The organism is Planobispora longispora (assembly GCF_016863135.1).
In the GTDB taxonomy this organism is placed as follows: Bacteria; Actinomycetota; Actinomycetes; order Streptosporangiales; family Streptosporangiaceae; genus Planobispora; species Planobispora longispora.
Map to the genome: position 1 here is coordinate 1 of NZ_BOOH01000018.1, position 57,411 is coordinate 57,411.

Below are 57,411 nucleotides of genomic sequence, written 5' to 3' on the forward strand. Positions count from 1 at the left end.
AGCCATTACGCACCTACCGCAGCGAGCTCGGCGGCACGCTTGGCCGCGTCGTCCATCGTGTCGACCAGCTCGACGCCGGGGAGCTTGGCGTCGGCCAGGATCTGCCGCCCGACGAGGGCGTTGTTGCCGTCCAGCCGGACGACGAGGGGGCGGGTGATCGCCTCGCCGCGGCGCTCCAGGAGCTGGAAGGCCGAGACGATGCCGTTGGCGACCGCGTCGCAGGCGGTGATGCCGCCGAAGACGTTGACGAAGATCGACTTCACCGACGGGTCCGACAGGATGATCTCCAGGCCGGCCGCCATCACCTCGGCCGAGGCGCCGCCGCCGATGTCCAGGAAGTTGGCGGGCTTGGGCTGGCCGGGGAACGCCTCGCCCGCGTAGGCGACGACGTCCAGGGTCGACATGACCAGGCCCGCGCCGTTGCCGATGATGCCGACGTTGCCGTCGAGCTTGACGTAGTTGAGGTCCTTGGCCTTGGCCGCGGCCTCCAGCGGGTCCTCGGCGGCCTTGTCGGCGTAGGCCTCGTGCTCGGTCTGGCGGAAGGAGGCGTTGTCGTCCAGGGTGACCTTGCCGTCGAGGGCCTTCACCTGGCCGTCGGCGGACAGGATCATCGGGTTGACCTCGACCAGGGTGGCGTCCTCGTCGACGAAGGCGGCCCAGAGCTTCTCGATCAGCTCGGCGGCGCCCTCGATCGACCGCTCCGGCAGGCCGCCGGCCACCGCGATCTCGCGGGCCCTGGCGCGGTCGACACCGGTGATCGGGGAGATCGGGACCTTCGCGACCTTCTCCGGGGTGCTGTGCGCGACCTCTTCGATGTCCATGCCGCCCGCGGCGGAGCAGATGGCGAGGAAGGTGCGGTTGGCTCGGTCGAGCAGGAAGGAGAAGTAGTACTCCTCCGCGATGTTGCTCGCCTCCTCGATCAGGACCTTGTGGACCGTGTGGCCCTTGATGTCCATCCCGAGGATGTCGGTGGCCTTGCGCTCGGCGTCGGCGGCGTCGTCGGCGACCTTCACGCCGCCCGCCTTGCCGCGGCCACCGGTCTTGACCTGGGCCTTGACGACGACACGGCCGGTCAGCTCCTCGGCTGCCGCTCGTGCCTCCTCCACGGTGTGCGCGACAATGCCGCGCGGCACCGGGATGCCGTACTCCGCGAAGAGCTCCTTCGCCTGATGTTCGAACAGGTCCACGAGGGTCCGTCCTTGCTTGTCCGGCTGGTGTACAGATGTCGGCGGGCCGGCTCCGCTGTCCGAGAGGGAGCTCGGCGATTTTTGCGCCACTGAAGCCTAGTCCCCCTCGGGACCCGGGATGGTCACCGGGGCCCAGGTCGCGTGGCGCGGCCTCGCCCCGGGCCTTGCGTCCGGTTCCGGATTCGGCTAACGGCACCCGGCGCCCGGCGTCATACCCGCGCCGGAACGGCGCTGCGCACCCAGTCGACGATCTCCTGCGTGGTCGCCCCGGGCGTGAAGATCCGGGCGACGCCCATCGCCTCCAGCTCCGGGAGGTCGGCCTCGGGGATGATCCCGCCGCCGAACACCACGATGTCCTCCGCGTCCTGCTCCTTCAGCAACTCGATCACCTTGGCGAAGAGCGTCATGTGAGCCCCCGACAGGATGGACAGCCCGATCGCGGCGGCGTCCTCCTGGATCGCGGTGCGCACCACCTGCTCGGGCGTCTGGTGCAGGCCGGTGTAGACGACCTCCATCCCGGCGTCCCGCAGCGCCCTCGCCACGATTTTCACACCCCGGTCGTGCCCGTCCAGTCCGGGCTTGGCGATGACGACACGGATCCTCGACACGGCGTCCACGTACAGACCTCCTCGTCTGCGCTCCACTCGCGAAGTGGCGGCTGCCCGAAGCGTAACCGGCCGGACCCCCCGGAGCGCCAGCGGCCGCCGCGCTCTCCCCGCACGCCGTACGGCTCACGCACGCGCAAAGCGGGGCACGGACTTGTTGGCCCGCGGCGTAGTGCCGCACGCGCCCGTGGCCTAGGTTGACTGATCTTGACCGGTGATGAGGGAGATCCCGATGAGACGGTGGGCCACTCTGGTCGCGGCGGTGCTGGTCGGCTCGGTGCTGCCGGCGGGGACGGCGCAGGCGGTGCAGGCGCCGCCGTCCCCCGTGACGAAGCTGAAGCAGCACTTCGCCGAGCACGTGGGACTGCGCATCTCGGATGTCGGCCGGGTCTACAAGGACGGCAAGGCGGTCGTCACCATCTGGCGCAGGGGCAAGGTCGAGTTCGACGCCTCCGGCGTGTACGCCACCGACACCACGGGGCGCACGGAGGCGGGGCGCGGGGCGATCAAGGAGTTCGAGGGGCTCACCGGTCAGCGCCTCGGCTCGACCCGGGTGATCTGCTTCCCCAACGAGGCGTACCTGTCCGGACCCGGCTACGAGACGTGGCTGCCGGAGGGCAAGCGCTGGCTCGGCCTGATCGGGCCGGAGAACATCAAGCAGACCGAGGCGTTCCCGCAGATCGTGAACATCTTCGAGCCGGCCACCCTCGGCACCCTGCTCTCCCGCGCCGCGGTGAAGCGCAAGCTCTCCTCCGGCACCTATCTCCAGGGCGCCGTGTCGCTGCGCACCCTCTACAAGGTCTCCCCCTCGTTCCGCGACCGGCTGGCCGGGCCGCCCAAGGGGAAGAGCGCCCGGATCGCCGTCGGCTTCCGGCTCTGGCTGGACCGCTCGAACCTGGTCCGCCGCCTGTCGACCACCTGGAAGCAGCCCGCCGGCAAGACGCCCACGGTCACGGTCGTGCACACCCGCTACACCTCCTGGGGATCGGCCGTCACCCTCTCGCCCCCGCCGCCGGAGGACACCGCCGACGCGGGCCGGGTCGGCGGCGACTTCTCCCCGCCCCCCACGCTCCCGGTCGGCTGACCCGCGATCCGCCCGCCCGGCCGGCCGCCGCCGCCCCGGCCGGGCGATGACGCCGGCAGATGAAGACAGCGATCGCAAGAAGACACCAAGAGCAATCAGCCCTGAAATATCAAGAACTACGGAAGAATCTCCTCACTTCTCCGCGACGGCGCGGAGCAGCGAACCCGTAGGAGGGCTTCCCCGATGAGGCGGATGATCGCCACTCTGACCGGCGCCGCGGCGGCGGCGCTGATCGTTCCCGCGCTGGTGGCCGCGGCCCCGGCGAGCGCTCGGACCGCACCGGACGACCCGGTGTCCGCGCTGAAGAGCCAGTTCACCGCCCACCGCGGGGTGAAGCTCGATGAGCAGGGCAAGCTCATCGGCGAGGGGAAGACCGAACGGGTGATCCTCAGCCGCCGCGCCGGGGTGCTGGAGTTCGGCCGCAAGGGCGTGGTCGCCTCGGATCTGACCAGCACCTTCAGCCTTCCCAGCGGCGACAAGGAGCTCGCCGAGGAGTTCAAGGACCTGTTCTCCCCCACCCGGGTGATCACGGTGAAGGGCTTCTCCTACACCGACGGCAAGTTCTACGGCGACGCCATGCCCGAGGGCAAGAAGTGGGTGCGCGCCCGCGCCGGCCTGGCCTCCCCGGGCAACCCGGCCCAGCAGCTGGTCAACCCCCTCGAACCCGCCACGCTGAAGGCGGTGCTCGCGCGCACCGCGGCCAAGCGTCCCGGCGGGACGTGGGACGGCGCCCGGACCGTCGTCCACTCGGGAACGATCACCCTGGGCGAGCTGTACAAGGTCTCCCCCACGGTCCGCGCGCTGCTGGGCGCCAAGCCTTCGGCCACGTCGGCCGTACTCCCGGTGAAGTGGCAGCTCTACATCGGCTCCGACCGGCTCGTACGGCGCGCCGTGTCGTCCTGGACGCAGTCCCTGCGCGGCCTGACCAGCATCGACCTCACCTACCTCAACGACAGCCGCTACTCCGGCTGGGGCGTGAAGTCCGCCATCGAGGCCCCGCCCGCCGACCAGGTGGCCGAGGTCGGCGAGCTCGACTTCGAGGGCGGCAACGAGGACCCCTTCGCCCGTCTCATGACGACCGAGAACTGACGTCCGCCGGTCCTCCCCGCCGCCGGATCGCCTCCGGCGGCGGGGGCCGCTCCCTCCGGTGGCGCGTCGAGCACCGCGGCGGCCGGAGCCTCGACACCCGGGGCGGCACAGAACATCATTCGTCCATGGACACGACGACACCGGCCGGGAACGCGCGGCGGTGGACCGCAGACCGCATTCCCGACCAGACCGGCAGGACGTTCATCGTGACCGGGGCCAACAGCGGCCTCGGCTATTCGACGGCGCGCGAGCTGGCCCGGCGCGGCGCACACGTGATCATGGCGGTGCGCAACGAGGCGAAGGGACAGCAGGCGATCAAGGAGATCGAGGCGAGCGCCGGCCGCCCCGTCAGCCTCGAGCTGCGTCGGGTGGACCTCGCCGACCTCGACTCCGTCAGGACGTTCGCCGAGGCGCTCCGCGCCGACGGGGCGGGCGTCGACGTGCTGATCAACAACGCCGGCGTCATGATGCCGCCCCGGTCGCTGAGCCCCCAGGGGCACGAGAGCCAGTTCGCCGCCAACCACCTGGGCCACTTCGCGCTCACCGGCCTGCTGCTCGACGTGATCGCGGCCGGCCGGGACCCCCGGGTGGTCACGGTCAGCTCGACCATGCACAAGCGCGGGAAGATCCACTACGACGACCTGACCGGGGAGCGCTCCTACTCGCCCGTCGCCTTCTACTCGCAGTCGAAGTTCGCCAACATCCTCTTCGGGCTGGAGCTGGACCGCCGGTTGAAGGCCGCCGGATCACCGGTGCGCAGCCTGCTGGCGCACCCCGGTTACTCCGACACCAACCTGCAGACCACCGGTCCGGCCGGGCGGCTGACGAAGTCGATCATGCGCCTGGGCAACCGGCTCTACGCCCAGCACGCGGACGTCGGCGCGCTCTGCCAGCTCTACGCGGCGACCTCCCCCGACGCCCGCGGCGGCCAGTACATCGGCCCGGACGGCTGGATGGAGAACCGGGGCCACCCGAAGGTCGTGCGGCCGATCAGGGCGGCGACCGACCCCGCCGACGCCCGCCGGCTGTGGGAGCTCTCCGAGGAGCTCACCGGCGTGCGCTACGGCCTGCCGGAAACCGCCTAGCGGGGGCCCCGGCCGGTCCGCGCCCGGGAGCCGCGCCGTTCACAGCTTCTCCAGGGGGGCGTAGGCCAGCACCAGGGTCTTCGCCCCGCCGCTCCCGAAGTCGATCTTCGCCTTGTCGCCGTCCACCGAGACGACCGTGCCCAGGCCGTACTGGTCGTGGGTGACGCGGTCCCCCGGCTTCAGGCTGGGGATCTGGCGGCCGCCGGCCCGCTTGGCGGGGGCCGTGCGGGAGGGGTCGCGGCGGGCGGTCGCGGCGGTCCAGGCGTTCTTGCGCGGGTCGCTGCGCCAGTCGACCAGCTCGGAGGGGATCTCCGCGACGAACCGGGAGGCGGGGTTGAACGACGGCGCCCCCCACGAGCTGCGGACCGCCGCCCGCGACAGGTAGAGCCGCCGCTCGGCCCGGGTGATGCCGACGTAGGCCAGCCGGCGCTCCTCCTCCAGCTCCTTCGGCTCGCCCATGGAGCGCATGTGGGGGAAGACCCCGTCCTCCATGGCGGTGAGGAACACCACCGGGAACTCCAGCCCCTTGGCCGTGTGCAGGGTCATCAGCGTGACGACGCCCTGCCCGCCGTCGGCCTCCGGGATCTGGTCGGCGTCGGCCACCAGCGAGACCTGCTCCAGGAACTCCACGAGCGTGCCCTCCGGGCTGGCCTCCTCGAACTCCGAGGCCACCGAGATCAGCTCGTCCAGGTTCTCCAGGCGGCCCTCGTCCTGCGGGTCCTCGGAGTTCTCCAGCTCGGCCCGGTATCCGGTGCGCACGAGCACCTCCTGGGCCAGGATCGACGGGGGCGTGTCGCCGGCCTTGGCGACCAGGTCGTCCAGGAGCGCGACGAACTCCTTGATCGCGTTGACCGAGCGGGTGGCCATGCCCGGAGCCTCGTCCGCCCGGCGCAGCGCCTCGACGAAGGGGACGCGCTCGCGGGCCGCGAACGCCTCCATCATCGCCTCGGCCCGGTCGCCGATTCCGCGCTTGGGCACGTTGAGGATCCGGCGCAGCGAGACCACGTCGCCCGGGTTGGCCAGCACCCGCAGGTAGGCCAGCAGGTCGCGGACCTCCTTGCGCTCGTAGAAGCGCACGCCGCCCACGACCTTGTACGGCAGGCCGGTGCGGATGAAGGTCTCCTCGAAGACGCGCGAGGCGGCGTTGGTCCGGTAGAAGACGGCCACCTGGCCGGGGGTGACGCCCTCCTCGTCGGCGAGCCGGTCGACCTCCTGCGCGACGAACATGGCCTCGTCGTGCTCGTCGTCGGCGACGTAGCCCACGATCTTCGAACCGGCGCCCTGGTCGGACCAGAGGTTCTTGGGCTTGCGGTTCTCGTTGCGGGAGATCACCGCGTTGGCGGCCGTCAGGATCGTCTGGGTGGAGCGGTAGTTCTGCTCCAGCAGGATCGTCCTGGCGTTGGGGTAGTCGCGCTCGAACTCCAGGATGTTGCGGATCGTCGCGCCGCGGAAGGCGTAGATCGACTGGTCGGCGTCGCCCACCACGCACAGCTCCGCCGGGGCGATCCCGGCCGAGCCCTCCCTGACCAGGTCGCCGTCGGCGGTGCGCAGCTCGGGGGTGCCGACGAGCTCGCGGATCAGGGTGTACTGGGCGTGGTTGGTGTCCTGGTACTCGTCGACGAGGACGTGCCGCCAGCGGCGGCGGTAGTGCTCGGCCACGTCGGGGAAGATCTGCAGCAGCGTGACCGTGAGCATGATGAGGTCGTCGAAGTCCATCGCGCCGGCCTCGGTCAGGCGCTGCTGGTAGTTCCTGTACGCCTCGGCGAGCGTGCGCTCCATGTGGGTGGACGCCCGGTCGGCGGCCGTCTCGTAGTCGATCAGCTCGTTCTTGAAGTTGCTGACCTGCGCCGAGAAGGAGCGCGGCGGGTAACGCTTGGGGTCGAGGTCCATCTCCCGGCAGACCATCGCCATCAGGCGCTGGGAATCGGCCTGGTCGTAGATGGAGAAGCCGGAGGGGAAGCCCAGCCGGGACGCCTCGCGGCGCAGGATCCGCACGCACGCGCTGTGGAAGGTCATCACCCACATCGACGCCGAGCGCGGGCCGATGAGCCGGTCGACCCGCTCCCGCATCTCCTTGGCGGCCTTGTTGGTGAAGGTGATCGCCAGGATCTCCTGCGGCCGGGTGTCCCGCTCCGCCAGCAGGTAGGCGATGCGGTGGGTCAGCACCCTCGTCTTGCCCGACCCCGCTCCCGCCACGATGAGCAGGGGGCTGCCGTGATGGACGACGGCCTCGCGCTGCTGAGGGTTGAGCCCGTCGAGCAACGGGTGGGTCAGAGAAGCGGATGGGATCGACACGCCCCCTAGGTTAAGGCGGCTCACCGACAACCGGGTCCGGGCCGGGGAAGGAATGTGGACGGACTTTCCATCGGTTGTGACGATTGATCAGGCCAGAAAGCTCAGGAGGACCCCGCATGTTGTCCGAGAACGAGATCGAGCGGGTGCTCGTGGTGGCGGCGCACCCGGATGACGTCGACTTCGCCGCGGCGGGGACCATCGCGCGCTTCACCGACCACGGCGTGAAGGTCGTCTACTGCGTCGTCACGGACGGCGACGCCGGCGGCTTCGACCGCGAGCTGGACAACGGCGGGATGGCCGGGCTCAGGCGCGCCGAGCAGACGGCCGCCGCGGAGATCGTGGGCGTGCACGAGCTGCGCTTCCTCGGCTACCAGGACGGGATCGTGGAGCAGACCCTGGGCCTGCGGCGGGACATCGCCCGCGTGATCCGCCAGGTCCGCCCCGACCTGGTCATCACCCACACCCCCGAGCGGAACTACTCCTTCATCGCGCCCAGCCACCCCGACCACCGCGCGGTCGGCGGCGCCGCGCTCGACGCCGTCTACCCCGACGCCCGCAACCCCTACGCCTTCCCGGAGCTGCTGACGGAGGAGGGCCTGGAGGCGTGGACCGTCCCCGAGGTCTGGCTGAACGGGCACGAGACGCCGGACCACTTCGTGGACGTCACCGACACCTTCAATCGCAAGATCGCCGCCCTGCTCGCGCACGCGAGCCAGATCTCCCACATCGAGGGCTTCGAGGACTTCGTGCGGTCCCGCTTCGGGCTCATGGCGCAGCGGGCCGGGTTCGGCGACGGCCGCTACGCCGAGGCGTACAAGCGGGTCCCCACCGCCTGACCCGCCGCCCGGCGGCCCCGCGCCGGTAGGACATGCTCTCACCGTGAGCACCATCGCCGTCTCTCCCGTCACCGCCGCCGTCGTCACCCTCATCGCCCTCGCGGGGGCCGCCGTCGCCTTCCTCGGCCGCCTGGGGCACGCGCGGGCCGTCCTCACCGCCTGCCTGCGCGCCGCCGTCCAGCTCGGCGCGGTCTCGTTGGTCATCGTGTGGGCCGTCGAGCGCCCGCTCGCGGTGGCGGCGTTCGTCCTGGTCATGTACGGCGTGGCGAGCCTGACGGCGGGACGCAGGATCGCCGCGGGCCGGGCCGCCTGGTGGGCCGCCGCGCCCATCGGGGCAGGCACCCTGCCGGTCCTCCTGCTCCTGGTCGGCACCGGGACCGTCCCGCTGGAGGGCATCGCGGTGATCCCGATCGCGGGCATCCTGCTCGGGGGCTGCCTGACGGCCACGGCGCTCGCGGGCCGGCGGGCGCTGGACGAGCTGACCCAGCGGCGCGGCGAGGTCGAGGCGGCGCTCGCGCTGGGGTTCTCCGACCGGGACGCCGCCCTGGAGATCTGCCGCCCGGCGGCGGCCCACGCGCTGGTGCCCGCGCTGGACCAGACGAGGACCGTGGGGCTCGTCACCCTGCCGGGGGCGTTCGTGGGCATGCTCCTGGGCGGGGCCACCCCGCTGCAGGCGGGGGTGGTGCAGCTCGTCGTGCTGGTCGCGCTGCTGGCCGCCGAGGCGGCGGCCGTCCTGTTCACGGTCGAGCTGGTGGCACGCGGCCGTCTGACGGAGGCGGACCGCCGCGGGTGAGCCGGAACCGCCTACGGAGCGCGGTCCGGCGACACGTCCCCTCCCGGCTCCCCTCCCCGCCCGGCGAGGCGGGCGAACACGTAGCCGAGGGAGTTGGTGGCGGTGTGCAGGATCGCGGGCGCCGCCAGACCGCCCCGGCGGTTCAGCTCGGAGAAGAGCACCCCGGCGAGCCCGGTGGAGATCACCGATCCGGCCACCACCCGGACGACGTTCGCCCCGGAAGCACCCGCTGACGCCATGAGCTCCGGGGAGTCCGCGGGAGTCACGGGATCCGCGGGGACCGCCTCGCGGGGCTCACGGGGTTCGCGGGGTTTCACGGGGTCCGCCTCCGCGGCGAGGGCGCCCAGGGCGGGGTTGGCGGCGGCCATGTCGATCGCGGGGAGCACGTGCCAGAGGCCGAACAGGGCCGAGGAGACGGCGGTCGCCGCGGGCGTCCCGTAGGAGCGGGCGAGCAGGCCGTGCAGCACCCCGCGGAAGCCCACCTCCTCCAGCAGGACCGTGCCGACCGGCACCTGGAGCAGGATCTGCTCCAGCACCTGGGCGCGCGACAGAGACAGGGCGCGCTCGTCACGGAAGAACCGGCGGGTGGCGGGGATCGTGATGCCGACGGTGTAGGCGCCGGCCACGACCGCGGCGAGCGCGCCGCCGATCCGCGCGCCGCGCGCGCCGTCCCGGAAGCCCATGTCGGACCACGAGAGCCCGGACCTGCGGGCCATGGCGACCAGGGTTCCGGTGGCCACGGCCGAGGTCAGCGGGGCCAGCCGCCGCGCGACCCGGTTGTTGAGCACGTTGGCCGCCGCGAACACGACCACCGCGCCGGCGAGCGTCGCGCCCGTCGTCTCACGCGTCGCCCCGCCTGCCGTGCCCGTCATCCCGCCACCCGCTGCCGCCATCCCGCTGGAAAACGCAGGCCGCGCCGTTCCTGCACGGTGAGGCCGCCCCAGATCCCCTCCGGCTCGCCCGCCCGTACCGCGTAGGCCCGGCACTCGTCCAGCACCGGGCACCCCGCGCAGACCGCCTTGGCCCGCGCCTCCTGCTCCGCCGACGGCGAGAGCGGGAAGAACAGCTCGGGATCGCTCCCCCGGCAGGCCCCCCGCACGGCCCAGCCGATCTCGCGGATCGTCCTCCGCATGACGTCACCCCCTGCTTGATCACCGGCCCTCAGACTAGGCTCCGCGACGACCTGCGGCATCAGCCTTCCGGCGGATTCCCGTGTCACCGCGGCGGCGTACGCGGCGCGCCCGTCCCCGCGCCGGTCCCCCGTCCCCGCTCCGATCAGGGCAGGGACCAGGTGTGGACGGGCTCGTTGGCGTGCATGCGCTCCATGTAGGCCAGGGTCATGCGGCGCAGCGCCTCGTACCGGCCGAGCTTCTCCAGCGCGTCCACCGCCCTGATCTGCCAGTCCGCCCCGGTCGTGCCGGTCGTGCACCTCCGCTCGACGATCCCGAGCAGCCGGTCCCTCGGCCCGGGGTCCACCCCCCACAGGTCCAGCCCCTCGTAGGCCAGCGGGAGCAGGTGGCGCAGGACCAGCTCGGCGGCGGGCACCTCGCCGAGACCCGGCCAGTAGAGCCGGGCGTCCATCCCGCGGCGGGCGGCGACGGTCAGGTTGTCCTCGGCCGTTCCGAAGCTCATGCGCGTCCACACCGGGCGCTCGGCGTGCGGCAGCACGCGCATGAGGCCGTAGTAGAAGGCGGCGTTGGCGGCGATGTCCGCGACCGTCGGCCCCGCGGGCAGCACCCGGTTCTCCACGCGCAGGTGCGGGACCCCGTCCACGACCGCGTAGACCGGCCGGTTCCACCGGTAGATCGTCCCGTTGTGCAGGGTCAGCTCGTCGAGCCGCGGGGCCATGCCCTCGGCGAGTTCCGCCTTCGGGTCGGTGTCCTCGCACAGGGGCAGCAGCGTGGAGAAGTAGCGGACGTTCTCCTCGAACAGGTCGAACACCGAGGTGATCCACTGCTCGCCGAACCACACCCTCGGCCGTACGCCCTGGGCCTTCAGCTCGGCGGTACGGGTGTCCACGGCCTGCTCGAACAGCGGGATCCTCGTCTCGTGCCACAGCCGCCTGCCGAACATGAACGGCGAGTTGGCCGCGATCGCCACCTGCACGCCCGCGACGGCCTGCGCCGCGTTCCAGTGCGCGGCGAACGCCTCGGGGCTGACCTGGAGGTGGAGCTGGGTGCTGGTGCAGGTGGCGGGGGCGATGCTGTCGGCGTAGGTGTCGAGGACCTCGTCCCCCTCGATGAACAGGCGCAGGTCCTCGCCCAGAGCGGCGAAGATCTGCTCGTTGAGGAGGTGGTAGCGCGGGTTGGCCGAGAGCGTGCCCTCGTTGAGGTCGCTCTCCCGCAGCGTCGGCAGGGCGCCGATCAGCAGGGTGTGCCCGCCGACCGTGCGCGCCCGCTCCTCGGCGCGGTTGAGCCGGTCCCGCACGCCCTTCTCCAGCCGCGCGACGCCGTCCCCCTCCAGGGACTCCGGCACGACGTTGATCTCGACGTTGAACTGGCCCAGCTCGGTGGCCCAGTCGGGCTCGGCGATGGCCGCCAGCACCTCGGCGTTCTTCATGGCGGGCTCGCCGCGCTCGTCCACCAGGTTGAGCTCGATCTCCAGCCCGGCCCTCGGGCTCTCGAAGTCGAACCGGGAATCACGCAACATCTGCGCCAGGACGTCGAGACATTGGCGGATCTTGTCCCGGTACCGCCGCCGGTCCTCCCGGCTGAACACCATGGCAGGCACATCGCGACCCATGTCTCGCACGGTCGCACAGGATGTGCGCGCCGTACAGAACCGTCCCGGAGACATGAACGTCATCTCCACGAGTGGCGCGTGTCTCGCGGCGCAACGTTCAGATCACCGCCGGGCCGGTCGATGGGCACCGTGACCGGCCCCGTCGACCAGGAACGGCCGACATGCGAGCAAGCGCCATCCGTCCGACCGGGGTGGAGCGTACTTTCGCCCCCGACGAGATCATCGTCACCAAGACGGACCTCAAAGGGCACATCACCTACGCGAACGACGTCTTCCTCCGGGTGTCGGCCTACTCCGAGGAGGAGGTCCTGGGACAGCCGCACAGTCTGATCCGCCACCCGGACATGCCGCGCTGCGTCTTCGCGCTGCTGTGGCAGGAGATCCGGCGGGGCCGGGAGATCTTCGCGTACGTGGTGAACCTCGCGGCCGACGGCGCGCACTACTGGGTCCTCGCGCACGTCACCCCGAGCGCGGGCCCCGGCGGGCAGATCGTCGGCTACCACTCCAACCGCCGGGTGCCGGGTGAGGCCGCCCTGCGCCGGATCCGGCCCCTCTACGCCTCGCTGACGGCCGAGGAGCGGCGCCGCTCCCGCCCCGCCGACGCGGTGGAGGCCTCGACCGCGCTGCTGGAGGGCACGCTGAAGGAGCACGGAATGTCGTACGAGGAATTCGTGTGGTCCCTGGCCGGGCAGGAGGCGGCGCGATGAGCCTGCGGCCGGATGACAGGCGTGCGGCCAGGACCGCGTCCGCCGCGGTGACCCGCGAGGCGCTGGCCGAGCTGCGGCACGAGCTCAACCGCATGATCGACCGGATGGACGCATTCGTCAGGGAGGCCGCGGCGTCCCTGCAGGCGGCCAGCGAGGGCCGCTTCCACCGGCAGTTCCTGCTGGAGGGCGTGCCGGGCTCCTTCCGCACCAGCGCCACGGCCATCAACCGGGCCCGCACCGCCATGGCCGGGACCGCGGACCGGGCCGCCGAGGCCGAGCGGGCCCGGCTCCGGCTCGCCGACGAGCTGGAGTCGACGGTCATGACCGTTGCCGAGCAGGTCGCCGCGGTGCAGTCCGCCGCGGGAGAGGGGACCAGCACCATCGAGACCATCAGCCGCACCGTCTGCGACATGGACGACCTCGCCCGCGGGATCGCCACCGCCGTCGACGGCGGCGACGGCGGCCGGGCCGGGCGCGATGCGAGGGGGCTGGCGGACATGGCCGAGCGCCTGCGCGCCGAGGTCTCCCACTTCCTCACCGTCATGCGGGGGAACTGACCGAAGCGTCACGCGGGGAAGCACGCAACCGGCATGCCACCGGGCACGCCGGAATCGCCCTGCTTCCCCGATTGCGGACCGGCCCGGCGGGGCAGGAGGGGCCGGTGCAGCAGCCGCGGCGGACATCGGTGTGGTGCAGCCGGGACTTCCGGCTCCTCACCGCAGGACAGACCGTCACCCAGCTCGGCACCGAGGTCACCGCCATCGCCTTCCCGCTCACCGCGGTACTGCTGCTGAACGCGACGCCGATGCAGCTGGGCATCCTGGTGGCCGTCCAGAACGGGGCCTTCCTCCTCATCGGGCTGCCCGCCGGTGTCTGGCTGGACCGCCGACGGCGACGGCCGGTTCTGATCGGCACGGACATCGTGCGGGCCCTGACCCTGGGGGCGGTCGTCGCCGTCGCCACCGCCGGTCGGCTCACCTTCGCCGTGCTCATCGCGGCCGCCGCGGTGATGAGCTTGATGCGGGTGGTCTTCGAGATCGGCTATCAGACGTACCTGCCCTCGATCGTCCGAAGTGAGGACCTCATCCAGGGCAACGCGACGGTGGAGACGGTCCGCGCCTGCGGGCAGATCATCGGCCCGGGCCTCGGCGGCTGGCTGGTGCAGCTGGTCGGCGCGGCGAACGCGCTGCTGGCCGACGCGGCCAGCTTCCTGCTCAGCGCCGGTTGTCTGTGGCGGGTCCGCACCGGGGAGCAGGCGCCCGCACCACCCGAGCGCCGCGGCATGCTCCGGGAGGCCCGGGAAGGGATCGCGTTCGTCCGGGCCGACCCGGTGCTGCGTCGCGTCGCCGCCACCGGCGCGGTGTCCAACCTGTTGTTCACCGCGGCGAGCGCGCTCACCGTCGTGTTCCTCGTCGACGCCGTGGGCCTGTCGGCCGGCGCGGTCGGCATGATCTTCTCGGCCGGGTCGGCTGCGGCGCTCACCGCCGCGGCACTGGCGACCAGGCTCGCCCGGTGGGTGGGCTCGGCCCGGATCATCTGGCTTTCGGCCGCCCTGACCAGCCCGTTCAATCTGCTGATCCCGTTCACCTACGCCGACTGGCGCATCGCGCTGTTCGTGCTCGGCATCACCGTCAGCGGCGGTGGCCAGCTGGTCTACAGCATCACGCAGCTCAGCTACCGGCAGGCGGTCGTTCCGCCGGCGATCCTCGGCCGGGTCAACGCCACCGTGCGCTTCCTGGTGATGGGAGCGTTACCGGTCGGCGGCCTGCTCGGCGGCGGCCTCGGCGCGCTGATCGGCGTGCGCGCCACCTTGCTGGTCATCGGCCTCGGTCTCGCCCTGGCCCCCTTGTTGCTGATCTTCTCCCCGCTGCGGGGCGTACGGGAGGTATCGGAGCTGCCACCCGGGTAGTCACCGCCTTTCCCGGAGGCTCGGCGGCCGTCGGCGCCGCCCTCCCGGCGCGGCAGGGCGGGGCGGAGACCCCCGGGAGGGGCGCTACACCAGCCGACGGGCGGTGGCCCAGCGGGAGAGCTCGTGGCGGTTGGAGAGCTGGAGCTTGCGCAGCACGGACGAGACGTGGGTCTCCACCGTCTTGACCGAGATGAACAGCTCCTTGGCGATCTCCTTGTAGGCGTAGCCCCGGGCGATCAGGCGCAGGACCTCGCGCTCGCGCTGGGTCAGGGAGTCGAGCTCGGGGTCGATCGGCGGGGCCTCGGTGGAGGCGAAGGCGTCCAGCACGAACCCGGCCAGCCTCGGGGAGAAGACCGCGTCCCCCTCGGCCACCCGGCGGATCGCGTCGGTGAGCTCCCGGCCGCTGATCGTCTTGGTGACGTAGCCCCGGGCGCCGCCGCGGATCACGCCGATGACGTCCTCGGCGGCGTCGGAGACCGAGAGCGCGAGGAAACGGACCTGCGAGCCGGAGCCCAGGACGCGGCGGAGCACCTCCTGGCCGCCCCCGCCGGGCATGTGCACGTCGAGCAGGACCACGTCGGGCTGGAGCTCGGCGATCGCCCTCACCGCCGACTCCACGTCCTCGGCCTCGCCGATCACCTCGATGGAGTCGCCCAGCTCGGCGCGGACCCCCGAACGGAACAGCCGGTGGTCGTCGACGATCAGAACCTTGATGACGCCCATGTGCTTCCTCACCACTCCTCGTTCACTTCACGCACGACCCCGCCGCCCGGGACGCGCGTCCTGCCCGCACCGCGCCGGGTCCGGCGGCGGGAGCGGTTCACGAACTCTCCAGCTTCATGGTGAGCATCACTTCCGTACCCTCGCCGGGCTCGGTGCGCACGCGGGCGCTCCCGCCGTTCCGCTCCATCCTGCCGATGATCGACTGACGGATGCCCATCCGGTCCTCGGGAACCTCGCTCATGTCGAAGCCGACGCCCCGGTCCCGGATGAAGATGGTGACCTCCTTCGCTTCCACTTCGGCGTAGACGGAGATGACCGATGATTCAGAGTATTTCGCGGCGTTGACCATCGCCTGCCGGGCGGCGTGCATCACCGCGGACAGTTCGGGCGTCAGCGGGCAGTCTCCCACGCAGACGACCTCGATCGGCACGCCGTGGGCGTCCTCCTCCTCGGCGGCGACCCGCCGCACGGCGGCGGCCACCGAGGCATCGGCGTCCTGCTTGGGCTGGTAGAGCCAGTTGCGCAGCTCGCGCTCCTGGGACCGGGCGAGCCGCATCACCTCGCGGGAGTCGTGCGCGTTGCGCTGGATCAGCGTCAGCGTGTGCAGCACGGAGTCGTGCACGTGCGCGGCGAACTCCGCCCGCTCCTCCTGCCGGATGCGCTCGCGGCGCTCCCGCTGGAGCTCCTTCCACAGGCCCGCCAGCCAGGGGGCCGCGATGAGCGCGACGCCGCCCACGACCACGAGCGTGAACACGACGCCGGGACGGGCCTTGCCCAGCTCGTCGTTCACGGCGAGGAAGCCGATCGCGCCGATGACCACGAGCACCAGGCCCGCCAGCGTGCGGACCCGGTTCTTGCGGGCCTGCCCGACGGTCGAGTCCATCCAGCGCTGCCGCCGGTCCGGATCGGCCTGCTGCCACAGGATCAGCGAGCCGATCCCGCCGACCGCGATCGGCCACGCGCCGAACCCGCCGGTCGAGGCGCCGGTGAGCCAGCTCAGGGCCATCAGCGCCAGGCCGATCGCGGCGTAGGCGGCCACCTGGCTCCAGTCACGGGCGGGTTCCCTGCCCTCGTGCGGCGCGCGCGGCGTGAACATCCACAACGCCGCGTAGACCACGCCGCCGACTCCGTCCAGCACGGTGAGCAGCACGAAGGCCAGCCGCAGCACGACCGGGTCGAGCCGGAGCTGGGCGGCGGCGCCCTGCGCCACCCCCGCCACCAGCCGCCCCTCCACCGGCCTGATCAGCCGGGGGAAGCCGAGCTCCGCGGAGGCCACGGGGTCCACGAGGGCCGCGGGCGCCGCGTCGGGAGAGGGCTTCTCCCCGACGGACCCGCGCGGCATCTGTCGATCAGCCATTTCGTCCTAACCGGATGAGTCGCAACGGTTTCATCGTCACACGGCGGCGGCGGCCGACGCATCGGGAGTTCCCCTGGCCCGCCCCTGAGAGGCCGGGTCCGACCCTGAGGGAGCGACCCGCCCTCGGGGACCGCTCAGGGGTGTCCCGGATGCGCCGGAGTACGGGCAGGGGCCACGATGAGAGCATGACCGACACCGGGAACGCCCAGAACGCGGCGAGCGCCTCCCCCGACTCCCCCCTCGCCACCGCCGGCGAGGCGCGCAGGCTCCGCCGCGGCGACGAGGGGCGCATGCTCACCGGTGTCTGCGCGGGCCTGGGCCGCTACGCCGGGGTCGACCCGGTGCTGTTCCGGGTCGGCTTCGCGATGCTGGTGATCGCCTCGGGCGTCGGCATCATGCTCTACGTCGCGGCGTTCCTGCTGATGCGTGAGACGAGCGGCGGACCGGGGCACGTCGAGCAGTGGACCCGCCGCGACTTCGACGGCGAGACCGTCATGGCCCTGCTGACCGCCGTCTTCGCCTTCGGCCTGGTCCTCAATGTGAGCTCCGGCGGCATCGGCACCGCCAGCGTCGTGGTGGGCACCACGTTCGCCGTCTCCCTGCTCGCCGCCCACGCGCGCGGCGTGGACCTGCTGGCCCTGGCCAGGACGATGCCCGAGCGAGTCCGGAGCAGCCGTCGCACCGGTCAGCGGAGCGCCGGACGGCCGGAGCGTCAGCCCGGCGCGTTCCCCCCGCCGGCCCCGGCGGGCTTCTCCGGCCCGCACGTGAGCGCCCCGCCGCCCGCGGGGCCGTACCCGGGGGCGGAACGGCCGACCGCGAGCCCGTACCCGGGGGCGGAACGGCCGACCGCGAGCCCGTACCCGCATGCCGAGCCCCCCGCGGACCCCTACCCGCACGCCCAGCCGCCCGCGGCCGGAGCGGACCCCCGGGAGCGGTCGCACGTCGTCGCGGAGGCGATCTCCGCGGCGCACGCCCGGATCGTCGCGGCGCGGGCCCGCATGACCGCGGAGCCGGGATCCGGCGCGGAGCCGGCCCCCGCCGTGGAAACGCCCCTGGCAGCCGAGACGGCTCCCGCCGAGGAGACGATCCCTGTCACGGAGACGGCTCCCGTCACGGAGACCGCACCGGGATCCGAGGCGGGGGCGGCCCCCGCCGCCGGGCCGGAGACGTCAGAGACGCCGGAGACGCCGGAGAGGACCGTGGAGGCTCCTCTCCCGCCGCGGCCACCGGTGACCCCGCCGCCTCCGGCGGCCCCGTACCGGCCGATCCCCCACCCCGCCCAGAGTCCCTACGCCGCGCGAGGCCCCTACGCGCCGCACGGCCCCTACGCCGCGCAAGATCCCTACGCCAGGCCCCGGGCGTCCTTCGACTCCTCCGGCGAGCCTTTCGCCCCGCACGGCCCCTACCGGCCGCTGGACCCCCGCCGCGGACCGGCGGCCCCCTTCGATCTGGCCGGGTACGGCCCGAGGACCGAGGCGCCGCGCCGGCCGAGACAACCCAGGTCGTTCGTGGGGGCGATCACCCTGCTCCTGGCCATGATCGTTGGAGGAATCATCATGGCGATCCAGTCCGCTTCGGGATCGGTGAACATGACGGTCGTCGGCGGCGCGGCGCTCGTCACCATCGGCGGCGGGCTGCTGGTCGCGGCCTGGTTCGGCCGAGGCGCCGCCCTGGTGGCCGCGGGCACCGTCATCGCGCTCACCATGGTCGCGGGGTCGGCGCTGAGCGACGTGCCGAAGAGGTTCGGCACCTACGACTGGGCCCCCCAGGCAGTGGGGCAGGTCGCCGAGGAGTACACGGTGGGCATCGGCGAGGGCACGCTGGATCTCGGCGACCTGACGTTCCCCCCGGGATCGCGGACCGTCATCGAGGCGTCGGTGTCGGTCGGCGAGATCACCGTGATCCTCCCGCCGACCGTCAGGGCCGAGGTCAGCGGGCACGCCAAGTTCGGCGACGTCAAGATCGATCACATGGTGCAGGGCGGCGCGGACATCCGGCATGAGAGGGTGCTGGAGCCCGAGGTGACCCCGGACGGCACGGTGGCGACCATCGTGCTGACCGTCAAGGCGGGGGTCGGAGACGTGGAGGTGCGGCGTGCGGCGTGACCACACCCGCTTCCGGACCACCGTGGAGGTACGGCATGCGACCTGACAACCGCTCCCCGGCGGACGTGCCCGTACGGAGCCGGTGGCACCGCACGGACTGGATGGCCCTGCTCAGCGGGGCGCTCTTCATCACCGCCGGCGTCCTCTTCATCGCCGCGCCGGAGCTGGGCCCGCTCGTCATGCTCCCGCTGGTGGTGGGCGGTCTGGCCGGCGCCGGGTTCGTCGCCATCGTCATCCGGGCGATCCGCCGCTAGGCGGGCGTGATCCGGCGCCCAGCGGGAGCCCGCCGTCGGACGGATGATCCGCCGCGGGGCGGGGAATCCGCCGCCAGGCGGGACGCGCCGTGACGGAGAGCACCTCTCACGGTTGCGGGCGTTAGAATCGGGGGATGATGGCCCTGGAGTTCGTCAGCACCGTCCGCGCGGCACGCAGCGGGCCGGTGGACGTGCTCGCCGACGTCGAGGGGATGACCCGCTGGGGCCGCGAGCACGCCGCGGAGCTGGGGCTCGGCTCCGGCTTCACCGCCACGGAGGAGCTGCGGCGCGAGGTGGTCGAGTTGCGGCAGGCCGTACGGTCCCTGTTCGCCAAGGCCGTGGCACCCGGCCCGGCCAGCGCCGCGGACGCCCATCGCCTGCCGGATTTCGCCGAGTCGCTCGACCTGGTCAACGCCGCGGCCCGGGCCGTGCCGCTGGCGCCCCGGCTGGAGTGGCCCGCCGGGGAGTCCCCGGCGGCGCGGAACGTCCCGGTGAGCGAGGCCGACGAGTCGTCCCGGATGCGCGCCGCCCTCGCCTCCGCGGCGATCGCCCTGCTGGCCGGACCGGAGCGTGAGCAGCTGCGGACCTGCCCGGCCCCGCGCTGCGTGCTGTATTTCGTCAAGGAGCACGCCCGCCAGGAGTGGTGCTCGGTGGGCTGCGGGAACCGCGCTCGCGCCGCCCGGCACTACCGCCAGCACAAGGCCCGCTGACCGTCCGCCACCGCGGCGCCGGCCGCACCGGGCGCTCCCGCCCGCGCGCCGACGCCACCGACCGCCGCGACATCGGCCGCTCCCGCCCGGCCGGGGAGGCCGGGGCGTCAACCGTCGCCGTCCCGCGCCGGGAGTCGGAGCGTCAGTCGTCGCCGTCCCGCGCAGGGGCGGCGAGGGTGTCCCGGCCCCAGCGGAGCAGGCGGTCGTGGACGGCCGCGACCGCCCGCCGGGTCAGCGCCCCGTCCCTGACGGCGAGGAACAGCGTGTTGATCGGCGGCAGTTCGGGCTCGGCGAGCGGGACGAGCCTGCCCGCGGCCAGCTCCTCCTCGCACAGGTAGCGGGGCAGCACCGACATCCCGGCGCCCGCCACGACGGCGGCGGCGGCCCCGCGCAGGTCCGGCATGACGAGGGCGGCGGACATGACCGGCCGGGTCCCGAACACCGTCCGCCAGTAGCGCCGGATGACCGGAAGGTCCTCGGCGTAGGCGACCATCGGCACACCGGCCAGCCGGGCCGCCTCCGGACCCCGCCCACCGGCCGTCGCACCGGAGACCGTCATCCCCGGACCCGCCGGGCCCGGATCCGCCGTGTTCCCGGCGGGTCCCACGCGGGCGGCCCAGCCGGGCGAGGCCACCAGGACGAACTCCTCGTCCAGCAGGGGCGTGGCGTGCACGCCCCGGCGGCGGGGACGCACCGAGGAGACGACGAGGTCCAGCGTCCCGGCGGCCAGCCGGTCGAGCAGGTCGTCGGCCAGGCCCAGCTCGACGCGGATCCGCAGGCCCCCGGCGACCAGCGGGGCGAGGACGCGCACGACGCGGGTGGACATCAGCTCGGCGGGACCGCCCAGGTGCACCGCGCGGGCCGAGGCGTCCGGGTCGAGGTCCGTACCGACCGCCTCCGCCAGCATGTCGAGGGGGGCGGCGAGCCGCCGGGCGAGCTCGTCGGCGGCCGCGGTGGGGGCGACGCCGCGCGGGAGGCGCTCGAACAGCCTCCGGTCCAGCGTCGTCTCCAGGGCCTTGATCTGCGCGCTCACCGCCGGCTGCGACATCCGCAGGACGTGCGCGGCGCCGGTGACGGAGCCCGAGCGGTAGACGGCCAGGAACGTGCGGAGCACGTCGAGCGACAGGGAACCCCGGGAAACCTCTGACACCCTCGACACTCCTGCCGCCCCCCGCGCCTTCGGCATCCCTGCCGTCCCCGACACTTCCGATGCATCATGCCATCGAAATTCTGATGCCTGCTGCAAAGCTCGGCTATTTGTTCTGATGGCGTTCCAACGGTCATCCTCGGTTCATGAGCAAGCGCATCCTCACCATCCTGACCAGCCACGACCGGCTCGGCGAGACCGGCCGGACCACCGGGTTCTACGTCTCGGAGGCCGCCCACCCGTGGAAGGTCTTCCGCCGGGCCGGGTTCGAGACCGACCTGGCCAGCGTCGCGGGCGGCGAGCCTCCGCAGGACGGCTACGACGCCGAGGATCCCGTTCAGCGGGAGTTCGCCGAGGCGTACGGCGAGCGGCTGCGGAACACCCCGCGCGCCGCCGACGTGGACCCGGCCGGCTACGACGCGGTGTTCTTCGCCGGCGGTCACGGCACCATGTGGGACTTCCCCGGGAACGAGGACCTGGCGCGCCTGGCCCGCTCCGTCTACGAGAACGGCGGAGTGGTGGCCGCGGTGTGCCACGGCCCTTCGGCCCTGGTGGACCTCACCCTCTCCGACGGCTCCCACCTGGTCGCGGGCAAGCAGGTCGCGGCCTTCACCAATTCCGAGGAGAGCGCCGTCGGGCTCACCGGGACGGTGCCGTTCCTGCTGGCCGACGCCCTCGCCGAGCGCGGCGCCCGGCACACGGCGGCCCCCGACTTCCAGCGGCACGTCGTCAGCGACGGCCGACTGGTCACCGGTCAGAACCCGGCGAGCGCCGCCGGGGTGGCCGAGGAGATCGTCAGAGTTCTCAGCGAAAAGTGATGCAGGTCACTCTCTTATAACGCTAAATCATCATTGGATCCGTTAGTCTGTCGGGAGATGACTAACGGATCCAGCCGTTAGAAAGCGTGATGGGAGAAACGATGACCTTCCGTACCGGCCACGTGGGCCTCAACGTCTCCGACCTCGACGCGTCCAAGGACTTCTACCGGAAGGTCTTCGGCTTCGAGATCGTCGGCGAGTCGGCCGAGGAGGGCCGCCGCTACGCCTTCCTCGGCCTCGACGGCACGCTCGTGCTGACCCTCTGGCAGCAGAGCGAGGGCCGCTTCGCCACCGGCCTGCCCGGCCTGCACCACCTGTCCTTCCAGGTCCCGGACGTCGAGACGGTCCGGCGGGCCGAGACCGTCATCCGGGAGCTCGGGGCCGCGTTCCACCACGACGGCATCGTCCCCCACGGCGAGGGCGCGTCCTCCGGCGGCGTGTTCTTCGAGGACCCGGACGGCATCCGGCTGGAGATCTACGCGCCCGCCGGCGCCGGCGACGCCCTCGCCCCCACCCCCGGGGCGCCCACCTGCGGTTTCTTCTAGACCGGCCACCAAGACCGACCTCGGACGGGAGGACCCATGAGACACGAGGGAGAGATCGCGGTCCAGCGGCGGGCCGGGGTGCGCCGGGCCGGAGAGCTGGGGTCGGCACGGACCCGCCCGGAGATCCCGGCCGTGGCGGGCGACTTCCTGGGCGCGCAGCGGATGCTCGTCGTCGGAGCCGCCGACGCCTCCGGCCGGGTCTGGGCGAGCGCGCTGACCGGCCCGGCCGGGTTCGCCCGGCCGTACGGCGAGCGCACCGTCGTGGTGGACGCGCTGCCGGGCCCGCACGACCCGCTGGCGGGGGTGCTCGGCGCCGAGGGGGAACACGACCTCGGGACCCTCGCCATCGAACCGGCCACCCGGCGGCGGATGCGCCTCAACGGCCGGGCGCGCCGGGACGGGGACCGCCTGGTGATCCACACCGAGCAGGTCTACTCCAACTGCCCCAAGTACATCCAGACCCGAGCGATCGCCGAGGACCCGCCCCCGGCGTACGGCGCCGCCGGGACGCTCACCGGCGAGGCGCTCACCGGCGGGCAGCGGGCGTGGATCGGCCGCGCGGACACGTTCTTCGTGGCCACCAGCGCCGCCGGGCTCGGCGCCGACGTCTCGCACCGGGGCGGCAGCCCCGGGTTCGTCCGGGTGACCGGCGACCGCCGGCTGGTCTGGCCCGACTATCAGGGCAACTCGATGTACATGACGCTGGGCAACCTGGAGCTGGACGAACGTTGCGGTCTGCTCTTCCTCGACTGGGAGGACGGCGGCGCGCTCCACCTGACCGGCCGGGCCCGGGTGGACTGGGATCCGGGTGACGTCCCGGGGGCGGAACGGCTGGTCGAGTTCGACGTGGACGAGGTCGTCCAGATCGCCGGGGCGGTCCCGCTCCGCTGGACGTTCGGCGACTATTCCCGGCACAACCCCCCGGCGGAGGGAGTGGCGGACCTTCTCCCCGCGAGGGGTTGACCGGCGTGAACAGGGGCGTACGTTCGCATTTATCAGCCGGCTCTCTACTTCTCCTCAAATCCCATCGCGGATGCCCCTGGAGGACGTATGCCCCGAATCACCGTCACCGTCGACGGAATCACCTACGAGGAGGAGGTGGAGCCGCGTCTCCTCCTCGTCCACCTCCTGCGAGACCGGCTCGGCAAGACCGGGACGCCCGTCGGCTGCGACACCGGCAACTGCGGCGCCTGCACCGTGATGCTCGACGGCAAGAGCGTCAAGAGCTGCTCCGTGCTCGCCGCGCAGGCCGACGAGTGCGACGTCGTCACGATCGAGGGCCTCGGCCGCGCCGGCGAACTCCATCCCATGCAGCAGGCGTTCCACGCCGAGCACGCCCTGCAGTGCGGATACTGCACCCCCGGCATGATCATGGCCGCGATCGACCTCCTCCGGGACACCCCCGACCCCTCCGACGAGGCCATCCGCGAAGGGCTGGAGGGCAACCTGTGCCGGTGCACGGGCTACAGCAACATCGTCCGCGCGGTACGGCGCGGCGCGCGCGAGATGTCCGGGGAGACGCCCGCCCCGGCGACCGGCGGGGAGGTGCGGACCTCATGACGGAGCAACTCGACGCCGGTCTGGTCGGCCGGCAGATCGCCGAGAGCGACCAGCTCGGCGACCCGAAGGACGGCCGCGAGGTCGGCCGGGCCCGCCGGCGCAAGGAGGACGCCCGGCTGATCACCGGCCGGACCACCTGGACCGACAACATCCAGCTCCCCGGGATGCTCTACGTGGCGTTCCTGCGCAGCCCGATCGCGCACGCCCGGATCACCCGGGTGGACGCCTCGGCCGCGCGCGCCCGCCCCGGCGTGGTCGCCGCCCTCACCGGCCGGGACTTCGCCGACGAGCAGGGCAGCCTGCCGTGCGCCTGGCCGGTCAGCGAGGACGTCGTCATCCCCGACCACCCGCCGATGGCGAGCGACGAGGTCCGCTACGTCGGCGAGGCCGTGGCCTGCGTGGTCGCCACCGACCGCTACAAGGCCGTCGACGCCCTGGAGGCGATCGAGGTCGACTACGAGCCGCTGGAGGCCGTACTCGACATGACCGAGGCCCTCGCCGAGGGCTCCCCGAAGGTCCACGAGGCCGGGAACCAGGCCTTCACCTGGAAGTTCTCCGGCGGCGACGCCGAGGCCGCGTTCCGCGACGCCCCCGTGGTGATCGATCGCACCTACGTCCAGCAGCGGCTCATCCCCACCGCGATGGAGCCCCGCGCGGTCGTGGCCACCACCGACGGCGGCTCCTTCACCGTCTACTCCGCCACGCAGATCCCGCACATCCTGCGCGTCATGCTGGCGCTGACCACCGGCATCCCCGAGCACCGGCTGCGCGTGATCGCCCCCGACGTCGGCGGCGGCTTCGGCTCCAAGCTCCAGGTCACCGCCGAGGAGGTGCTCTGCCTGCTGCTGACCCGCAGGCTCGGCAAGCCGGTGAAGTGGACCGAGTCCCGCTCCGAGGGCAACCTGACCGTGCACCACGGCCGCGACCAGATCCAGAAGATCTCCCTCGCCGCCGAGCGGGACGGGCGGATCCGCGGCGTGCGGGTGGATCTGCTCGCCGACATGGGCGCCTACCTGATGCTGGTCACGCCGGGCATCCCCCTGCTCGGCGCGTTCATGTACAACGGCATCTACAAGATGGACGCCTACGACTTCCGCTGCACGGGCGTCTTCACCACCAAGATGCCGACCGACGCCTACCGGGGCGCGGGCCGTCCCGAGGCCACGTTCGCCATCGAGCGCACCGTCGACGAGCTCGCCCACGAGCTGGGGATGGACCCGCTGGAGGTACGGCGCCGCAACTGGATCACCCACCAGGAGTTCCCCTACGCCACCATCGCCGGGCTCACCTACGACTCCGGCAACTACGAGGCCGCCACCGACCGGGCGATGGCCCTGCTCGGCTACGACAAGCTCCGCGCCGAGCAGGCCGACCGGCGTGATCGCAGGGACCCGGTCCAGCTCGGCATCGGCGTGTCCACCTACACCGAGATGTGCGGCCTGGCCCCCTCCCGCGTGCTCGGCTCGCTGAGCTACGGGGCGGGCGGCTGGGAGCACGCCGCCGTCCGCGTGCTGCCCACCGGCAAGGTCGAGGTCGTCACCGGCAGCTCGGCGCACGGCCAGGGCCACGAGACGGCCTGGAGCCAGATCGCGGCCGACGCGCTGGGCGTGCCGTTCGAGGACGTCTCCGTGCTGCACGGCGACACCGCGATCGCCCCGCAGGGCATGGACACCTACGGCTCGCGCTCGCTGGTGGTGGGCGGCATCGCCGTCCTGCGCGCCTGCGAGAAGGTGAAGGCCAAGGCCGCCGAGCTCGCCGCGCACCTGCTGGAGGCCTCCCCCGACGACGTCGAGTTCTCCACCGGCACGTTCGCGGTCCGCGGCACCTCCGAGGGCAAGACCATCCAGGAGCTCGCGCTGGCCGCCTTCGCCGCCCACGACCTGCCGGAGGGCTTCGAGCCCCGGCTGGACGCCGAGGTGACCTTCGACCCGGAGAACTTCTCCTTCCCGCACGGCACCCACCTGTGCGCGGCCGAGGTGGACACCGAGACCGGCATGGTGAGGATCCGCTCCTACGTGGCCGTGGACGACGTGGGACACGTGGTGAACCCGCTGATCGTCGAGGGCCAGGTGCACGGCGGCATCGCGCAGGGCATCGCGCAGGCGCTGTTCGAGGAGGCGGTCTACGACTCCGACGGCAACCTGCTCACCACGACGATGGCCGACTACCTGATCCCGTCGGCGGCCGACCTGCCCGACTTCGTCACCGACCGGACCGAGACCCCGGCGGCCAGCAACCCGCTCGGCGTCAAGGGCGTCGGCGAGGCCGGGACGATCGCCTCCACGCCGGCCGTGGTCAACGCGATCGTCGACGCGCTGCGGCCGTACGGCGTGAACGACGTCCCGATGCCCTGCACGCCCGAGCGCGTCTGGCGGACCCTGGCCGGCGCCGCCCCGCCGGGATCCACCGCCGCGGGCCGGGGCGGCGCCGGCGAGTCCGAAGGAGGCGAGCGATGATCCCCGCGACGTTCGACTACATCCGGCCCGCGTCCCTGGACGAGGCCTGCCACGTGCTGCGCGACGCCGGGGACTCCGGGGACGACGTCAAGGTCCTGGCCGGAGGCCAGTCGCTGCTGCCGCTGCTGCGCCTGCGGCTGGCCTACCCGTCCGCGCTGGTGGACCTGGGGCGGCTGCCCGGCCTGCGCGGCGTGGAGGACCGGGGCGACCACGTGTTCATCGGCGCGCTCACCACCCACGACGAGGTGCTGCGCTCCCCGGTGGTCCGCGAGCACGTCCCGCTGGTGGCGATGGCCACCGCCACCGTCGCCGACCCCGCCGTACGGCACCGCGGCACCTTCGGCGGCTCCCTGGCCCACGCCGACCCCGCCGGCGACCTGCCCGCCGTCGCCCTGGCCCTGGACTGCGTGTTCATCGCCCGGTCGGCCGAGGGCGAGCGGGAGATCCCGGCGGCCGAGTTCTTCACCGACTACCTGGAGACGGCGCTGCGGCCGGGCGAGGTCCTGATCGGGGTCCGGGCGCCCAAGCTCGGCGCGGACTGGGGCTTCCACTACGAGAAGTTCACCCGGACCGCGCAGGCCTGGGCGATCGTCGGCGTGGCGGCCGCCGTCCGGTCGGAGGGCGGCGACATCGCCGAGGCCCGGATCGGGCTGACCAACATGGGCCCGACGCCCCTGCGGGCGCAGGTGGCGGAGGAGGCGCTGCGCGGGCTGGGCGTCGCGCACGGCAACGGCGGCGGCCCCGCTCCCGGAAGCGCCCCCGGCAGCGCCCCCGATGGAGCCCGCGACCCGGTCAGGGACGCCTGCGGCCAGGCGGCCGAGGGCGCCTCTCCCCCGTCGGACCTGCACGCCAGGCCCGACTACCGCGCCCACCTCGCCCGGGTGCTGACCTACCGGGCGGTCCGGGCGGCGAGCGCCTGAGCCGTGCGGCGGGCCGGGGAGACGCGTCCCCCCGGCCCGCCGCACGGAGTTCCCCCCTCCCCTGCCCTCTGGCGATGTCGCCGTGCGCGGTCGTAATGTCACAAATACGCGGCGTCGCGGAAACGGCCGACTGTCCGACCGATCGACAAGGAGCGGATCGATGGCTATGCGGTTCGAGCACGAGTTCACGGTTCCGGTCCCGGTCGAGCAGGCGTGGGCGGTGCTGCTCGACGTCGAGCGGGTCGCCCCCTGCCTCCCCGGGGCCGCGCTCGACTCCGTCGACGGGGAGTCCTTCACCGGCCGGATGAAGGTGAAGGTCGGCCCGATCACGGTCACCTACCGGGGTGAGGCCGTCTTCCAGGACGTGGACAAGGACGCGCACGCCCTGACCATCAAGGCGTCCGGCAAGGAGGCGCGGGGGTCCGGCACGGCCAGCGCCACGGTGACCGCGCGCCTTCACCCGGAGGGCGCCGACACCAGGGTCACGGTCGAGACGTCGTTCAACGTGACCGGCCGCCCCGCCCAGTTCGGCCGGGGCGTGATGACCGAGGTCGGCGCCAAGCTGATCGACAGGTTCGCGGCGAACCTCTCCGACCTGCTGACGGAGGGCCCCGCCGGTCCCGCCGCCGAGACCGAGACGTCCTCCGTCGTCCCCCTCACCCCGGCGGAACCGGTCTCCCCCGCTCCGGCGCAGGCGCGCCCCCCGGGGGAGGGCGAACCGTCCATCCCGGCGGAGCCCACCTCTCCGGCCTCCCTCAGCGTGGTCCCGACCCCTCGCGAGGTCGCCCCGGCGCAGGAGGTCCGCCCCGTCGCCCCGGTGGAGGAGCTCCGCGGCCAGGACCCCCATCCGGCCGGGACCGCCCGCACCTCCCTCACCCCCGACGAGGAGGCCCTGGACCTGCTCGAGGTCGCCGGCGTCCCCCTCCTCAAGCGCGCCGCCCCCCTCGCCGCCGCCCTGGCCGGGCTGTTCCTGCTCGCCTGGCTGATCCGCCGCGCCCTGCGCCGGTGAGCCTTCCGAAAGCCGACACCGCCGCAGGCCGGGGCCTGGCGGCGGCGATGTCGGTGACGGGGTGGTGGCAGTGGCGGCGACGTCGGCGGTGACGGTGGCGTCGCCGGTTCAGGCGGCGACGGCCTCGATCGCCGGGACGCGCAGGGCCCGCCGGGTCGCGGTGAGGCTGCCGGCCAGGGCGATGGCGGCGGCGATGACGACGACCACGAGGTAGGGGACGGGGCCGCCGCCCGGCACGATCGAGCCCGTTCTGGCGATGCTGAACGGGATGACGGTGACCAGCGCGGCGACCGTGCCGAAGGCCACGCCGGTGGCGGCGAGGACGGCGCTCTCCCCCGCCACCATGCGCAGGACCTGCCGGGAGGTGGCGCCGACGAGCCTGTGCTGCCCGAACTCCCGGCGGCGGGAGGCCGTCGTGGCGACCATGGTGTTGACCACCATGATGGCGGCGAACGTCAGGATCATGCCGATGACGACCAGGTTGGTGGTCTGGGCGTGCTGGTGGTCGGCGGTCCTGACGACACCCGCGGCGACGCCGGCCGCGTCGTCGGTGGCCAGCATGTAGAGGGTGCCGGTGGCGATCCCGGTGAACAGGATCACGGGCATCAGCGCGGGGGCCAGCTGAGCGGTCCGCTGGGCGAGGTTCGATCCGGCGAGGTGACCGGCCACGCCGCCGACCCGCTCCATCAGACCGGTGAGCCGGGTGGCGGTCAGCCGCAGCAGCGCCGGGGCCAGCAGCGCGAGACCGGCCGAGAACCAGATGGAGGCGGGTCCCGCGGTGGCCATCGGCTCGAAGTCGTCCCTGCCGCGCATCACGGTGGCGGTGACGACGGCCAGGTCGGTTCCGAGGAACAGCAGCAGGCCGGCCGCGGCGATGCGCTTGCGGCTCAGTCGCCCCTCACCGGTGGCGGCGTCGAGGGCCGACGCGGCGGCGCTCATCCGGGCGGTACGGCGCGCGCCGACGGTCGCGGCGACCAGGGCCGCGGCGATCGTCACGCCGAACCCGAGATGGATGGCGAAGCCGCCGAACTGGTGGTGCACGTCACCGCTGATCTGTCCCGAGCCGGTCAGCCAGGCCACCAGCACCCGGCCGACGGCCCGGGCCGGGACGATCGCCAGGAAGACCGCGGCGAGGGCGAGGACGAGGGCCTCGCTGACGATCATCCGGGTGATCTGGCGGGGGGTGGCGCCGATGTTCCTCAGCAGCGCCATCTCGGCGGCGCGCTGGCGGACCGACAGGCCCAGGGTGGAGGTGACCGCGAAGGTCACCAGGATCAGGCCCCAGCCGCCGACCACCGCCGCCAGCGTGGTCAGCATCTCCTGCGCCGCCGGGTCGAGGCCCGGCTCGCCGGCGGTGTCGAACAGCGACCCGAAGGCCATCAGGATCACGGCGCCGAGGAACATCGCCAGGAAACTCGCCAGGAACCCGCTCGCGCGGCCGCTCAAGGACCGCAGTGCCAGGACGAACATGGTCAGACCCCTTCGAAGAGTCGCTGCTGCGCGGTCATGGCCGCGGCCCAGTCGCCCGGCCGGGCGATGCGCGCGGCCGGATCGCCCAGCCGGACGACGCGCGCGGCCGAGTCACCCGGCGGGGTGACGCGCGCGGCCGAGTCGCCCAGCCGGGTCATCCGCTCGGCCACCGCCTCCGCGGTGGGGCCGGCCAGGTGCCCGGCGATCCGGCCGTCGGCCAGGAAGATCACTCCGTCGGCGTAGGACGCGGCGACCGGGTCGTGGGTGACCATCACCACCGTCTGCCCGTGCCGCCGGACGGCCTCGGCCAGCAGGTCCAGGACGTCGCGGGCGCTGCGGGTGTCCAGCGCCCCGGTCGGCTCGTCGGCGAAGATCACGCTGGGACCGGCGACGAGGGCCCGGGCGATCGCGACCCGCTGCTGCTGGCCGCCGGAGAGCTCGGCCGGCCGGTGGTTCAGCCGTCCGGCGAGACCGACCCGCTCCAGCACGGCGACGGCGTGGGCGCGGTCCGCCTTCCGGCCCGAGAGCCGCAGGGGCAGCAGGACGTTCTGCAGCGCGGTCAGCGTGGGCAACAGGTTGAACTGCTGGAAGACGAAGCCGATCCGCTCCCGGCGCAACTCGGTGCGGGCGCTCTCGCTCTGCCCGTCGATCTCGACCCCGCCGACCGTGACACGACCGCCGGTGGGCCGGTCGAGCCCGGCCGCGCACTGCAGCAGGGTGCTCTTGCCCGAGCCGGAGGGGCCCATCACCGCGGTGAACGTCCCGGCGGGCAACGAGAGTGTGACGCCGTCGAGCGCGGTCACGGCGGTCGGGCCGGTTCCGTAGATCTTGCTGACCGCATCCAGGTGCAGTGCTTCGGCCTGCCTCATCGTCGTTCACTCCGCTCTCTCATGAGCCGCCCTCTCGGTGGGCGACGTGATCGACGGTACGGAGACTTGTTCATTTGCGCAAGGCGTTTGCCTAATTCATTTGAATTAGGCGGATGCCTAAGTCGGTTGCTACGATGGGCCCATGGGAAACCGTGAAGACCTCCTGGACGGAGCGATCCGCTGCCTCCACGAGAAGGGGTACGCCCGCACCACCCTCCGCGACATCGCCGGTGCGGCGGGCGTCAGCATGGCCGCCGTCGGCTACCACTACGGATCCACCGAGGCCCTCCTCAACATCGCCCTCATGAAGGCCATCGAGGAGTGGGGCACGGAGTTCGGCCGCGCGCTCGGTGGCGGCGAGCCCGGTTCCGACCAGCCCGGCTCCGGCCTCCGGGAGTACGAGTCGATGTGGGACCGGCTCATCGGCTCGGTCGCCGCCCACCCGCCGATGGCGCTGGCCAGCTTCGAGGCGTTCGTCCAGGCCCAGCGCGTGCCCGAACTGCGCGAGCAGATCGCCGCCGGACAGCGGGAGGGCCGCCGGGGCCTGGCCGCCATGCTGACCGGCACGCCCGAGCAGGCCGTTCCCGACGACACCGCCCGCACCCTGGGGTCGGTGCAGCTCGCCCTGATCACCGGGCTCATCGTGCAGTGGCTGACCGACCCCGACAACGCGCCCTCCGGCGCCGACGTCGTCGCGGGCCTGCGCGCGCTGGCCGCCGGGCTGCAGAGCTGACACCGGGACCGCCGGACATCGGGTCTTGATCGACAGGATGCCAGGTGATGATCTGCCGTACACGGCCCAATGGCAGGAGGCGCACGATGGATTCGACCGAGCGCGACGTCACGCCGGGCTCACCACGCTGACCATGCCGGCCATGCAGTTCCTGATCTTCATGCGCACCGACGTGTACTTCGTCCTGCAGGACGTGACCGGGTGCCGCGACCCGTACGGCGACGCCTCCGCCTACGCCCGGCACCTCGCCCGGCGCGTCCTGCGCCGCCCCTCGGACGATCCGCTCCCGCGGGCCTCCCGGCCGGGCAGCCGACGGCTCCGGCGAGTCCGGCGGCTCCGGCGGCTCCCCGGGGAGCGGGAAACAGCTTCCCACAAAAGCCGTAAATCCCACATCAATGCTTGACAAAGCGGACAAACACCCGCTTATTCGCGGGAATAGTGCGGATCGTGATCAATGCGCCCGACTGCAGTGTGATCGTCATCGCCTACAACGACGCCGCGCGGCTGCCCAGGGCCGTGCGGTCGGTGCTGGACCAGTCGTTGCGGAATCTCGAAGTGATCGTCGTGGACGACGCGAGCACCGACGGCACCGAGGAGGTCGTGCGCGGGCTCCAGCTGGCCGACCCGCGCGTCCGCTACGTCCGCAGGCCGCGCAACAGCGGCGGCTGCGGAGCGCCGCGCAACGACGGGGTGGCCGCCGCCCGCGCGCCGTACGTCATGTTCCTCGACAGCGACGACCGGCTCGCCAAACACGCGTGCAAGAGCCTGCTCCTGGAGATCGAGCGGACCGGCGCCGACTTCGTCACCGGACAGATCACCCGGTTCTACGAGGCGACCCGCAAGAGCAAGCGGTACTACCCCGAGCTGTTCGCCCGCCGCAGGACCGTCGAGGGGATCGCCGCGGACCCCGGGATGTTCCTCGACTCCTTCTCCACCAACAAGCTCTACCGGATCGACCTGCTCCGGCGCGTCCCATTCCGGGAGGACCTGCACTTCGAGGACCACGTCTTCACCGCCGAGCTGTACTGCCTGGCCCGCAGGTTCGCGGTGGTCCCCTGGACCGTCTACGTCTGGCACCGGGCCCGCGAGACGGCCGAGGACCAGCTGTCGATCTCGCTCAGGTTCCGGGAGATGGACAACGTCCGGCAGCGGATCAGGGCGGCCCGGCTCAGCGACGAGATCCTGCGCGATCACGGCCACGATCACCTGGTCCCCGAGCGCCAGCACCGCTTCCTCCGCCAGGACCTGCGGGTCTACCTCAACACGCTGCCCTCGCGGGACCGGGCGTGGGCCGAGGAGTTCGTCTCCGTCGCCGGGCCGTACCTGGCGGGCATCGACCCGGCGGTGCTCGACCGGATCGAGCCGGTCGCCCGGGTCTGCTGCATGCTGATCCTCACCGGCCAGGTCGACGAGCTGATCGTCGCCGCCCGGTCGCTCAACGGCCCCAAGGCTCCGCCGCGCTTCGCCGTACGGGAAGGGGGGCGCACCTACTGGGGGAGCGTCCCGGCCAGGGGGATGGACATCACCCCGCTCCGGATGGCCGAGCTGCCGTTCACCGCCGCCCGCCTCCGGCACGAGGCGGCCTTCGCCGTGGACGGCTCCCGCCTCTCCCTGAGGATCAGGACCTACGACCCGTTCGGGGTGCTGGACGCCCACCCCGGCTGGAGCGCGTTCCTGAAGGTGCGCTCCCACCGGGTGCGGCTGACGCCCCGCGAACAGCCCGACGGCAGCCGCCTGAGCGAGGTGACGGTGGACCTGGCCCGGATCGGGACCGGACGCCTGGGCTTCGACGGCCGCTACGACCTGAGCGTGGCCGTCGTCCGCCCCGACGGCCGGTCCACCTGCGACCCGCTGCTGGCGGACCCGGCCGCCGATCCGGTCGCGGCGGCCGTCCCCGGGCACGCGGTGACGGTCGGCGCCGTGGGTTCGGCCGCGTTCCTGCGGGTGGCCTGGCGGCGGCGGGGACTGCTGCGCCAGGCGCCCAGGCTCGCGCGGGCCGGCAGGAAGCTGGTCAGGAGGCTGAGCACCCCGGAGCTGAAGCTCCGCGTCTACAAGGGCCTGATCAAGGTGGTGCGGCCGCGCCCGGATCTGGCCCTGTTCGAGTCCGACGTCGGCGCGGGCTGCACCGGCAACCCGCGCTACGTCTACGAGGAGCTGAGGCGGCGCGGGGCCCCGATCCGGATGGTCTGGTCGGTGGCCAGAGGGCGGCGGAACTTCCCCGCCGGCGCCCCGCTGGTGCGGCGGATGAGCTGGAAGTACATCTGGACGATGGCCAGGGCGGGCTACTGGGTGGACAGCCACGGCCTGCCGCTGGACTATCCCAAGCCGCGTGGGACCCGCTACCTGCAGACCTGGCACGGCCAGGGCATCAAGTCGATCGGCTTCAACGCCCCCGACCTGCGGGCCGACTTCGCCGGGCCGCGCGCCCAGTGGCGGGCGGCGGTGGCGCGCTGGGACGCGCTGGTCTCGCCGAGCGCCGAGTTCGAGCGGATCTTCGTCCCGTCGAACGGGTACACCGGTCCGGTGCTGCGCTACGGCTCGCCCCGCTGCGACGTGCTCGTCCACGGGGACCCGGCGGCGGTGGAGCGGGTGCGCGACCGCCTGGAGATCCCGCCGGACCGCAAGGTGCTGCTCTACGCGCCGACATACCGGGACCAGGCCAAACGTTCCGGGCAGTCGATCCGGGCCGACCTGGAGGCGATGGCCGAGGCCCTCGCCGAAGAGTGGGTCGTCATCCTGCGTCCGCACCCGGTCGAGCGCTACCGGGTCCCCGAGCACCTGCGCCACTTCGTCCGCCCGGCCGGGTCGTACCCGGAGATCAACGACCTGATGCTGGCCTCGGACGCGCTGCTGACCGACTACTCGTCGGTGATGTGCGACTACGCGGTCACCGGCAAGCCGATGCTGTTCCTGATCGACGACTGGGACGAGTACCGCCGGGTGGAGCGGGGGGTCTACCACGATCTGCCCGAGATCGCCCCGGGCCCGTGCCTGACCACCACCGAGGAGCTGATCTACGCCTTGCTCGACCTCGACGACATGTCCGCGTCCTTCGCCGCCAAGTACGCCGCGTTCCGCCAGATGTGGTGCGCCGACGAGAGGGGGAACGCCGGCGTCCGGGTGGTGGACGCCTTCTTCGGCCCCCGGCGGGTCCGGCTCCCGGTTCGCCACGGCCCGCCCGCGGTCTCCCGGCATCCGGTACGGCACCCCGTCCGCGGAGCGAGTGAGGAGTGGTGAGCGACCCATGAGCGCGGAGCGACCCCGACGCAGCGAGCGCAGTGGCCGGTGGAGGAACGACACCGTCCGCGGAGCGAGTGAGGAGTGGTGAGCGACCCATGAGCACGGTCTTGTTCGCCTGCATGGACGCCGACACGCTGGGCGGCATCCAGCGGGTCACGCATACCGTGGCGCAGGGCCTGGCGGGGCGGGGACACGAGGTGCACGTGCTGGGGCTGCACCGGGCCGAGAGCCCGTTCCGCTACGTGGAGCGGCCGGGGTACCACCGCCACGTGCTGCACCGGACCCCGATGGGGGCGAAGGTCTCCCGGCTGGGCGCGCGGCGTGAGCGGCGGATGGTCGCGGACCTGTGCCGCCGGCTGGATCCGGGTTTCGCGGTGCTGACCTCGCCGGGCGCGGTGACCCGCCTGCGGAGTCTGCTCCCCGGCCATCTGCTCCCGATCGGCCAGTACCACGGCTCCTACCAGCACGCCCGCGGCTCCTGGCACCTCGGCTCGGTCCGCGGGCACTACGGCCGGTTGGAGAAGGCGGTGTTCGTCAGCGATGACGACGCGTGGCTGTTCTCCGAGCACGCGCTGCTGCCCAACGCCTGGTCCATCCCGAACCCGCTGCCCGCCTGGCCGGCGCGGGCGGCCGATCTGGCGGCGCACCGGGTGCTCGGGGTCGGCAGGCTGGAGGGCGTCAAGCGGTTCGACCGGTTGATCTCGGCCTTCGCGCTGGCCTGCCGGGACGTGGCCGGCGACTGGGAGCTGCACCTGATCGGCGAGGGCGAGGACCGGGAGCGGCTGCGGGAGCACGCGCTGGCGTGTGAGATCGCGGACCGGGTGGTGTTCCGGGGGGCGGTGCCCGCGACGGAGATGGGCCGCGAGTATCTCGCCGGGTCGGTGCTGGGGCTGTCCAGCGAGCACGAGGGGTTGCCTCTGGTGGTCGCGGAGGCCGCCTCGCACGGTGTGCCGGCCGTGGCGTTCGACGTGTCGGGCGGGGTGCGGTCGCTGGTGCTCGACCGCCGGACCGGGGCGCTGGCGCCCCCGGCCGACGTGGACGCGTTCGCGGCGGCCCTGGCCAGGCTGATGGCCTCGGAGCGGGAGCGGCGGCGGCTGGGCGCCGCCGCGCGCGCCCACGTCGAGGCGTTCCGGCTGGAACGGGTCCTGGACCGCTGGGAGGCGCTGTTCGAGCACATCCTGCGCTGATCCGTCCCGTACGGCGAGCCGCGGGCCTCGCGGGGCCGGTGCACCGGCCCCGCGGTCAGGCGACGGGGACGGGCGGCTCGTGGCGCGGCCGGGGAACGCCGGCCAGCGCGAGCTGGCCCTCGGTGAGCCGGGCCGCCGGCGGGTTGGGCTCGCGGAGCCGCGCCAGGCGGTCGGCGGCCGTCCGCTTGAAGCGGGCCAGCCTGCGCCTGGCCGCCGTGTGCTCGTAGGCGAGGAGCTGCGAGCGGCCGGCCCGCGGCCCCCCGCTCAGCTCGTAGCCGTAGGCCTCCAGCCGGTCCGCGAGCACGCTCTCGCACAGCGCGATCTCCTGCCGGCTCAGCCGGTCCTTCCAGGAGCCGGAGCGCGCGGTGGTCACCTCGCCGCGGGTGCGCTCGTGCCAGGTCTTCCAGGACGGCACGACGCGCGCCATCCGGCTCGGCTCGCACATCGCCGGGTCGTACTCCTCGCCGAGGAAGCCGCAGAGCCTGGTGAGCTCGGTCTCGGGATCGCGCGTCAGGTCCTCGTAGCGCAGCTCGTGGTAGCTGCCCGGGGGGAGCCTGGGCGCGCTGCGCCGGGCGAAGTCGATCGCCTCGGCCCAGACGGAGATCGCCTCGTAGGTGCTCCCGTCGTACCAGGGCATCTCCTTCAGCGACGCCACGCAGTCCCGGCCGTCCCTGATCAGGTGCACGAACTGGGCGTCCGGGAAGAGCCGGAGCAGGACGTCGGCGCTCTGCAGGTACGCCGGCCGCTTGTCGCCCCAGCGCGGCTTGCCGAACCTGGCGGCGTAGGCCCGCAGCACGATGCCCAGCGCCGAGCCGAGCGTCGGCGGGCCCTGCACGATCTCCTCGGTCACCTCGGCCGCGTCCAGCTTCAGCTCGTGGAAGCGGGACTGGCGGCGGCCGACGATCCAGTCGGCCAGTTCGCGGCGGCGGGCCGGGTCGTCGAGGTCGCCGAAACGGAGCCGCCGCTGGTAGGCCGCGACCATGAACCGGGTCTCCGGCGGGATCGCGATGCGGGGATGGGCGTGCGTCATGAGCTGCAGCATCGTCGTCCCCGAACGGGGGCAGCCCAGGATGAAGATCGGTCTGTCGGACGGCATGGTCAGACCCTCGCGAGCTCGCCCAGCTGGCGAGTGGTGAGCTGCGCGGCCACCGGACCCGGCTCGCGGAGCCGGTTGATGCGGTCCCGCAGGTCCTTGCGGCGCCGGGCGGCGCGCCGCTTGGCCGCGACCTTGGACACCTCCGCGACGTGCTCCTTGTCCGCCTTGGGCGCGCCGGTCAGCTCGTAGCCGTTGGCGGTCAGCCGCTCGGCCAGCACGGTCTCGCAGACGGACACCTCCCACGGCTCCAGCCTCGACTTCCAGGAACCGGTGCGGGCGGTGGTCACGTCGCCGTGCGTGTTGAGGTGCCACACCCTGTTCTGCGGGATCGCCTGGCGGGCGACGTGGCACGGCTGGCTCATCGCCGGGTCGTACTCCTCGCCGAGGAAGCCGCAGAGCTTGGCGAGCTCGCCGTCGGGGTCGCTGGTCAGGTCCTCGTAGCGCAGCTCGTAGTAGCTGTCGGCGGAGAGGTTCTTGGCGTGGCGGCGACCGAAGTCGATCGCCTCGGCCCAGTTGTTCACCGCGTGGAAGACGTCCTTGGTGTACCAGGGCATCTCCTTCAGCGAGGCCACGCAGTCGCGGCCGTCCCTGATCAGGTGGATGAACTGCGCGTCGGGGAACAGCCGCAGGAGCATGTCCACGTAGTGGTAGTAGCTGGGCCGCTTGTCGCCCCAGCGGGCCTTGCCGAACTGCTCGGCGTAGGACCGGAAGGCGATGCCGATCGCGGATCCCAGGGTGGGCGGGCCGGCGACGACGTCCTCGACGAACCGCTCCCCGTCGAGCTTGAGCTCCTTGAACTTGGTGTCCTTGTCGGTCACGATCCACCGGCCCAGCCTGCGCCGGTTGACCTCCTCGCGCAGGTCGCCGAAGACGAACCTGCGGTAGTAGCCGGGCACCACGAACCGCGTCTCCGGCGGCACCCCGATGCGCGGGTGGGAGTGCAGCATCAGCTGCAGCATGGTGGTGCCGGAGCGCGGGCAGCCGATGACGAAGATCGGACGATCGGACTGGATCACAACGAACCCCCGTGGAAAGTCGGTCAGACAGGTAGGCGCTGCGGGATCGGCGAGGCGGGCGCCGTACGGGTGGACAGCCACAGCACGTAGATCAGGAAGATCTCGTTCAGCAGGAGCAGCGCGCCCGCCCCGGTCGAGACGGGCAGCAGCGCCCAGGACCCCAGCAGCGGGGCCGCCACGAACACCGCGGCGTGGAACTCGATCCCGCTCATCAGGTGAGGGCGCACCCGGTGACGGCCGAGGAAGCGGCCGATCCTGCGGTAGAGCCGGAGCACCCGGTGGGCGCCCGGGTGCGGCTGCGCCGAAGCCTCCCGGATCAGCGCGGCGGCCTCGTTCAGCACGGCGGCGACCTCGGCGGGCCCGGGGTCGCACGGGACCCGGTTCTCCCCGGCGGGGTCTTGCCGGGCAAGGTGCTCCCCGGCGGGCTCCCGCTGGGCCCGGTTCTCCCTGACCACCTCGCGCACCCGCTTCATCTGCGGCGCGTTCACGTAGCGGAACAGGTCCAGCACCGTCACTCCCGCGCCGAGCAGGATGTAGGCGACGTCCCCGGTGACCGCGTACTGCCCGGACGCCAGCCCGGCCGCGCAGCAGATCACCCGGATCCGGTCTCCCATGTAGTCGACCCAGAGCCCGAACGGCGTCCCGGTGCCCTTCAGCCGGGCGATCTTCCCGTCCGTGCAGTCGACCATGAAGCTCAGGTAGAACAGCGCGGCCCCCGCCGCGAGCTGTCCCAGCGCGAACGAGATCGCCGCCGTCACGCCGAGGGCCATCGACACACCGGTGAGCCCGTTGGGCGTGATGGCCGTGCGGTCGGCGACGAGCAGCGTCAGCCGGCACGCGACCGGATCGACCAGGAAAACCGTCCACCAGGAATCCCTGGGCTTCCTCACCGCGTGGACGTCGTCCATGGAGTAGGCCCTCATAGCTGTCAGCATGACGACCCCAGGGGTTCGGGCAATGACTGTCTGTAACTAACGGACGGTCTCCATGCCAGTTCTTGACCAATCCGGACCGTACGGCTCACCGCCCGATGGGAAGGGGCGCACCCCGGCCGGTGCGCGCGCCGGTCAGACGAGCACACGCTGCGGGTCTTTCCGCACCGCCGGGGCGGCGGCCGCCGGCACCCGGGTGAACCGCCACAGCCGGTAGACCAGGTAGACCTCGTTCAGCAGGAGCAGCGCGCCCGCCCCGGTCGAGACGGGCAGCAGCGCCCAGGACCCCAGCAGCGGGGCCGCCACGAACACCGCGGCGTGGAACTCGATCCCGCTCACCAGATGGGTACGGATCCGGTACCGGGCGAGGAACGGGCCGATCAGGCGGTACGTCCCCAGCACCCTGCGGACGCCGCCGGGCCGGGACGCGGCGGGCGCGTCGATCAGCGCCACGGCCTCGTCCAGCACCGCGTCGATCTCCTCGCGCGTGACAGAGACCTCCCCAGGTTCCCGGGGGTCCCCCGTCGCGGGGCTCAGCGCCTCCCGGTCCTCCCTGACCGCGTCGCGCACCCGCTTCATCTGCGGCGCGTTCACGTAGCGGAACAGGTCCAGCACCGCGACCCCCGCACCGAGCAGGACATAGGCGACGTCCCCGGTCATCATGTACTGCCCGAACGCCAGCCCGGCCGCGCAGCAGATCACCCGGATCCGGTCTCCCACATAGTCGACCCAGAGCCCGAACACCGTCCCGGTGCCCTTCAGCCGGGCGATCTTGCCGTCCATGCAGTCGACCATGAAGCTCAGATAGAAGAGCACGGCCCCCGCCGCGAGCTGCCCCGCCGCGAACCACAGCGCCGACGCCACGCCGAGCGCCAGCGAGAGGCGGGAGAGCCCGTTGGGCGTGATGGCCGTGTGGTTGGCGGCCAGCAGCGTCAGCCGGCACGCCACCGGATCGACCAGGAAAACCGTCCACCAGGAGTCTTTGAGCTTGCACGTGGCACGGACGTCGTCCATGGAGTAGGCCCTCATAGCTGCCAGCATGGCGACCGGGAGGGTTTCGGCAATGACGCTCTGTAACTATCGGGAGGTCTCCATGCCACTTCTTGACCCTGCCCGCACGGTGCCGCCCGCCGCCGGGGGATCTCATGACCCACCCGCCCGTTGAGCGTTGCCTCCGGCGCGGGAGAGCCCTTCCGCGCGGCCGTTCCCCGAACGAGAGAACCGCCCCGGCGTGTGATACGCCGGGGCGGTTCCGGGTGGGGGGCGGGTACGGTCGCGGAGGGACCGTACGGGCGGGTGCGGGCCGCGCCGGGGAGAACCGGTCAGGTGAAGACCCGGTCCACGACCCTCGCCGCGGCGCCGCCGTCGTCGAGCGGGCAGTGCCTCGCCGCGAAGGCCGCGTAACGCTCCGCGTGCTCCGCGGCGACCCGGTCCAGCCGCCGGAGCGCGGCGACGACCTCCTCCGTGCTCCTCAGCAGCGGGCCCGGCAGCTCGTCGAGGCCGAGGTAGAGCCCTCCGGCGGTGGCCCGGAAGCGCTCCAGGTCGTAGGCGTACAGCAGGATCGGGCGGCCCGTCACCGCGAAGTCGACCATGGCCGAGGAGTAGTCGGTGATCAGGACGTCGGTGACCAGGAACAGCTCGTTGACGTCCGGATAGGCCGACACGTCGATCACGGACTCCCCGTCGGCCCGCAGCGACCCGCCGATGACGTCGGGATGCCTGCGGACCAGCAGCACGTGGCCGGGGCCGAGCGCGTCCCGCATCCGGTCCGCGTCCAGCCGGAAGTCGAACCGGGGGCGGCCCTTCCCGTCGAGCCTGTCCTCGCGCCGGGTCGGGGCGTACAGGATCGCCTTGCGCCCCGGCGGCAGGCCGATCCGCCGCCTGACCCGCTCGGCCGTCTCCTCCCCGCCGGGACGCGACAGCACGTCGTTGCGCGGGTAGCCGGTCTCCAGGACCGTGCCCTCGAAGCGGAAGGCGTTCCGCAGGATCTCCGTGCACCACGGGCCGGGCGAGACCAGGAAGTCCCACTGCGCGACCCGCCTGGCCAGCCGCTCCCGGTACTCGCCGGCCTCGAACGGCGGCCGCTCCAGGTCGAGCCCGAGATGCCGCACCGCCGACCCGTGCCAGGTCTGCAGGACCGTCTGCCCTTCCCTGCGCTCGAACCACACGGGCAGGTGCGTGTTGACGACGACGTACCGGCAGCGGGCGAGCGCCTCGTAGTACTCGCCGCCGTTGAGCCGGACCGGGGTCACGTCCTCGGGCGGCTCCGCCTGGCCGTCGCGGACGACCCAGAGGAAGTCCAGGGCGGGCTCCCTGCGCCGCAGTTCCTCGTAGATCGCCTTCGGGTTGTCGGAGAACCGCCTGCCGCCGTAGCTGTCGAACAGCACGGCCTGCCGGAGCGGCTCCCGCCGCCAGGCGGGGTAGCGCTCCCCCCGCAGCGCGCGCTGGGCCGGGGCGCCGCGCTCCTCCTCCGTCAGGTCGCCCTCCGCCGTGAGCACGACGTTCCCGGCCTCGTCCGTCTCCAGCGCGAAGGCCGCGGACGCGGAGGTCACGGGTGCGGAGGTCACGGAGCGGACGGGAGTCCCGGAGCCGGCGGGGACTCCGCGCACCACGGCGCCGCCGGTCGCCTCCAGGGGGAGGTCCCGGTCCGGGGTCCGCAACGCCAGCCGGTAGGTCCCCGGAGGCAGCGGGAGCGTCCCGGCCAGGGACCGGACCGCGCCGGGAGTGACGACCGCCTCGAAACGGCCGCCGTCGCAGCGGACCGGGAACAGCCGCTCGTCGTGGTAGTCGGCGCGGGAGGCGACGAGATGGGACGGCGTCCCCCCGAATCCGGAGCACCCGCCCGCGATCCTGCCGGTGAGCAGCAGCCGTGCGCCCTCGGACCACTCGGCCCCCTCCAGGGCGGCCGCCGGAGGCTGCACCCGCAGCACCGCCTCGCCCGCCGGCGAGGCGGTGACGACGATCTCGCGGTCGCCCGCCGCGTGGCGGATCGCGGGGAGGTCGTCGACGATCGGTGACGACGTCGCCCCGTCGACGACCCGCAGCCGCCACTCCACCCTCGCGTCCAGGGCCCGGGCCTCCGGTCCCGCGGGGCCGAGCCGCGGCGCCCGCGCGGGCAGCACGTCCCGCAGGTCGATCTCGGCCCGGAAGCCGCCGTCCTCCCCGGTCCCGCCGGGGAGCAGCGGGCGGGACACGACCGGGCCGCCCGGCTCGCGGATCAGGTGGAGGACGGGGTCGGCCATGTCCGCGAGGGCGCGCCCCGTCAGCCGGAGCCGTCCGCCGTCCACCGTCCGGGCGGTGAGCCGGAACCGCTCCGGCTCGATCCGGATGGCGAAGTCCCCCTCGTCCTTCTCCGCGAGGAGCTTCACGCCGGGCCGTACCTCGCGGACCGTCTCGGCGCCGTTCGCGCGCAGGCGCTCGCGCCGCACCATGCCCCGGTGGAGCACCATCAGCTCGACGTGCCAGGTGGCGGCCCGCCCGTCGGCGAGTTTGGCCGGGTCGACGACGAAACGGAAGCCGCCCCAGTCGCGCCGCTTGCGGCTGGTTCGGGGGGAGCCGATCGATCCCGCCTGCACGGCCGTGACCGGCAGGCGGATCTGCCGCCCGGTGCCCGACTGCACCAGCGAGGCGAACACCTGCTGGTGCATCCGCTGGGTGGGGCGCAGGTAGCGGAGCGTCGCCCGCCCCTCCACCACCAGGCGGCCGTCCTCCCAGCGCACCTCGTCCACCTGCTGCCGCAGGGTGAGGTCACCGCGCAGGCGCGTCACCTCCGCGGGCAGCCCGCCCACCGGCGTGCCGAGGTGGTAGCGGGCCCCCCGGCGTACGGCCTGCGGCTCCGCGCTCCGCTCCCAGGCGAGGTGTTCGAGCGCCTCGGCGATCCGGCCGTGACGGATCAGGTGCCACACCACCCGGCGGGGGGATGAGACGGAGGCGAGGACGCCGGGATCGACATCGTCGAGATACTCCGCCGTCAGCTCCGTGAACCGCCGCCGGAAGGCGTCGTCGCCGTGCTGGAGCGCCGCGAAGAAGACGGGGAGGTCGTGGTCCAGGACCGTGCGATCCCAGGCGGGGACGTACCGGGCGAAGCCCTCCCCGAGGAGGAAGGAGCGCACCGACCGCACGGCGGTGAAGCGGTCCTCCGCCCCGTCCACCCGCGCGCGGTCCTGGGTGATCGAGAGCTGCTCGCCCTCCCGTTCCCGCCAGAGGTAGACGGGGGCGGTCAGCACGTCCACCGACTTGGCGCGGAAGTGCGCCGGGAGGGCGACCGCGATGTCCTCGTACAGCACGCCCTCGGGGAAGCCCATCGCGTGCTCCTCCCAGAACGAGCGGCGCCAGAGTTTGTTGGTGACCAGCCGGTCCCGGAGCAGGACGTCGTGCTCGGTGACGTGGGTCCGCCGGGCCGGGCGGGCGCAGACCTCCCGGTGCATCGGCGACTGCCGGAGCCCCCGCCCGCCGAACCGGTGCACGTTCCCGAGCACCAGGTCGGAACCGGTCTCCAGGAGGTCTCCCGCCATGGTCTCCAGGGCGTGCAGCGGCAGCATGTCGTCGCTGTCGAGGAAGGCGAAGAATTCCCCGGACGCCCGCCGCAGGCCCGCGTTGCGCGCCGCGCCGAGACCCCGGTTGGGCTGGCGCACCAGCAGGAACCGGGGGTCGTCCGCCGCGTACCTCCGCGCGATCTCGGCGCTCGCGTCGGGCGAGCCGTCGTCGACCATGACGACCTCGACATCGCGCCAGGTCTGGGCCGCCAGGGACTCCAGGCACGCCCCCAGGTACGGCTCGACGTTGTAGATGGGCACGATGACGCTGATGAGCGGCACGGTCACCGCCCGAACCGCTGCCTGCGGGCCGCCGCCGTCCCGGCGGTCCCGGCCGCGCCGGTGACCCGGGCCGCGGCGGCTCCGGTGATCCGGGCCGCCCCGACCAGCCGGAGCCCCTTGCCGACGGCCCGGCGCAGCCGCCGTACGGGCACCCCGTCGAGCTGCCCGGTCCGCCGGCCGAGCGCCTTCTGCTTCCACCTGCGCGCGCGACGCTCCCACCTCTCGGCCCGCCTGCGCCACTGCTCCGTCTGGATCGCCGGCCCGATCCCGGCCGTGGCGCCCGGGGTCCCGGCGGGCAGGATCCCCCACCTGCGGCCGTCCTCCCAGACCACGTCGGAGATCCGGTGGACGATCTCGTCCAGGTCCTCGCCGGGCTCGGCGAGCAGCCATGCGCGCGACAGGACGGCGGTCCGCTCCAGGCGGGCCGTCACCACCTCCCGGTGCTCGTCCAGGACCAGGGAGACCAGTCCGAGGGTCCGCTCGTCGGCGAACTTCACCAGCCAGCCCAGCGTCTCCGGCTCGGGCGCCCACCCCGCCGGGCACCGGAACCGGAACGGCGACGGGAACGCCGTCTCGGCGGCCTCCTCGAGGCAGCGGACGCGGCTCTCCCCCCGGAACGTCTCCCGGATCAGGCGCAGGTCCAGCAGCGGGTCGTCCAGCGGGGAGCGCCGCTCGTCGGTGAGCCGGCTCCAGGAGCCGACGAGGGTCACCGACAGATCGGTCATCCAGCTCGCCAGCAGGGCGTTGACCGTGGCCCGCACGTCCTCCAGCGTGTGCCCGTCCACCGTGACCACCGCCTCCACGCGGGGGACGAGATACCGGCGGCCGGGACCTTTCGGCGAGCGGTACTGGCGGTGGGGGACCCGCTCGGCCATGAACGGCTTGGTGTAGCGCTGGACCTCCTCCTGCCGGCGCATCACCGTGGAGCTGCCGAGGTGGCGGCAGTGCGACTCCCGGTCGGCGACGAAGGCCGCGCCGGCCTGCGCCAGCCGGTACCCGATCTCGGTGTCCGAGCCGCGCGGCAGCGCGGTGTCCATGCCGCCCACGCGCAGGTACAGCTCCCGGGGCAGGGACGCCGTCGCGCCGACGTGGAGCCGGAAGACGTCCAGCCCGGCCCGGCGGAGGTCGCCGGTGCCGTCCCAGACCGCCTCGGTCCACTGGGGGGTGCCCTCGCCGTCGAAGAGCTCGGCCACGTTCCCCGCGGCGACGGCGGCGTGCACCTCCGCGGCGCTCAGGCGCTCCGGGTCCCACTCGTTGAACCTCAGGTGGCCCAGGAGCACGAGGTAGTCGGCCAGGTGGTGCCAGCGCATCTGCGCCTCGACGTGCTCCCTGACCAGCACCAGGTCCGAGTCGATCCGGTGCACGATCTCGCCCTCGGCGGCCGTCACCCCGCTGTGGAAGGCGTTGGCGATGCCCCAGCCACCGGGCCTGGGCCGTACGATCCGGGTGTTCTCCGGGACCAGATCGGGCAGGCGGAGCGAGCCGTCCTCGCTGTCGTCGACGACGACGACCTCCATCAGGTGGCCGGGGTAGCTCTGCCCGGCCAGGCTCGCGAGGGTGAGCGGGAGGGTGTCCTCGCAGAGGTACGCCGGGATCACGACGCTCACGGTGCGGCGGGGGGTCCAGCCGCCCAGCGCCGGAGGGGTCAGGCAGCCGAAGTCGTTCCTGCGGATCAGTGGCCTGGGGACTCCGGCCCCGTCCGGGCTCGCGGTACCTATGTGCATCACTGCCGTCCTTTGATTGCGATGGCCTCGCTGCTGGCGCCGGGCTCTCCGGGCGGAAGGTGCTCTTCCATCTCCATCAGCGCGTTCGGGTGGAACCCCCGCCACTGACGGCGGTAGTCCGACAGGAAGGTGTTGAGCGGCTCCCGCCAGGTGTGGCCCTCCACCTGGCGGCGGCCGACGAGGTAGTTGAAACCGTGGGTGCGGTAGATCCTGCCGCCGGCCGCGGCGACCGACTCCAGCAGCTGGCCGTCCACCGTCCGGGGGATGGGGCGGAACCCGCCCACCCCGTCGAAGGCGGCCCGCGAGATCAGGATGGAGCTGCCCGCGACGTGACCGCTGTAGAGCTCGGAGTCGACGCTGCGGCGGACGGTGATCCCGAGGGGTTCCAGGTAGTAGAACTCTCCCGCCGCCCCCACGAGGTCGGCGCCCGAGTAGCGCAGGGCGAGCACCAGGTCCGACAGGTGGTCGGGGCCGTACCAGTCGTCGTCGTCCATTTTGGCGAGGTAGGTCCCGGACGCGCGGCGGGCCGCCCGGTTGAGCACCTCGCCGAACACCCGGCCGCCGTCCTCCTCCACCACGGTGATCGGGCCCGGGTACGCGGCCGTCGCCTCGGACACCTCGGGCAGGCCGGCGGGGACGCCGTGCAGGGTGAGGATCACCTCCGTCTCCACCCCGCGCTGCCGGGCCACCTGGCCGAGCGCGAACGCCACCATCTCGGGCCGTCGCGTGCACAGCAGCACGGAGACCGACCGGGGATCCGGCGGCCGGACTCCCCGCTCCCCCGCGATCTGCCGCCACCGGGCCGCCGTGCCGTGCGTCGCGAGCGCCGCCCGCCGCAGCCGGATGCTGTACTGCTCGCGGAGCAGGGGGTCCGACAGGTCCTCCGGGCGGGCGCCGTCCAGCAGCGCCGCCAGCTCCGCGCCGAGCACCCCGCTCCAGCGGACGCCCGGCCCGGCCAGGACGGGGACCCCCGCGGCGGCCAGGCCGCAGACGACCCGCGCGACGCCGGCCGGCGCGGACCAGTCCCGGTCGAGGTCCACGGCCACGCCCGCGAGCTCCCGGACCCGGGTGACGTCCACCTCGGTGAGGGCTCCCGACAGCGGGAACCGCGTGACGACCTCGCCCTCCCGGACCAGCTCGAACGTCTCCCGCTCCTCGCGGAGCCCGCCGACGGGCCCGTCCACCGCGGGGAGGAACCCGATGGGGCAGATCGAGAGCTCGTCGACCGGGGGGATGTCACCGGGAGAGAGCGGCGGGTTCGGGCCGCCCCCCTGCCGGGCCCGGCCGGCCCCGTCCCCTCCGGACGGCCCGCCGCCCGTGCCGACCCCGCCTCCGGTGAGGAGCCCGTCTCCCAGGACGGGGCTCTTGCCGGCGGGGCCGTTCCCGGGGACGGGCTCGGCCCGGTCGACCGGCTGCACGGCCTCCGCGGGCCAGGGCGGCGCGTCGGCCCCCACCGTCCGCAGCGGGACCTCGCACCCCGGCGCGTCCCGACGGGACGGGACGGGGCCGGAGGCGGGCGCGAGCGTCACGTTGGTGTCTCCCGGCCGCCAGTGGCAGGATCCGACCCCCGCCAGGGAGACCACCGGAGCGTCCAGGACGCCTCGCGGGAGGGCGGTCAGCCCACGGGACAGCGCTTTCAGGATCTCCCCGGACGGCACCCGCCCGGTGAAGCTCAGGTCGATCCGCCACGAGTCGTCCGGCCTGGGCCGGACCCGCAGGTCGAGCAGCCGGTCCCAGTACCGGGCGTCGCTGACGCTCGGCACGGGCGTCCGCCGCCAGCCGGGCATCTCCGCGATGATCACCGCGATCTGGCTCGCCCTGGGGAGGAGATCCGCCAGGGGGACCGCGCGCCTCAGGTCCGAGGGCGTCCTCGCCGCCAGGAGGAAGACGCCCGTCTTCACCTCCGTGAGGGGGCGGTCCGTGGGCACGCCGTCCAGATCCGCCCAGGTCCCGTCGGCGCCGCACAACCGCGCCAGCAGACCCGGATATCCCGCGAAGCCGATATGACAGCCCAGGGTATTGGACGTGGCCCTCAGGAACCTTTTCATGCACATCCCCCGTAAAGCGCGCACGCGAGTCTTTTAATGCGGCTGTGCGAATCTATCGGCGGGCGCACATCGCCGACCTGGCTGTTTACCCTTAATTTAAGACTTCCGGGCGGCCTTCGACCGCGGGCCCGCCATCGGCTTATCGCGATATGCGGAACGGGGGAGTCAATCCGGAGCGGTCAGCCTGATCGGCGAATCCGCGCTTTCTCCGGTGTGTTTCACACGGGCGTGCCAGCCGCGGACGGGGAGCCGGTATTTCCGCCATTCTGCCAGGTGGGCGACATCCCTATCGGCGTTTTCCCAGAAGACCACCATGATCGTGGATCTGATCGCCGCCTGCTGCCCCAGGTGGTAGGCGGACGCGACCGTGCGCAGGTTCCCGCCGTGCGCGCTCATCGCCTTGCAGCCCAGGTGGTAGGAGATCTGGGCGGTGTTCCAGCCGTACACCAGGCAGGGACGCCGGTAACCGATGTCCTTCAGGCCCTCCGCGACCAGGGTCGTGTCGGCGCGGGACAGTTCCGCCGAGGCGAAGTTGGCCGCCACCGGAAAGCCCTGCGCGTACACGTGCCCGACGGCGACCAGCGCGCAGAACGCCGCCGCGCACCCGACCCCCGTCCGCCGCCGCAGCGCCGCCCCCAGGACCATGAGCCCGTCCGCGGCGAGGATCGCCCACAGCCCGTAGACAGGCAGCAGATAGCGCGGCGCCGTGAGGCCGGGGTAGTAGAGATAGGCTCCGGCGACGCCCGCGCCGACGGCGACGGGAAGCAGCGCCGCGATCCGGTCGCCCCGTCTCCCCGCCGCCAGGACGCCGGCCGCCGCCAGCAGCGCGGCCGCCGCCAGCCATGCCGCCCCCGCCGGGGTGACGGGGCCGCACCTGTCCAGGCTCGAACAGACCGTCGGCCCGTCGAGGGCCCGCACGTGGTGCTCGATCAGCCACTGGTTGGTCCCGAAGTTCTCGGTCGCCTCGCTGAGCCGTCGCGCGACTCCCCCGTGCCGCACCACCGCTTCCACGACCCACTGCCCGAAACCCACGACGGCGCCGGCCGCCAGCGAGATCAGCGCGAGCAGGGCGGGTCGGCGCCGTCTCCGGGACGTCGCCGCGGCCGCGGCGACCCCCGCCGTGATCGCGAAGACGACCAGGGCGTCCGTCGGGCGGAACAGCGGCAGGACGGCCGCGACGACCGCCACCGCGACCAGGACGCCCCGCCGGGAGGCGTCGCCCGGCGTCAGGGCGCGCAGCACCAGTCCGGTCAATGCCACGGTGCCGAGCGCGGTGTACAGGTTGGGCATGACCTGGTTGCCGTAGAAGAGCGTCGTCCAGCAGCTGGCGAAGACCGCCGCGGCCAGCGGGACCGTGTATCCGGGCCGCACCGGCAGCCAGCTCCGGAAGGCGCCGAACAGCAGCAGGGCGGATACCACCGCCAGGTACACCCGCAGGGCCACGACCGAGTCGGTGGCCATGACCACCGGCGCGACGAGCAGCGAGGTTCCCCACCCGCGGGACTCGTGGAACCCGACCGATGCCCCGTTGGCGGAGAACTGGGTGGCGTACACGGCCTCGTCGTATCCCAGGCCGCTGCCCGAGGTGAGGAAGAGGAGCTGGACGGCGGCGTAGGAGAGCGCCACGAACGCCAGCAGGATGCCGGGGCCGGACCGGGGACGATCCTCCGGGCGCGCCGGACCGGCGCCTGCTCCGCCGGCCGGCCGGCCGCGCGCCGCGCGCCCGTCACGATCCGGATTCGAGATCACGTCACATCGCATGAGTCTTCCAAAGGATGATCCGGTGGTCGGAAATCACTGAACTGGGCACCGCGCGGGCGGGAACCGGGCGCCGGGCGGGAACCGGGCGCCGGACGGGCGCCGCGCGGGAAGCGGGCGGGCCCGCCGTCAGAGGCCGGGGAGGCCGGGGAGGCCGGATTCGCGCCGCGCGAGGTCCGGCGGGACGCCCGGGCCGGTCCGGCCGTCGTGCATCCGGGCGTACCAGCCGCTGGAGGGCAGCCGGTGCCTCGGCCAGGAGGCCAGGTCGGGGGCGTTCCTGTCCGCGTCGCCCCGGTAGACGACGATGACCGAGTAGCCGCTCGCCGCCCTGGCGGGCACGTGCGCCGGGGTGGCGGGCAGCGGCCGGCCGCCGGACGTGCCGGCCGCCTCGCACCCCAGGTGGTGGCCGATCTGCGGGGCGTGCCAGCCGTACACCAGGCAGGGGCGGCGGTAGCCGATCTCCTTGACGTCGGCCGCCACGGCCACGTCCCGGGCGCGTCCGGGCGCGAGCCGCCCGACGTTGTCGATCAGGTAGCCGGCCTGCGGGAACAGGTGCCCGGCCGCGAGCAGGGCGCAGAACGCCAGTGCGCACCCGGCCCGGGCCCGGCGCCGCAGGGCGGCGGCCAGCAGGACGACGCCCTCCGCCGCGGCGATCGCCAGGAGCCCGTAGGTGGGCAGCAGGTAACGCGGGTGCGGCAGGAGCGGGTGGTACAGGTAGGCGCCGGCGGCGCACGCCGCGACGGCCGCGGAGGCGGTGGCCGCCAGCCGGAGTCCCCGCCTCCACAGCAGCGCCGAGCCAGCCGCCGCGAGCAGCAGGAACCCCGCCGCCCAGGCGGCCGCCCCGGCGGTGACGGGGCCGCAGCCGTCCAGCGTCGAGCAGACCACCGGCCCGTCCAGCGCCCGCAGGTAGTGCCCGGCGAGCCACCGGTAGGGCCCGAAGTACTCGGTCGCCAGCTCCATGCGCTCGGCGGCGCCTCCGTACCGGCGGACCGCGTCCACGATCCACAGGCCCCACGCGACCGCCAGCCCCGCGCCCAGGGCGGCGATCACCGCGAGGGAGTCGCGCCGGGCCGCCGCGCGCGGGGTGAGGACGACCGCGGCCGCCAGGGCCAGGACGATGACCGTCGTGTCGGTGGGGCGGAACAGCGCGACGAGGACCACGAGACCGGCCGTCGCGGCGAGGAGCCCCCGGCCGCGGGAGGCGGCCGGGGCGGCCGCCCGCACGACCAGGCCGGTGAGCGCGACGGCCCCGAGCGCCGTGAAGATGTTCGGCATGGCCTCGCCGCCGTAGAGCACCGCCGGCCAGCAGGCGGCGAAGATCGCCGCGGCCAGCGGGACGGTGCGCCCCGGCCGCACCGGGAGCCAGATCCGGAAGGCGCCGAACAGCAGCAGCGCCGACAGGACCATCAGATACGCGCGCAGGACCGCGATCGAGTCCGTGAACATGACCACGGGGGCGACCACGAGCGGCGTTCCCCAGCCGCGGGAGGCGTGGAACGCGATGGGCGCCCCGTTCCCGGAGAACTGGCTGATGTACACCGCCTCGTCCCATTCGATCCCGAACGCCGTCGTGACCAGGGAGAACTGGGCCACGGCGTAGCACAGGGAGACGACCGCCAGCAGGAAGACCGGGGTGGTCCACGGGGTACGGCCCGGCGCGCGGGTGGTCACCGGGCGGCCGCCTTCAGCGGGCGCCACCAGTCCTCGTGCTCCCGGTACCACGCCACGGTCTCGGCCAGCCCTTCGCCGAAGTCCACCCGGGGTTCGTAGCCGATCGCCCGGATCTTGCCGCTGTCCACGGAGTAGCGCAGGTCGTGGCCCAGCCGGTCGGGGACGCGCACGACCATGTCCCATCCCGCGCCGAAGGCGGCCAGCAGCCGCTCCGTGAGCTCCAGGTTGGTCAGCTCGACGCCTCCGCCGATGTTGTAGATCTCACCGGGGGACCCCTTCTCCAGCACGAGCTGGATGCCCCGGCAGTGGTCGTCGACGTGCAGCCATTCGCGGACGTTCCGCCCGACGCCGTAGAGGGGGACCCGCCGCCCGTCGATCAGGTTGGTGACGAACAGCGGGATGACCTTCTCGGGATACTGGTGCGGGCCGTAGTTGTTGGAACAGCGGGTGACGCGGACGTCGAGGCCGTGGGTCCTGGCGTACGCGCGGCAGAACAGGTCGCCGGAGGCCTTGGCCGCCGAGTAGGGCGAGTTCGGCAGCAGGGGCCGCGACTCGGACCAGGAGCCCTCCGCGATGGAGCCGTACACCTCGTCGGTGGAGATCTGCACGAACGTGCCGACCCCGCCCTCCAGCGCCGCCTGCAGCAGCCGCTGGGTGCCCAGGACGTTGGTCGTGGTGAAGTCGCCCGCGTCGGCGATGGACCGGTCGACGTGGGACTCCGCCGCGAAGTTCACGATCACGTCGTGACCGGGGACGACCTCGGCGAGCAGGTGCTCGTCGGCGATGTCCCCGCGGACGAAGCGGTAGTTGCGGTGATCGGCCACGGGGGCGAGGTTGGCGAGGTTCCCGGCGTAGGTGAGCTTGTCGAGGACCGTCACCCGGGCGTCCTCGAACCCCGGGTAGGCGCCCCGCAGCAGGGATCGCGTGTAGTGGGAGCCGATGAACCCGGCTCCGCCGGTGATGAGGATTCTCATGCGCGCACCTGGATTCTGCTGTGGTCGCCCACCATGAGGCCGTACGTGTTGGGGGTGCCCTCCGCTCGGCTCACCTCGACGTTGCGGCCGATGAGGGAGTGGGCCAGCCGGGAGACCCCGTGGATGGAGGAGTCGTCGAGCACGATCGAGTACTCGACCTCGGTGTCCTGCACGACGCAGCGCGGCCCGATCGTGGTGAAGGGCCCGACGTAGGAGGACTGGATCTTCGCGTCGGCTCCCACCACGATGGGTCCGCGCAGGACGGAGTTCTCCACGACGGCTCCGGGCTCGATGACGACCCTGCCGGTGATCTCGCTCAGCCCGTCGACCGTGCCCCGGTTGTCGGGCTCGACGGTCTCCAGGATCATGCGGTTGCACTCCAGCAGATCCTGCAGCCGGCCGGTGTCCTTCCAGTACCCCGTCACCAGGTGCGAGTGGACGGCGCGGCCGTTGTCGATCAGCCACTGGATCGCGTCGGTGATCTCCAGCTCGCCGCGGGCGGACGGGGTGATCGCCCGGACCGCCTCGTGGATGGCGGGAGAGAAGGAGTAGACCCCGACGACGGCCATGTCGCTGCGCGGGAAGGCCGGCTTCTCCTGGAGTCCGATGATCTCCCCGGCGGGGCCGAGCTCGGCGACCCCGTAGAACTGGGGTTCGCTGACCCTGGTCAGCAGGACCTGGGCGTCGTAGCCGCCCCGGCGGAACGCGCCGACGAGGTCGGAGATCCCGCCGACCAGGAAGTTGTCGCCGAGGTACATGACGAACGGCTCGTCGCCGAGGAACTCCTGGGCGATCAGGACGCAGTGCGCGAGCCCGAGCGGGGCCTCCTGCGGAATGTAGGTGACCTCGAGGCCGAAGCGGGAGCCGTCTCCCACGGCCTCGCGCACCTCGGCGCCGGTGTCGCCGGTGATGATGCCGACTTCGGTGATCCCGGCGTCGCGTATCGCCTCGAGCCCGTAGTAGAGCACCGGTTTGTTGGCGACGGGGACCAGTTGCTTGGCGGACGTGTGGGTCAACGGCCGCAATCTCGTGCCTTTGCCGCCCGCCAGGACGAGTGCTTTCAAGCTCGGTCCCCTCTGCTCAGTTACGCGGTCGCGTTGGGACCGCCCGACCGTTCAGATTCTGAGCGGGAGGCAAGCGACGGGCCCGCGTGTTTGCGGATCGCCCACCGGCGCATTACCAACACTAGACGCTGGCGCGGTTCCGGAACGTCCACGACCTGTTGATCGCGTAACTCAGGAAGGCGCCGCCCGCCATGATGCAGAACTGCGCGAATACCACCGGGATGTCGAAAATTCCCACCAGAAGCGGCAAACCGACCATGGATGCCGCGAGAAAGCCCAGGCAGACCACGTAGAACCGCGCGTAGCCCTCGATCCACGACCCGCAGGTGACGCGGAAAACCGCCAGGCGGTACCACGGATAGACAATCAGCACCGTGGCGAAATGGCAGGTCGCGACCACGAGAAGATACGGGACCGAATCTTCAAGGATTGGCAATGCGAGGGCAAGGAGACCCAAATAGACCAGGGCTGTAAGGCCCCCTCCTATCAAGTATGTGATGCGCTGGTCATGAAGGACCGATACCGGCGTGCGCCTCCGGATACCCGAGTCGCCCCGAGAAGCGGTCCGCACCTCTACTTCGGTCATTCTGGTGACACCTCCAGCAGAGATCTAAATGGTCGTCGAGTGGAGTCTGCAGGATCGTACATGGATCCCGGAGATTCAAAACCAATAAGCGGGAGAATAGAGTGTCGATTTCAGTGGTCATCCCGTGCTACCGCTCGGGGAGAACCCTTCCGGCCCTGACGGCCAGGCTCGTCTCGGTGCTGCGCGACATGTCCGTCCCGCACGAGGTGATCCTCGTGGTCGACGGAAGCCCCGACGACACCTGGGAGGTCGCGGCCGCGCTGGCCCGCCAGGTCGGCGCGGTCCGCGCGATCCGCCTCTCCCGCAACTACGGCCAGCACAACGCCCTGGTCGCCGGCATCAGGGAGGCGCGGTTCGACGTGGTCGTCACCATGGACGACGACCTGCAGCACCCTCCGGAGCAGATCCCGCTCCTGCTGAGCGCGCTCGAAGGCGACCGCCTGGACCTGGTGTACGGCCTCCCGCACGAGGAGGAGCACGGGTTCGTCCGGAGCCTGGCCTCCCGGACGGTGAAAACCGGGATGTCCTGCGTGCTGGGCATCCGCAACGCGCAGAAGATCAGCGCGTTCCGCGCGTTCCGGACCTGCCTGCGCGACGGGTTCCGGGAGCTCTCCGGCCCGCACGCCTCCGTCGACGTCGCCCTCTCATGGAGCACCACGAAGGTCGGCGCGGTCAGGGTGCACATGAACGAACGCGAGCACGGAGGGTCCAACTACACCCTCCGCACGCTGGTGCGGCACACGGCGAACATGCTCCTGGGCTACAGCACCGCCCCGCTGCGGATCGCGAGCTACCTCGGGTTCGTCACCGGCGCCATCGGCCTGGTCCTGGGGGGCGTGGTCCTGTGGCGCTTCGCCACGGGCGACACGACCGTGGCCGGGTTCACCACGGTCGCGTCGATGGTCGCGATCTTCTCCTCCGCCCAGCTGATCTCCATCGGCGTCCTCGGCGAGTACATCGGCCGCATCCACGGCGGAGGACTGGGGCGGCCGACCTACGTGGTCCGCGAGCGCACCGAACTGTCCGCCCCGGTCAGTCTTCCCGCCCCGCAGAGCGCCGACGATCTTCTGTACACATCAGTCGGTTCCGGACCGCATGAACAGTGACCACCGCGTGGGAGGGCTGGAAGCCGTAACGCGTCCACGCCCTCTGCACGCGCGTGTTGTGCTCCTGGGTGGAGATGACCACCTCCGCCGAGCCCCGGCCGAGCGCCCGCTCCTCCACCGCGCCCAGCAGGTGCGTGTACAGGCCGCGGCCCTGTGCGGCCGGGACGACGCCGGCGAGCAGGATCTCCGTCCGGTCCCCGTCGTCCACCGTGGCCAGCCCGAGGAGCTCCGCGCCGGCCCCCGGTGACCCCGGCCCCCACAGGCCCAGGCACCGCCCCTCGGCGGCGGTGGCGGCCGCCCACTCCCGGTAGCCCTCCAGGGCGCTCATCCGGTCGAAGAGCGGGTTGGCCGCGTAGTGGTTCCCGTAGTCCGCGAAGATCTCCGCGACCAGCGCGGACGCCGCCGCGGGGTCCCTCAGCTCCCCCGTGCGGTACCCGTCGGCCGGTCCGGGCCGGCGGCCCCGGCCCGCGGGCAGGCGCCAGTACATCAGGGAGCCCGCGAACAACGGGGTCCGGTCCTCGAACGACAGCCGCGCGAACCAGTCGACGCACTCGGCCGGGTATCTCACGATGACGACGTCGGCGGCCGAGGCGAGGACGGCCTCCCGGACCTCCCGGACCTCCGGGAGCGGCCCGTCCTGCCCGACCGTCAGCCGTTCCACGGAGAGGCCGAACTTCGCCGACTCCAGCGGGGACCCCTCGGCCCGCGCCGGGGCGGGCGTCAGGGCGGGCGTCCCCATCAGGCCACCTCGTAGGACAGGACGGCGTCGACCACGCGGGACACGTCCGTCTCGTCGAGGTCCGCGAAGAGCGGCAGGCGCACCAGCCGGTCCGCGACCCGCTCCGTGACCGGGCACCCGCCCGACGCCGGGCGGCCGTACCGCTCCCCGGCGGGCGAGGCGTGCAGCGGCTGGTAGTGGAAGGCCGCCTGCACGCCCCGCTCCGCGAGATGGGCGATCAGGGCCTGCCGGTTCTCCAGATCGGGCAGGAGCAGGTAGTAGAGGTGGGCGGGATGGACCCGGTCCCCGGGCACGACGGGCTGCGCGACCTCGTTGTCGGCCGCCCAGTCCGCCAGTTCCGCGTGGTAGGCGTGCCAGACGGCCTGGCGGCGGGACTGGATCCCGTCGAAGGACTCCAGCTGCGCGGTCAGCTGCGCGGCGAGGACGTCGGAGGGCAGATAGCTCGATCCGATGTCGACCCACCGGTACTTGTCGACCTGTCCCCGGAAGAACTGGCTCCGGTTGGTGCCCTTCTCGCGGATCACCTCGGCGCGGGCGACGAGGGCGGCGTCGTTCAGCAGCAGCGCGCCGCCCTCGCCGCACTGCACGTTCTTCGTCACGTGGAAGCTCTGCGTCGCCATGCTCCCGAAGGAGCCCAGCGGCCGGTCCCGGTAGGAGCCGCCCAGCCCGTGGGCGTTGTCCTCGACGAGGGCGAGCCCGTGCCGCCGCGCGATCGCGCCGATCTCGTCCATCTGGCAGGCGACGCCCGCGTAGTGGACGACCACGATCGCCCTGGTCCGCGGGGTGATCTCGGCCTCGATCAGCCTCTCGTCGATGTTGAGGGTGTCGGGCCTGCAGTCCGCGAACACCGGCACCGCGCCGCGCAGGGCGAAGGCGTTCGCCGTCGAGACGAAGGTGAACGAGGGCATGATCACCTCATCCCCGGGCCGGAGGTCGAGGAGGAGGGCCGCCATCTCCAGGGCGTGCGTGCACGACGTGGTCAGCAGCGCCTTCTCCGCGCCGACCATGTTCTCCAGGAGCGTGTTGCTCCTGCCGGTGAACGGGCCGTCCCCCGCCGTGGAGCCCCGCCGAACGGCCTCGGCCACATACTCGAGTTCGTTCTGCGAAACATGGGGACGATTGAATGGAATCGTCGCCAGTTTGTTCTCAGTCATATGCGGATTGAACTGCGGGGGCACCGCCCCCGCAGGTTCGATCCGCTTTTCTTTGTCCTATCATTACGCGCGCCGCCGGCACGCTCCGCGATTCACGTGATCGGCTCTCCGCGTTCCATCACCTCGTAGACGGAATAGCCCTGCGATCCGAACCTGAACTTCGCGTGACGCCACATCTCGGAAACCCGCCGCATCCGGCTCTCGTCGACGATCAGCCATTTCACCCCGTAACGGTCCCGCAGCCGCCCCACGGTGGCCTGCGACGGCGCGTAGAAGGCGTTCCGGTTGGCGGTGAAACGCTTCCTGTCCCAGAACTCGAACTTGAACGAATCCCCCGGCTTCCAGTTCCTCAGGTTCTTCGGGGTGTAGGCCCACCCCTCCAGGAGCACGCGCCGCTCGCCGAACGCCGCCACCCAGAACCGGGAGATCTCGCACCGGTCCTGCGAACCCCACTTGCAGTGCATGTTCGTGGCGACCAGGTCGTCCGGGCGGGAGTTCGCGCGCACCCACCGCATGACGTCCAGCGCGCCCTGCGGGACCGCCAGGGTGCTCTTGATCCTGACCTCCTGGTAGACCAGGCGGTCACGGACGTTCCCGGGCAGGCTGAGCGCGGTGAACACGACGATCATGACGGCGCCGGCGCGGAGAACCCCCATCCTGAGCATCAGGACGATCCCCGCCGGCACGGCGACGGCCGTCAGGACGAAGTACGGCCAGTACAGCACGGAGGGGTCCGTGCCGGGCGGCAGCGGGATCGCGACGCCGCACAGCAGCGGCAGGAGGAAGGCCGCGAGCACCCCGCAGCCCGCCGCGGCCACGACGGTCCCGCGCGACAGGCGGGCGTGCCGTACGACGACCATGAGCCCGTAGACCGCGAGGATCGCCAGGTACGGCAGGGCCCCCATGAGGAAGAAGAGCTGGCTCAGCCCGGGATGGCCGAAGGTGAGCGCCGCGCCGAGCCCGCCGGCGCCGATGCCCGCCAGCAGGAGCACCCCGGGGCTCAGGAGCAGCCGGCGGCGGCTCAGCAGCCCGAGGACCCCCGACCACGCCAGTGCCCAGCACAGCAGGTACAGCCCGGCCAGGCCGAGCATGGAGGACTGCTCGACCTCGGTCTTGAGCCCGGTCAGTTTCGTCCAGGCGATGCGCATGAGGTTGAAGGGGTCGACCGCCATGCCCAGCTTCGCCCCGCTGAACAGCACCAGCTGGGAGAAGAGGAAGCAGGCCCCGGTCAGCCCGAGCGCCAGCAGCGCGGGCCGGACCGGCGCGATCCCCCGGCCGCGGAGCGCCTGCC

General features: G+C 72.7%; 49 protein-coding genes (1 of these 49 only partly in view). 23 read left to right on the top strand and 26 right to left on the bottom strand.

Annotated elements, in window-relative coordinates; translation table 11 throughout:
* Positions 1-5 precede the first annotated feature (5 nt).
* Entirely contained in the window at positions 6-1,187 is a 1,182-nt protein-coding gene (gene sucC / locus Plo01_RS10660; protein ID WP_203890382.1) for an ADP-forming succinate--CoA ligase subunit beta, read from the bottom strand.
* Between the two features lie 209 nt (positions 1,188-1,396).
* The gene (gene icmB / locus Plo01_RS10665; RefSeq protein ID WP_203890383.1) at positions 1,397-1,804 is read right to left on the bottom strand and encodes a coenzyme B12-dependent isobutyryl CoA mutase small subunit; all 408 of its coding nucleotides are present in this window, start codon (positions 1,802-1,804) and stop codon (positions 1,397-1,399) included.
* Between the two features lie 220 nt (positions 1,805-2,024).
* Here icmB and Plo01_RS10670 point away from each other — a divergent pair, with 220 nt between their 5' ends.
* The 3 genes from Plo01_RS10670 (at position 2,025) to Plo01_RS10680 (ending at position 5,050) form a co-directional block, all read left to right on the top strand.
* Positions 2,025-2,876: a hypothetical protein gene (locus Plo01_RS10670; RefSeq protein WP_203890384.1), complete on the top strand. Its 852-nt coding sequence runs from the start codon at positions 2,025-2,027 to the stop codon at positions 2,874-2,876.
* 192 nt (positions 2,877-3,068) lie between these two features.
* Positions 3,069-3,965 carry a hypothetical protein gene (locus Plo01_RS10675; protein ID WP_203890385.1) on the top strand — a complete coding sequence of 299 codons (897 nt, stop codon included), beginning with the start codon at positions 3,069-3,071 and terminating at the stop codon, positions 3,963-3,965.
* A gap of 125 nt (positions 3,966-4,090) precedes the next feature.
* Positions 4,091-5,050, top strand: a complete 960-nt coding sequence (locus Plo01_RS10680) for an oxidoreductase (RefSeq protein WP_203890386.1) — start codon at positions 4,091-4,093, stop codon at positions 5,048-5,050.
* Positions 5,051-5,089: 39 nt separating this feature from the next.
* Here Plo01_RS10680 and pcrA read toward each other — a convergent pair whose 3' ends face one another.
* Positions 5,090-7,339 carry a DNA helicase PcrA gene (gene pcrA, locus Plo01_RS10685; RefSeq protein ID WP_373871678.1) on the bottom strand — a complete coding sequence of 750 codons (2,250 nt, stop codon included), beginning with the start codon at positions 7,337-7,339 and terminating at the stop codon, positions 5,090-5,092.
* A 122-nt stretch (positions 7,340-7,461) separates the two neighbouring features.
* Here pcrA and Plo01_RS10690 point away from each other — a divergent pair, with 122 nt between their 5' ends.
* Positions 7,462-8,181: a PIG-L deacetylase family protein gene (locus tag Plo01_RS10690; RefSeq protein WP_203890387.1), complete on the top strand. Its 720-nt coding sequence runs from the start codon at positions 7,462-7,464 to the stop codon at positions 8,179-8,181.
* Positions 8,182-8,224: 43 nt separating this feature from the next.
* On the top strand, positions 8,225-8,974 hold the full coding sequence (locus Plo01_RS10695; RefSeq protein WP_203890388.1) for an ABC transporter permease: 750 nt from the start codon (positions 8,225-8,227) through the stop codon (positions 8,972-8,974).
* Between the two features lie 11 nt (positions 8,975-8,985).
* On the opposite strand, the gene Plo01_RS10700 is transcribed toward Plo01_RS10695, so the two are convergent.
* The 3 genes from Plo01_RS10700 to Plo01_RS10710 form a co-directional block, all read right to left on the bottom strand.
* Entirely contained in the window at positions 8,986-9,846 is an 861-nt protein-coding gene (locus tag Plo01_RS10700) for a CPBP family intramembrane glutamic endopeptidase (protein WP_203890389.1), read from the bottom strand.
* Entirely contained in the window at positions 9,843-10,106 is a 264-nt protein-coding gene (locus tag Plo01_RS10705; protein WP_203890390.1) for a WhiB family transcriptional regulator, read from the bottom strand. Before Plo01_RS10705 ends, Plo01_RS10700 begins: the two co-directional genes overlap by 4 nt.
* A 143-nt stretch (positions 10,107-10,249) precedes the next feature.
* Positions 10,250-11,716 (bottom strand): glutamate-cysteine ligase family protein, encoded by a 1,467-nt coding sequence (locus Plo01_RS10710; protein ID WP_203890391.1) that lies wholly within the window; start codon positions 11,714-11,716, stop codon positions 10,250-10,252.
* 161 nt (positions 11,717-11,877) lie between these two features.
* Here Plo01_RS10710 and Plo01_RS10715 point away from each other — a divergent pair, with 161 nt between their 5' ends.
* The 3 genes from Plo01_RS10715 (at position 11,878) to Plo01_RS10725 (ending at position 14,332) form a co-directional block, all read left to right on the top strand.
* Positions 11,878-12,423 (top strand): PAS domain-containing protein, encoded by a 546-nt coding sequence (locus tag Plo01_RS10715; RefSeq protein ID WP_203890392.1) that lies wholly within the window; start codon positions 11,878-11,880, stop codon positions 12,421-12,423.
* Entirely contained in the window at positions 12,420-12,980 is a 561-nt protein-coding gene (locus Plo01_RS10720) for a hypothetical protein (protein ID WP_203890393.1), read from the top strand. The genes Plo01_RS10715 and Plo01_RS10720 overlap by 4 nt, the downstream gene beginning before the upstream one ends.
* A gap of 104 nt (positions 12,981-13,084) precedes the next feature.
* Complete coding sequence (locus Plo01_RS10725; protein ID WP_203890394.1) at positions 13,085-14,332, top strand: MFS transporter; 1,248 nt, start codon at positions 13,085-13,087, stop codon at positions 14,330-14,332.
* A gap of 84 nt (positions 14,333-14,416) precedes the next feature.
* On the opposite strand, the gene Plo01_RS10730 is transcribed toward Plo01_RS10725, so the two are convergent.
* Together Plo01_RS10730 and Plo01_RS10735 are read right to left on the bottom strand one after the other, a co-directional pair.
* On the bottom strand, positions 14,417-15,055 hold the full coding sequence (locus Plo01_RS10730; RefSeq protein ID WP_203890439.1) for a response regulator: 639 nt from the start codon (positions 15,053-15,055) through the stop codon (positions 14,417-14,419).
* 97 nt (positions 15,056-15,152) lie between these two features.
* Positions 15,153-16,412 carry an ATP-binding protein gene (locus tag Plo01_RS10735; protein ID WP_239316134.1) on the bottom strand — a complete coding sequence of 420 codons (1,260 nt, stop codon included), beginning with the start codon at positions 16,410-16,412 and terminating at the stop codon, positions 15,153-15,155.
* A 185-nt stretch (positions 16,413-16,597) separates the two neighbouring features.
* Here Plo01_RS10735 and Plo01_RS10740 point away from each other — a divergent pair, with 185 nt between their 5' ends.
* From Plo01_RS10740 to Plo01_RS10750, 3 genes are all read left to right on the top strand, one after another.
* Positions 16,598-18,517, top strand: a complete 1,920-nt coding sequence (locus tag Plo01_RS10740; RefSeq protein WP_203890395.1) for a PspC domain-containing protein — start codon at positions 16,598-16,600, stop codon at positions 18,515-18,517.
* 35 nt (positions 18,518-18,552) lie between these two features.
* A complete protein-coding gene (locus tag Plo01_RS10745; RefSeq protein WP_203890396.1) occupies positions 18,553-18,771 on the top strand; it encodes a hypothetical protein in 219 nt (72 codons plus the stop codon).
* Positions 18,772-18,905: 134 nt separating this feature from the next.
* Positions 18,906-19,481, top strand: a complete 576-nt coding sequence (locus Plo01_RS10750; RefSeq protein ID WP_203890397.1) for a CGNR zinc finger domain-containing protein — start codon at positions 18,906-18,908, stop codon at positions 19,479-19,481.
* 142 nt (positions 19,482-19,623) lie between these two features.
* On the opposite strand, the gene Plo01_RS10755 is transcribed toward Plo01_RS10750, so the two are convergent.
* Positions 19,624-20,631, bottom strand: a complete 1,008-nt coding sequence (locus Plo01_RS10755; protein ID WP_239316136.1) for a LysR family transcriptional regulator — start codon at positions 20,629-20,631, stop codon at positions 19,624-19,626.
* Positions 20,632-20,774: 143 nt separating this feature from the next.
* Between Plo01_RS10755 and Plo01_RS10760 the strand changes: the two genes are divergently transcribed.
* The 7 genes from Plo01_RS10760 (at position 20,775) to Plo01_RS40910 (ending at position 27,936) form a co-directional block, all read left to right on the top strand.
* Positions 20,775-21,446 carry a type 1 glutamine amidotransferase domain-containing protein gene (locus Plo01_RS10760; protein ID WP_203890399.1) on the top strand — a complete coding sequence of 224 codons (672 nt, stop codon included), beginning with the start codon at positions 20,775-20,777 and terminating at the stop codon, positions 21,444-21,446.
* 101 nt (positions 21,447-21,547) lie between these two features.
* Positions 21,548-21,991 carry a VOC family protein gene (locus Plo01_RS10765; RefSeq protein WP_203890400.1) on the top strand — a complete coding sequence of 148 codons (444 nt, stop codon included), beginning with the start codon at positions 21,548-21,550 and terminating at the stop codon, positions 21,989-21,991.
* 36 nt (positions 21,992-22,027) lie between these two features.
* Positions 22,028-22,954, top strand: a complete 927-nt coding sequence (locus tag Plo01_RS10770; protein ID WP_203890401.1) for a pyridoxamine 5'-phosphate oxidase family protein — start codon at positions 22,028-22,030, stop codon at positions 22,952-22,954.
* A gap of 87 nt (positions 22,955-23,041) precedes the next feature.
* Positions 23,042-23,551: a (2Fe-2S)-binding protein gene (locus Plo01_RS10775; RefSeq protein WP_203890402.1), complete on the top strand. Its 510-nt coding sequence runs from the start codon at positions 23,042-23,044 to the stop codon at positions 23,549-23,551.
* Positions 23,548-26,007, top strand: a complete 2,460-nt coding sequence (locus Plo01_RS10780) for a xanthine dehydrogenase family protein molybdopterin-binding subunit (protein WP_203890403.1) — start codon at positions 23,548-23,550, stop codon at positions 26,005-26,007. Before Plo01_RS10775 ends, Plo01_RS10780 begins: the two co-directional genes overlap by 4 nt.
* Positions 26,004-26,927, top strand: a complete 924-nt coding sequence (locus Plo01_RS10785; RefSeq protein WP_203890404.1) for an FAD binding domain-containing protein — start codon at positions 26,004-26,006, stop codon at positions 26,925-26,927. Before Plo01_RS10780 ends, Plo01_RS10785 begins: the two co-directional genes overlap by 4 nt.
* Positions 26,928-27,087: 160 nt before the next feature.
* Positions 27,088-27,936, top strand: coding sequence for an SRPBCC family protein (locus Plo01_RS40910; RefSeq protein WP_203890405.1), 849 nt, complete (start codon positions 27,088-27,090; stop codon positions 27,934-27,936).
* A gap of 108 nt (positions 27,937-28,044) precedes the next feature.
* Here the strand turns inward: Plo01_RS40910 and Plo01_RS10795 are convergent, their stop codons facing one another.
* Positions 28,045-29,406: an FtsX-like permease family protein gene (locus Plo01_RS10795; protein ID WP_203890406.1), complete on the bottom strand. Its 1,362-nt coding sequence runs from the start codon at positions 29,404-29,406 to the stop codon at positions 28,045-28,047.
* A 2-nt stretch (positions 29,407-29,408) separates the two neighbouring features.
* Positions 29,409-30,275, bottom strand: coding sequence for an ABC transporter ATP-binding protein (locus Plo01_RS10800; RefSeq protein ID WP_203890407.1), 867 nt, complete (start codon positions 30,273-30,275; stop codon positions 29,409-29,411).
* A 142-nt stretch (positions 30,276-30,417) separates the two neighbouring features.
* On the opposite strand from Plo01_RS10800, the gene Plo01_RS10805 reads away from it, so the two are divergent.
* The 4 genes from Plo01_RS10805 (at position 30,418) to Plo01_RS10820 (ending at position 35,435) form a co-directional block, all read left to right on the top strand.
* On the top strand, positions 30,418-31,008 hold the full coding sequence (locus Plo01_RS10805) for a TetR/AcrR family transcriptional regulator (RefSeq protein WP_203890408.1): 591 nt from the start codon (positions 30,418-30,420) through the stop codon (positions 31,006-31,008).
* Between the two features lie 37 nt (positions 31,009-31,045).
* Entirely contained in the window at positions 31,046-31,411 is a 366-nt protein-coding gene (locus tag Plo01_RS10810; protein WP_203890409.1) for a hypothetical protein, read from the top strand.
* Positions 31,412-31,455: 44 nt separating this feature from the next.
* Entirely contained in the window at positions 31,456-34,245 is a 2,790-nt protein-coding gene (locus Plo01_RS10815; protein WP_203890410.1) for a bifunctional glycosyltransferase/CDP-glycerol:glycerophosphate glycerophosphotransferase, read from the top strand.
* A 98-nt stretch (positions 34,246-34,343) separates the two neighbouring features.
* A complete protein-coding gene (locus Plo01_RS10820; protein WP_203890411.1) occupies positions 34,344-35,435 on the top strand; it encodes a glycosyltransferase in 1,092 nt (363 codons plus the stop codon).
* Positions 35,436-35,490: 55 nt separating this feature from the next.
* Here Plo01_RS10820 and Plo01_RS10825 read toward each other — a convergent pair whose 3' ends face one another.
* The 12 genes from Plo01_RS10825 to Plo01_RS10880 all read right to left on the bottom strand — a co-directional run bounded on the left by Plo01_RS10825 (position 35,491) and on the right by Plo01_RS10880 (position 53,121).
* Positions 35,491-36,531, bottom strand: a complete 1,041-nt coding sequence (locus Plo01_RS10825; RefSeq protein ID WP_203890412.1) for a sulfotransferase family protein — start codon at positions 36,529-36,531, stop codon at positions 35,491-35,493.
* A gap of 2 nt (positions 36,532-36,533) precedes the next feature.
* The gene (locus Plo01_RS10830; protein WP_307837374.1) at positions 36,534-37,547 is read right to left on the bottom strand and encodes a sulfotransferase family protein; all 1,014 of its coding nucleotides are present in this window, start codon (positions 37,545-37,547) and stop codon (positions 36,534-36,536) included.
* 23 nt (positions 37,548-37,570) lie between these two features.
* Entirely contained in the window at positions 37,571-38,470 is a 900-nt protein-coding gene (locus tag Plo01_RS10835) for a CDP-alcohol phosphatidyltransferase family protein (protein ID WP_239316138.1), read from the bottom strand.
* 144 nt (positions 38,471-38,614) lie between these two features.
* Complete coding sequence (locus Plo01_RS10840; protein WP_239316140.1) at positions 38,615-39,508, bottom strand: CDP-alcohol phosphatidyltransferase family protein; 894 nt, start codon at positions 39,506-39,508, stop codon at positions 38,615-38,617.
* A gap of 293 nt (positions 39,509-39,801) precedes the next feature.
* Positions 39,802-43,302: a bifunctional glycosyltransferase/CDP-glycerol:glycerophosphate glycerophosphotransferase gene (locus Plo01_RS40915; protein ID WP_203890415.1), complete on the bottom strand. Its 3,501-nt coding sequence runs from the start codon at positions 43,300-43,302 to the stop codon at positions 39,802-39,804.
* Positions 43,299-45,020: a glycosyltransferase family 2 protein gene (locus Plo01_RS10850; RefSeq protein ID WP_203890416.1), complete on the bottom strand. Its 1,722-nt coding sequence runs from the start codon at positions 45,018-45,020 to the stop codon at positions 43,299-43,301. The genes Plo01_RS40915 and Plo01_RS10850 overlap by 4 nt, the downstream gene beginning before the upstream one ends.
* Entirely contained in the window at positions 45,020-47,068 is a 2,049-nt protein-coding gene (locus Plo01_RS10855) for a glycosyltransferase (RefSeq protein ID WP_203890417.1), read from the bottom strand. Before Plo01_RS10855 ends, Plo01_RS10850 begins: the two co-directional genes overlap by 1 nt.
* A 165-nt stretch (positions 47,069-47,233) precedes the next feature.
* Positions 47,234-48,694 carry a hypothetical protein gene (locus Plo01_RS10860; protein WP_203890418.1) on the bottom strand — a complete coding sequence of 487 codons (1,461 nt, stop codon included), beginning with the start codon at positions 48,692-48,694 and terminating at the stop codon, positions 47,234-47,236.
* 261 nt (positions 48,695-48,955) lie between these two features.
* Entirely contained in the window at positions 48,956-50,524 is a 1,569-nt protein-coding gene (locus Plo01_RS10865) for a hypothetical protein (RefSeq protein WP_203890419.1), read from the bottom strand.
* The gene (gene rfbB, locus Plo01_RS10870; RefSeq protein ID WP_203890420.1) at positions 50,494-51,471 is read right to left on the bottom strand and encodes a dTDP-glucose 4,6-dehydratase; all 978 of its coding nucleotides are present in this window, start codon (positions 51,469-51,471) and stop codon (positions 50,494-50,496) included. Before rfbB ends, Plo01_RS10865 begins: the two co-directional genes overlap by 31 nt.
* Positions 51,468-52,535, bottom strand: coding sequence for a glucose-1-phosphate thymidylyltransferase (locus Plo01_RS10875; RefSeq protein WP_203890421.1), 1,068 nt, complete (start codon positions 52,533-52,535; stop codon positions 51,468-51,470). The genes rfbB and Plo01_RS10875 overlap by 4 nt, the downstream gene beginning before the upstream one ends.
* Positions 52,536-52,656: 121 nt before the next feature.
* Entirely contained in the window at positions 52,657-53,121 is a 465-nt protein-coding gene (locus tag Plo01_RS10880) for a GtrA family protein (RefSeq protein ID WP_203890422.1), read from the bottom strand.
* A gap of 101 nt (positions 53,122-53,222) precedes the next feature.
* Between Plo01_RS10880 and Plo01_RS10885 the strand changes: the two genes are divergently transcribed.
* The gene (locus Plo01_RS10885; protein ID WP_203890423.1) at positions 53,223-54,227 is read left to right on the top strand and encodes a glycosyltransferase family 2 protein; all 1,005 of its coding nucleotides are present in this window, start codon (positions 53,223-53,225) and stop codon (positions 54,225-54,227) included.
* On the opposite strand, the gene Plo01_RS10890 is transcribed toward Plo01_RS10885, so the two are convergent.
* From Plo01_RS10890 to Plo01_RS10900, 3 genes are all read right to left on the bottom strand, one after another.
* Positions 54,154-54,966, bottom strand: a complete 813-nt coding sequence (locus Plo01_RS10890; protein ID WP_203890424.1) for a GNAT family N-acetyltransferase — start codon at positions 54,964-54,966, stop codon at positions 54,154-54,156. The two genes, Plo01_RS10885 and Plo01_RS10890, sit on opposite strands and share 74 nt — an antisense overlap.
* Positions 54,966-56,120 carry a dTDP-4-amino-4,6-dideoxygalactose transaminase gene (gene rffA, locus Plo01_RS10895; RefSeq protein ID WP_203890425.1) on the bottom strand — a complete coding sequence of 385 codons (1,155 nt, stop codon included), beginning with the start codon at positions 56,118-56,120 and terminating at the stop codon, positions 54,966-54,968. The genes Plo01_RS10890 and rffA overlap by 1 nt, the downstream gene beginning before the upstream one ends.
* A gap of 92 nt (positions 56,121-56,212) precedes the next feature.
* On the bottom strand, positions 56,213-57,411 hold the 3' portion of the coding sequence (locus tag Plo01_RS10900) for a hypothetical protein (RefSeq protein WP_203890426.1). Its footprint extends 1,015 nt past the window's final position; the window shows 1,199 of its 2,214 coding nt (coding positions 1,016-2,214); the start codon falls outside the window, past its right edge — the gene reads right to left on this strand; it ends in the stop codon at positions 56,213-56,215.

Coding starts and splice junctions, on each gene's coding strand:
- Plo01_RS10670 (WP_203890384.1), top strand. CDS start 2,025: ATGAGACGGTGGGCCACTCTGGTCGCGGCGGTGCTGGTCGGCTCGGTG.
- Plo01_RS10675 (WP_203890385.1), top strand. CDS start 3,069: ATGATCGCCACTCTGACCGGCGCCGCGGCGGCGGCGCTGATCGTTCCC.
- Plo01_RS10680 (WP_203890386.1), top strand. CDS start 4,091: ATGGACACGACGACACCGGCCGGGAACGCGCGGCGGTGGACCGCAGAC.
- Plo01_RS10690 (WP_203890387.1), top strand. CDS start 7,462: ATGTTGTCCGAGAACGAGATCGAGCGGGTGCTCGTGGTGGCGGCGCAC.
- Plo01_RS10700 (WP_203890389.1), bottom strand. CDS start 9,846: ATGACGGGCACGGCAGGCGGGGCGACGCGTGAGACGACGGGCGCGACG.
- Plo01_RS10705 (WP_203890390.1), bottom strand. CDS start 10,106: ATGCGGAGGACGATCCGCGAGATCGGCTGGGCCGTGCGGGGGGCCTGC.
- Plo01_RS10710 (WP_203890391.1), bottom strand. CDS start 11,716: ATGGGTCGCGATGTGCCTGCCATGGTGTTCAGCCGGGAGGACCGGCGG.
- Plo01_RS10715 (WP_203890392.1), top strand. CDS start 11,878: ATGCGAGCAAGCGCCATCCGTCCGACCGGGGTGGAGCGTACTTTCGCC.
- Plo01_RS10720 (WP_203890393.1), top strand. CDS start 12,420: ATGAGCCTGCGGCCGGATGACAGGCGTGCGGCCAGGACCGCGTCCGCC.
- Plo01_RS10730 (WP_203890439.1), bottom strand. CDS start 15,055: ATGGGCGTCATCAAGGTTCTGATCGTCGACGACCACCGGCTGTTCCGT.
- Plo01_RS10735 (WP_239316134.1), bottom strand. CDS start 16,412: ATGGCTGATCGACAGATGCCGCGCGGGTCCGTCGGGGAGAAGCCCTCT.
- Plo01_RS10740 (WP_203890395.1), top strand. CDS start 16,598: ATGACCGACACCGGGAACGCCCAGAACGCGGCGAGCGCCTCCCCCGAC.
- Plo01_RS10745 (WP_203890396.1), top strand. CDS start 18,553: ATGCGACCTGACAACCGCTCCCCGGCGGACGTGCCCGTACGGAGCCGG.
- Plo01_RS10750 (WP_203890397.1), top strand. CDS start 18,906: ATGATGGCCCTGGAGTTCGTCAGCACCGTCCGCGCGGCACGCAGCGGG.
- Plo01_RS10760 (WP_203890399.1), top strand. CDS start 20,775: ATGAGCAAGCGCATCCTCACCATCCTGACCAGCCACGACCGGCTCGGC.
- Plo01_RS10765 (WP_203890400.1), top strand. CDS start 21,548: ATGACCTTCCGTACCGGCCACGTGGGCCTCAACGTCTCCGACCTCGAC.
- Plo01_RS10770 (WP_203890401.1), top strand. CDS start 22,028: ATGAGACACGAGGGAGAGATCGCGGTCCAGCGGCGGGCCGGGGTGCGC.
- Plo01_RS10775 (WP_203890402.1), top strand. CDS start 23,042: ATGCCCCGAATCACCGTCACCGTCGACGGAATCACCTACGAGGAGGAG.
- Plo01_RS10780 (WP_203890403.1), top strand. CDS start 23,548: ATGACGGAGCAACTCGACGCCGGTCTGGTCGGCCGGCAGATCGCCGAG.
- Plo01_RS10785 (WP_203890404.1), top strand. CDS start 26,004: ATGATCCCCGCGACGTTCGACTACATCCGGCCCGCGTCCCTGGACGAG.
- Plo01_RS40910 (WP_203890405.1), top strand. CDS start 27,088: ATGGCTATGCGGTTCGAGCACGAGTTCACGGTTCCGGTCCCGGTCGAG.
- Plo01_RS10795 (WP_203890406.1), bottom strand. CDS start 29,406: ATGTTCGTCCTGGCACTGCGGTCCTTGAGCGGCCGCGCGAGCGGGTTC.
- Plo01_RS10800 (WP_203890407.1), bottom strand. CDS start 30,275: ATGAGGCAGGCCGAAGCACTGCACCTGGATGCGGTCAGCAAGATCTAC.
- Plo01_RS10805 (WP_203890408.1), top strand. CDS start 30,418: ATGGGAAACCGTGAAGACCTCCTGGACGGAGCGATCCGCTGCCTCCAC.
- Plo01_RS10810 (WP_203890409.1), top strand. CDS start 31,046: ATGCCAGGTGATGATCTGCCGTACACGGCCCAATGGCAGGAGGCGCAC.
- Plo01_RS10820 (WP_203890411.1), top strand. CDS start 34,344: ATGAGCACGGTCTTGTTCGCCTGCATGGACGCCGACACGCTGGGCGGC.
- Plo01_RS10825 (WP_203890412.1), bottom strand. CDS start 36,531: ATGCCGTCCGACAGACCGATCTTCATCCTGGGCTGCCCCCGTTCGGGG.
- Plo01_RS10835 (WP_239316138.1), bottom strand. CDS start 38,470: ATGAGGGCCTACTCCATGGACGACGTCCACGCGGTGAGGAAGCCCAGG.
- Plo01_RS10840 (WP_239316140.1), bottom strand. CDS start 39,508: ATGAGGGCCTACTCCATGGACGACGTCCGTGCCACGTGCAAGCTCAAA.
- Plo01_RS10850 (WP_203890416.1), bottom strand. CDS start 45,020: ATGCACATAGGTACCGCGAGCCCGGACGGGGCCGGAGTCCCCAGGCCA.
- Plo01_RS10855 (WP_203890417.1), bottom strand. CDS start 47,068: ATGAAAAGGTTCCTGAGGGCCACGTCCAATACCCTGGGCTGTCATATC.
- rfbB (WP_203890420.1), bottom strand. CDS start 51,471: ATGAGAATCCTCATCACCGGCGGAGCCGGGTTCATCGGCTCCCACTAC.
- Plo01_RS10880 (WP_203890422.1), bottom strand. CDS start 53,121: ATGACCGAAGTAGAGGTGCGGACCGCTTCTCGGGGCGACTCGGGTATC.
- Plo01_RS10890 (WP_203890424.1), bottom strand. CDS start 54,966: ATGGGGACGCCCGCCCTGACGCCCGCCCCGGCGCGGGCCGAGGGGTCC.
- rffA (WP_203890425.1), bottom strand. CDS start 56,120: ATGACTGAGAACAAACTGGCGACGATTCCATTCAATCGTCCCCATGTT.